A 57,671-nucleotide genomic window follows, 5' to 3' on the forward strand; every position below is an offset into this window, starting at 1 on the left:
GCCAACTTCACGTGCCCAAAGCCCGCCTGCATTAACAATGTGTTCGGCATGGATTGTGCCCTTGTCGGTGACGACATCCCAGCTTCCATCGGGGCGCTGGTTGGTTTCACGCACCATACAATGGGTTTCAATTGTGGCACCGCCCATTCGCGCGGCCTTGGCATAGGCATGGGTGGTGCCTGAGGGGTCCAAATGTCCATCCAGCGGATCGTAAAGAGCACCGATAATTCCGTCGATATTTGTAATGGGCGCGATCTTTTTGATTTCTTCCGGGCCGACGATTTCTGTCTCAAGCCCCATGAACCGATGCTTGGCGCGTTCCGCCAGCAGCATATCAAACCGGTCCTGATTGTCGGCAAGTGTCACACCGCCCACATGGTGCAGGCCGCAGGACATGCCGGTGATCTGTTCCAGTTCTTTATACAGCCTGATCGTGTATCCCTGTAGCGCCGCCATGTTGGTGTCGCCGTTGAGGGTGTGAAACCCGCCTGCCGCATGCCAGGTCGATCCGCTGGTCAGTTCGGACCGTTCCAGCAACATGACGTCCGACCACCCGAGCTTGGTCAGGTGATAAAGAACCGAACATCCGACAACGCCGCCACCGATGACGGCCACCTGGCATGTGTTTTTCATCTGCTCCTCCATCTCTGGTAGGACGGTGCAGATCAACGATAAAGCATTCTGTCATACGAGCGACAGAGCGCGTCGTTTTTGTCTGGCGTCCAAACCCTATAAGGGCCGCACTTTCAGGGCTGTGATACGATTGCCTTCGCGTGCTGTAACCTCGAACCGGAAGCCATGGAACGAAAACACTTGCCCAACAACCGGGATCATCTGGGCTTCGTGGATGACCAGACCAGCAAGAGTGTTGGCTTCTTCATCCGGTAGCGACCAGTCCAGCGCACGATTGACATCGCGAATGGTCATAGCGCCTTCGACAAGGAATTGGCCATCATCCGTCCGCACGACCGGCACCTCTTCGGCGATATCGAACTCATCGGCGATTTCGCCCACGATTTCTTCCAGAATATCCTCAAGCGTGATCAGTCCACGCAATGAGCCGTATTCGTCCACCACCAGCGCAAAGTGACCGTGCATTCGCAGAAACTCGCGCATCTGGTCATCCAGAGTTGTGGTCTCCGGAACGAAATAGGGGGCATTTGCGACCTTGCCGATGTCGAAGCTGGCCAGCCGGTCGGTGCCGCCATCGCTGCTGCCAGCCTGTGCATACATCGCGCGGAACAAGTCCTTGGCGTGAACAACGCCAACTATGTTCTCCTGCTCGTCCCTGAAAACAGGCAGACGAGTGTGAGGGCTTTCAAGGCATTGCCTTAGGATAGCTTCGGGTGGGGCGTTCGCATCGATCATTTCGATGTTGGAACGGTGGAGCATGATCTCTTCCACCGTGCGGTCGCCCAGATCCAGTGCGCCGAGGATGCGGTCGCGATCTTCTTTTTCGACAACCCCTTCCGAATGGCCCAGTTGCAGGGCGCCTGCGATTTCTTCGCGCACGGCCAGAATGTTGCTGTCAGGATCGATCTGAACTCCGAACAGGCGCAATACGCCACGCACTAACAAACGTACGGCCGCGACAACAGGCGAAAACACTGTCACGACCACGCTAATGATCGGCGCAACGGCCGCAGCGGCCTTTTCGGAATTGGTGATGGCGTATGTCTTGGGCAGCACTTCGGCAAAGATCAACACCAGAAAGGTCATGACCAGCGTTGCCAATGCCACGCCGCTTTCACCGAAAAGACGTGTGAACAACGCCGTCGCCAGTGACGCGGCCAGAATGTTGACGAGGTTGTTGCCCAGCAGAACCGACCCGATCAGACGTTCGTTGTCGTCGGTTATTTCCAGCGCCTTTTTAGCCCCGCGCGATCCCTTGTCGGCCTGAACGCGTAGTTTCCCCCTTGACGAGGCGGTCAGCGCCGTTTCCGAGCCCGAGAAAAATCCGGACAGGATAAGCAGGAACAGGATAGCGCCGGTCGTAACCCAGAATGCGCCGTCGAACATAGAAGGTGAGGGTTCCATTGGTCCTTGATAGATTTGTGTACTGCATCCGTTATGGGGACGTCGCCCCGCTGAATCAAGGTCTTAGCCCTTGTCCTCATTGCGGTCCTTGCTCAGCGGGTGATGTTGCAACACCAGTTCCGCCAGACGTTCATCCAGAACATGCGTATAGATTTCTGTCGTCGCTACGTCTGCATGGCCCAATAACGTCTGGATCGATCTCAGATCAGCGCCGTTGGCCAGCAGATGCGTGGCGAATGCATGGCGCAGCGTGTGTGGTGTGACTTTTTCAGAAGAAACACCACCCCGTACAGCCAGCTCTTTCACCAGCAAAAAGAACCTGTGCCGTGTCAGATGACCGGACTTTCCGCGTGATGGGAACAGAAAGCGCGAGCGCTGAGCGCCTTTTTCCGCGGCCAAGTCCTCGGCCTCGTCCCGCGCGGTCAGCCACGCGGCCAAAGCATCCCGGGCCGGGGGCGACAGGGGGACCATTCGCTCTTTACCCCCTTTCCCCAGCACCAGCAGCATCCGGGGATCGCCACGGGCCGAAGAGACGGGCAGGGAGACAAGCTCAGTCACCCGCATTCCTGTGGCGTACAAAACTTCCATCAGGCAGGTGTTTCTTAGCCTGTCAGATTCGGTTCGCCCGGTTTTTCGAGCAGCCTCCAGCAAACGATCAACTTCGGGCACATCCAGCGTCTTGGGCAGCCGTTTCTGCCGGCCGGGACCTTTGATCTGAATGGCAGGATTGGTCGCGCGCCAGCCTTCCTCGAAGGCAAACCGGTACAGCTGCTTGATAGCAGACAAACGCCGTGCGCGGGTCGAACGTGACAAGCCCTGTGCATCGCAGTCGATCAGGTAGGCTTCGATCAGGTCGCGATCTGCCTGATCAAATCCGGATTTCTTGCGGTCCAGCCATTCGGCAAAATCTTTCAGGTCGCGCCCATAGGCCAGCAGCGTATTGGTAGCCGCGCCAAGCTCTGCCGCCTGCGCCTGCAAGAACGTTGAAATCCACAGGGCGTCTGATGCCGGAGAGCCCATGATCAACGCTTTTGCAGGATCAAAAGGGACAGGGCCGCACGTCGCGCGGTGTCTTCCAACCCAACGCGCCGGAATGTTGCAATCGCCGCTGTCAGGTCCACCAGATTGCCCCGTGCGCCATGTGCAAACAGTTGCATGGCTTCAATAATGGCTTCGCCCAATTGACCGTTGGCCAGCAGCGCATCAATGTCGCCCGGCACAGGCGCTGCCCATTCAAACCCCTGAGCGACAGCATCAGCCAAAGGGGACGGGGACACCGCGCGCCCGGGGTCACCTTGTGCCAAAGCGGCAAGAAATCGGGTTTCGTTGGATGTGTCGGGCGCTGCCAAGGCGGCCTGTTCGTAAAGCCCCGACAGCATCAGAATACGCCAGCGCAGGATTTCGGTGGTGGCAACCGGCAATGTGACAGACGACAAGCGCTCGGCGAACAGTTCGGCAAACGGAACCTCAAGCCCGACACCGCGCATCTGTTGCCAGACCGGTTGCAAAGTCTTTCCGATCGCTTCCGCGTTCCCGGTGTCTAACGCGCTTTCAAAACGCTGAACGGCGGCCACCCGATCCCAGACAGCACCTGAGGCTGCCGGATCACGCTCGGTATAAAGGCCCAGCAGCTGATTGGGGGTTAATGCGCCAATACGGGTAAGCCGTTCCGCTGCTTCGATCTGTGCCTTCCAACCCGCGACATCGCGCAGATCCGCATTGGCAAACGCCCGCGGCAGCGGAGCGGAAGGAAGCCGTTCGCCAATTGCCTCAAACAAACGGAACGTCAGGGGATCAGGGTTTTCCGTCTGCGGCAGGTAAGCTGCGCCTTCATACAGTTCCGGGCTGAGGAAACGGTCCAGAACCGCCAGATCCTCGGGTGGAAGGATTTCAAGCGCATGTGCCGCCTCAAGCGTCAGCGCAGCCGAAGCCCAATCCCCGCGGCGGGCCTTGCAGAAGATCTGAGCCGCATAGTCCCGCGAAAGATACGGTTCGGCAATAAGGGCGGTACAACTGCGATCCTCGTCCCCGGTCAAGAGCGTCGCATCGAACCAGCGCTTGAACCGGTCCTGCGTGTCAGTGGGTCCGGCCAGTTGAACAAGCGATTGTGCCGGATCAGCGGCACCCAGTTGCATCAACCGATCCAGCCGGGCCAGCAAAAGGGTTTCTTCGGCCAGAGGTCCCGACGGCGCGCGGGTTTCAGACAAGAGCAACGTGAACAACAAACGCTGCATGGCCGGGTTGTCACGCACGTGGACGTCGGCGATCAGTTCGGCCAGGCGATCCGCCTCGCTGCCCTGCCAAAGGTCGACGGGCAGACCGGTGACAGAGGACGAAACAAGGCCCAGCGGCTGCGATAGTGCCTCAAGCGAAGTCACCTCAATTTCCGGCAATGCGCCATCTTGCGTAACCGGTGGTTCCAGCAGAACGGTTCCCGGCAGGTTTTCCGGCGGGTCTGTCAGCCATTCGATGGCGGATAAGGGTTCCTGCGCATGTGCCGACCCGGCCAGTGTGATTGCCAAAAGCAGTTGCTTAGTTGACATCCAGTACAACCGGCTCGCGAATTTCACTTTGAGGCGCAGAGAAATCCACACCAAAGAATGGACCGACATAGGCATAGGCAACCAGCCCGATGAATGTCAGGCACAGAACATATATCAGGAACTTGATCAGACGGCTCATGGCGTCACGCTGCCTCAATTTTTGATTTTGACCAAGTTATAACTGGCATTTTTCCCAAGATCACGTCATTCACGGTGAAATGAGCGAAATTAAGCATAACACGCATTCAGCGGACGCGCAGACCCGATTTGATCTGCACAAAACCGTGGTTCTGGTGGGCATGATGGGGGCCGGTAAGACGGCCGTGGGCCGCGCTTTGGCCGCGCGTCTGGGTGTTCCCTTTCTGGATAGTGATGCTGAAATCGAATCAGCCGCCAACATGACCATCCCCGAAATCTTTGAGCGGGACGGGGAGCCGTTTTTTCGCACCAAGGAAACACAGGTCATCAGCCGCCTGCTGGACGAAAAAAAAGGCATCCTTTCAACGGGTGGCGGGGCGTTTCTTCAGCCTGACAACCGGCGTTTGATCACCTTGCGTGGGGCGTCTGTCTGGTTGCGGGCAGACCTGAAAGTTTTGTGGAGCCGAGTTCGCCACAAGGACACGCGCCCGCTGCTTCGTACCGCTGATCCTTTTGCGACTTTGAAAGCCCTCTACGAGGCGCGTGTTCCGGTTTACGCCGAGGCGGATCTGATCGTGGATTCAGATGGCGAAACTTCGATCGAGAATATGGTGGACCGGGTTGTCGACGCCTTGTTGGCGCGCCCTGATGTTTTGGAAATCAGATAATGCATCAAACAGTACACGTTGAACTTGGCGACAGGTCATATAACGTTGAGATCGGTCCGGATCTTCTGGCGCGCGCGGGCGATTGGATTGCACCGCTATTGGCGCGTCCTAAGGTGGCCGTCCTGACAGATGAAAATGTCGCTGATCTGCATCTGGAAACGCTGCGTGCGGGTCTGAAAACCACCGGGATCGAAATGTCCGCGCTGGCCTTACCCGCCGGAGAGGCAACAAAAAGCTGGCCACATTTCGAACGCGCGGTTGAGTGGCTGTTGACTGAAAAGGTTGAACGCAGCGACGTTGTTGTGGCCCTTGGTGGTGGGGTAATTGGTGATCTTGCCGGCTTTGCCGCAGCCGTTCTGCGCCGAGGTGTTCGGTTCGTACAAATCCCCACGTCTTTGCTGGCGCAGGTCGACAGCTCTGTCGGGGGGAAAACAGGGATCAACGCCCCTCAGGGGAAGAACCTGATCGGCGCTTTTCATCAGCCATCGCTGGTTCTGGCCGATACATCTGTGTTGCAGACCATGTCCCAGAGGGACTTTCTTTCAGGGTATGGCGAAGTGGTGAAATACGGCTTGCTTGGGGATGCTGATTTCTTTGAATGGCTTGAGGCGAACGGGCGAAGTGTGTCTTCAGGCGACATGGCCGCACGTGTGCGTGCGGTAACCCGCTCGGTTCAGATGAAAGCCGATATCGTGGCCCGGGATGAAACCGAACAAGGTGACCGCGCCCTGCTGAATCTGGGGCACACCTTCTGCCATGCCTTGGAGGCCGCCACAGGGTATTCCGACCGTCTTTTGCATGGCGAGGGCGTGGCCATCGGCTGTGCACTTGCGTTCGAGCTTTCGTCCCGCCTTGGCCTGTGTTCACAAGAGGACCCAAGCCGGGTACGCGCACATCTGCGGGCGATGGGCATGAAAACGGATCTGGCTGATATTCCGGGCGAATTGCCAAGTGCCGAGGTGCTGGTGGATCTGATGGGGCAGGACAAAAAAGTCGTGGACGGCCAACTGCGGTTTATCCTGGCCCACGGAATTGGTCAGGCATATGTGACTTCGGATGTGCCGAAGGATGCGGTCTTGTCGGTTCTGTCGGACGCTCTCGCCCCGGTGTGACGCAAGGGGTTAACGACCCTGAATGACCATCAGCTCGCCGATGTTTTCGCGGGTTATGTAACCGATCATGCGACCGCCATGGGTCAGAACTGCAATGGCCGGCGCCCCATTGTGCAGGTGTTCCAGCACGTCCTCAAGGCCGGTTGTCAGCAGGACTGTGGGGACGTTTGTATCCATGATCGAGGTCGCGGGTGCGGTTCTGGGCTGGTCGCTTGCAAGGGCGGTGAACAGGCGATCGCGTGTCACAAAGCCCAGCAACGTGTGATTTGGGTCCAGTATCGGAAATTCGTGCTGCGTGGTGTGAATGACGGCTTGTGCAGCTGTGCTCAGCGTATCACTGGGAGAAAGTGCGTGAAACTCGGTGATCATCGCGTCACGGGCCAGAACACGACGAACCGCAGATCGCAAAGCGACTTCCTGGCTTTCTGCATTGGCTGCAAAGAACACGAATACGGCGATCAATACCAGAATTGGATTGCCAGAGCTCAGCCCTAGAAATCCAAACCCGATGGCGACAACCTGGCCACCAACGGCTGCAATTCGGGTGGCTTTGACACGATTCATGCGTAAACACAGTAGGGCGCGAAAGACGCGGCCTCCGTCCATTGGGAAGGCCGGGATCAAGTTGAAGATGGCCAAAAGCAGATTGATATAGGCCAGCTTGTCCACAATCCTCACATTTGGTGACTCCAATTGCGCGAGGGTCTCAAGCGGCATACCTGCGCCAAGCGCGGCAAGGCCAATAAAGATAGCGATATTCACTGCCGGACCCGCAAGCGCCACCAGAACCTCTTGCATCGGTTTTTCCGGCATTCTCTCAAGCCGGGCCAGGCCGCCGATGGGCAGAAGGGTGATGTCGGGGGTTTTGATGCCATAGCGCCGCGCCATAAGGGCGTGACCGAACTCATGCGCGACAACGCAGGCAAACAGCGCCAGAACAAAGAGAAGGTTCTCAATCGCGGCTGGCATTCCACCGGCTGAGAAAGCGGCAAAACCGACCCAAGCGAGCAGCAGAAAAAAGGTGACATGGACCCTCAGTTCGGACCCGAGCAATCGGCCGAGAGAGAAGGACCATGTCATGTTGTTTCTCCGTTTTACTTAGAACGGAATCTCGTCGTCGTCGATTCCGCCCGATGCGGGCGCCGGAGAGCTGGATGGACCGCCATAGGGGTCACCGTAACCGCCACCGGCCTGGCCGCCACCATAACCGCCGCCGCTGCCGCCACCGCCTTCACTACGACCGTCCAACAGGGTCAGTTCCCCGCGATAGGGGCGCAAGACAACCTCGGTCGTATAACGATCCTGACCGGACTGATCCTGCCATTTGCGGGTTTCCAGCTGGCCTTCGATATAAACCTTGCTGCCCTTGCGCAGATATTGCTCGGCGATGCGGGCCAGCGGTTCCGAGAAGATGGCAACCGAATGCCACTCTGTCCGTTCACGACGTTCACCCGTGTTGCGGTCTTTCCAGTTTTCCGAGGTGGCAATGCGCAGGTTGCACACTTTGCCACCGTTCTGGAACGACCGGACTTCGGGGTCGCGGCCAAGATTTCCCACCAGAATGACCTTGTTGACTGAACCCGCCATGTAAATCCTCGTTCTGTTCTGCGTAAACGCGCCGAATCTGGCGCAATGAGTTTCGTGAGACCCTATACGGCCTGCATCATGGTTGAAAACAGTTGATACAACACTGTCGAACAAGAGTCTTACTGTACTATTTACCAAGCTTTCATTTTTTGCGGGAATACCTATACTCCCACTGGTTTTGATCGAGCAGGATAAGCAAAGATGCGTTCTTGGGTTGCTGGGTTTTCCGTTGCCTGCCTTGTATTGGCCGTTGCGCCGGTGCAGGCACAAACATTGTCCAGCAAAAGCCGCAAGGATATTTTCCTGAAACAGGCGAAGGTTCTGGATTCTCGTGCGGCAACCCAGTACCGCGACTCGGCCCGGCTGAAACCCAAAACAACGCGCGATCAGGTCAGCAAACGATATTCAGGAAAATATCGCGGAGAGTATCTGGAAATCGCGCGGCGTGTTGCCCGCCTTCACAACATCCCTGAAGATCTGTTCTTGCGTCTCGTGCAGCAGGAAAGTGGATGGAACCCTCAGGCGAAGTCACATAAAGGTGCGTTGGGATTGGCGCAACTTATGCCACAAACGGCCGAGCTTTTGGGCGTAAACCCGCATGATCCCAAGCAAAACCTCGAAGGCGGTGCCAGATATCTGTCCTGGCAATACCGCAAGTTCAAATCGTGGCCTTTGGCGCTGGCGGCCTATAACGCGGGGCCTGATGCGGTTGAAAAGCATGGTGGTATCCCGCCGTACAAGGAAACCCAGAACTACGTGAAGGTTATCTGGGGCGGCTGAAACCGATGCTGCGCCGCAGAGTGTCGTATTCTTGATTCAGTGTAACGCCTCCAACTAACCTGACAGGGTATCGCCCAGTAACTGGTGAGGCCCCTTATGCCTGCTGATCACCCGCAGATTTCCAAAGAAACGCTGGCAAACTGGCAGCAACTTGTTGATCTGGTCGCAGAACTGGCCGACGTGCCCGCAAGCCTGATCATGAAAACCGACGCGCCGGATCATGCGGTTTTGATCACATCCGATCACCCCGAGAATCCATATCCGGTCGGTCTGAGTTTCCAGTTGAACCCCAAGCTATATTGCCAGGGTGTTCTGGAGCGTGACGGAGAGTTGGTGGTCGAAGACGCCAAATGTGATCCGGTTTGGGCGGACAACGACGACCTGGAACACGGAATGACCTTTTACATCGGCTTACCGCTGAAATGGCCCGATGGATCGGTGTTCGGCACAATCTGTGTTCTGGACCGTAAACAGAACCGGCGGGCCTTGTTGTTCCGAGAGGGGCTGGCGCAGTTCGCGCGCATGGTCGAGTCGGATTTGGCTTTGTTGCAAGAGGTTTATCTGAGACGAGCGTTGGAGGAGAAACTGAACGAAACACTTGCCCAGCTTGAAACGCGTGTTTCGGATCGAACCCGAGAGTTGCAGGAGACGAACACAGCGTTGCGCGTATTGCTCTCAAGTCTCGACGATGACCGCAAGAACCGGGATCACGAAATCGTCGAGCAGGTTCGTAGCAGAGTTTTGCCGTATCTTGAAAAGGTTCGGGCGCAGATTTCCGGCGACGAGGCGCAATTTGTCTATCTTGAGCTGGCCGAAAAGAACCTGAACGAGATCACGTCTTCGCTGTCTGACAAGTTGACGGATGCCTTCGCGGCAATGACCCCGACCGAAATGGAAATTGCACAGATGGTCATGTTTGGGAAAACCACAAAGGACATTGCCAAGGCCCTGTCCCGAGAGACGTCGACAATCGATTTTCACCGCAACAACATTCGCCGAAAACTAGGACTTGAGGGACGGGATCAAAACCTGCGCAGTCATTTGCTCTCGATTTCGTGAATGCCGAATATGGGGATTGCCCCCATATTTCACCCCCATTTTTTCGGTCTGAGCCGATGTGCTTTGGCTTGTTACCCTCTGGGATGAGGTTCCGAAAAACGGCGCACGTCCAACAGAGAGGTACAAAGATATGGATCGCAAGGATCTGAAACCGACCATCCTGAAAGGGGACAGGGATCATCTGGCACCGGGGTTGTCTCGGCGGTCATTTTTCATGGCGGCAGGTGCTGCCGGTGTTGGCGCGACAGCTTCAGTGCTGGGGGCAAAACCGGCCGAGGCGCAATCTCAAGCCTGGTTGCAGCCAGGAAACAATAACCACGTGATCGACCTGCAGGGATCGACGGGTCAGGCCAGTGCCGGAGTTGTCGGTATCGACTATTATGGCCATTGCGCCATCAAGATCACCTCGCCCAACGGCGCAACGGTCCTGTTCGACCCCTGGCGTGATGACCCGTCGGGCGCATGGGGGCTTTGGTTCCGCAATGAATTCCCCCAGATCTCGGTGGACATTACCTTGTCGACACATGCGCATTTCGATCACGACGCGATCGAACGACCAAGCTCGACCATGGTGCTGGACAGGATGGTGGGCAATTTCGAGTTCGCCGATATCAAGATCACCGGTTTTGCAGATAAACATGCCTGCGTGGCGCCGGGGTGGTACAACTGGACCAATGCACTGGCCGAGTTTGGGGTCGAAGCCTGCCCACCGAACAATGTGGGTCATATGGATATGGTGGTCTATCTGGTGGAAACAGGCGGCATTCGTACGCTGATCTGGGGTGATAATCGCCACAATCCGCCTCAGGAGTTTTGGGACGCCGTCGGACAGGTCGATGTTCTGACCCTTCCGGTAGACGGGTCGCAACATATCCTGAGTTTCGATCAGGGTAATGACATCGTGGCCAAGCTAAAGCCCAAGATCATTATCCCAACTCATTACCTGAACGAAGTCACATCTTATACGCTGACCACGCTGCAATCAGCAGACGAGTGGGTAAAGGGACAGCAAAGCTATCAGATGCTTGACAGTGCCAGCCTGAAACTGGAGGCCGGAGAGATTGCTGGTATGAACCAGGAGTTCATGCATTTCGGCAACAATGTCATGACCGGCTGAGAGTCTTACAGGGAACCACCACTCACAGGCGCCGCCAGTTTCCTCGTGAAACGCGGCGCTCACAGAAAGGGCCGGTCAACGACCGGCCCTTTCCAGTGAAGATCCGCAAACCTACTCGGCCGCGACTTTGATCACGGGTTGCATCCGTGCCAGCACCTCTTCGGACAAGTGGCACTTCACCTGATGACCCTCGGCCAATGTCTGCACCGGTGGCACATGTGACTCGCAGCGGCCGTCAGGCACTTCGGATTTCCAGCGACACCGTGTCTGGAACGGGCATCCCGGTGGCGGGTTCATGGCTGAAGGAATATCACCTTCCAGTACGATGTGCTGCTTTTCGACCGATGTATCGGCGATGGGAACAGCACTCAGAAGCGCTTCGGTATAAGGGTGGTAGGGGGGGGCAAAAACCTGATCAGTTGTGCCCAGCTCGACCACGTGGCCCAGATACATCACCATCACTCGGTCGCTGAGGTATCGCACGATGGAAAGGTCATGGCTGATGAACAGCAACGTGGTTTTGTGCTCGCGCTGAATTTCCATCAGCAGGTCGGTCACCGCAGCTTGCACCGAAACGTCCAGTGCCGATACGGGCTCGTCGGCTACCACAATGCGCGCATCGCCGGCAAAGGCGCGCGCGATACCTACGCGCTGCTTCTGGCCACCCGACAGCTGACGCGGCATTCTGTCGGCAAAGGCGCGCGGCAGTTTTACCAGATCCAGCAGCTCCAGCATCCGCTTCTTGCGCTCGGCCTCGGAATTGCCAACACCGAAGATTTCCAATGCCCGGATGATCTGGCGCCCAACGGTCATCGACGGGTTCAGCGTGTCGAACGGGTTCTGAAACACCATCTGAACTTCACCAACGGTCTTTGCGTCGCGCTCTTCTATGGGCACCTGTTCGATATTGCGGTTGTCCAGAAGAATCTGCCCGTCCGTGGCCGTCTCAAGACCCATGAGAACTTTGGCAAAGGTGGACTTGCCGCAACCGGATTCGCCCACAATGGCCAACGTCTCGGATTCATGCGCCTCGAAACTGAGCGTTTCGTTTGCCTTCACAACCTTCTTTTCGCCACCGCCGAACAGGGCATTTGCTGCAACCTCATAGTATTTCTTGAGGTTGTCCATCTTCAGAACGACCCTGCCGATCTCACCTTTCTCTTTCTGTTCACCCACCGTGATTGGTGCGTTCCAGTCAATCTCTTTGAATTTAAGGCAACGGGTATGGTGCCGGTCATTTCCGGGCACCGCCTCCATCAGGATGTCCTTGGCGTCACAGCGACCCTCTTCGAAATAGTCGCAGCGCGGACCAAAGTTACAACCAGGGGGCCGCTCATGGGGTAGGGGAAAGTTCCCCGGTATAGCCACCAGCGGGCGCGAATTCTTGTCGGCCCCCGGCAGCGGGATCGACCGGAACAGGGCCTGCGTGTAAGGATGCTGCATCTCGTCAAACACATCCTTGATCGAGCCGCGCTCGACTGCCTCACCCGAATACATCACGCAAAGCCGGTCGCAGGTTTCCAGAACCAGACCGAGGTTGTGCGAAATGAACAGCATCGAAGTGCCGTATTTCTTGCCCAGATCCTTCACCAGCTCGACCACGGCAGCCTCAACCGTCACGTCAAGTGCCGTTGTTGGTTCGTCAAGGATCAGCAGCGCCGGTTTCGACATCAAGGCCATCGCGATCACGATGCGCTGCTGTTGACCGCCTGACAGCTGGTGCGGGAACGAGTTGAGCATTCGCTCGGGGTCCGGCAAGCGCACATCGGTGACAACTTCCAGCGCGCGCGAATACGCTTCTTCCGCGCTGACGCCCTCGTGAATCATGGGCACTTCCATCAGCTGCTTACCGATCTTCATTGCCGGGTTCAGTGAGGCCATCGGCTCCTGATAGATCATCGCGATCTCATTGCCGCGTATGTCGCGCAATTCGTCTGAACTCATTTCCGCCAGATCACGACCCTTGAACTTGATCGTACCACCAACGATGCGACCGTTTTTGCCAAGGTCCTGCATGACACCCAGCGCCACCGTGGATTTGCCGCAACCGGATTCACCGACCAGACCAACAGCTTCACCGGGTTGCACACTGACAGAGAAATCCATCACGGCCGGAATTTCCCGCAGGCGGGTAAAGAAGGAAATCGACAGCTTGTCGATCTCAAGGATCGGGCCGTCATAATCCGCCATCTTGCTCATCTTGTATCTCCTCGCCAGATCGAGGGGATCCTCTTCATCTGGCTAAAAATATCTCGGGGGGTCCGGGGGGCTGGCCCCCCGGTCGCTTTCACATCAGTCTTTCAGACTTTCTTCGCGCAACCCGTCGGCCAGCAGGTTCAGACCCAGAACCAGCGTCAACAAGGCCAGCGCGGGTGGCAGAGCAGGGTGCAGGTAGATCGACAAAAGCTTGCGCCCCTCGTTGATCGTCGACCCCCAGTCAGGGCTTTCAGGTGGCAGGCCCAGACCAAAGAAACCTAAGGTTCCCAGTAGGATGGTGGTATAGCCAATACGCAGACAGAAATCGACGATCAGCGGGCCGCGCGCGTTGGGTAGGATTTCCCACAACATGATGTACCACGGACCTTCGCCACGGGTTTGTGCTGCCGCCACGTAGTCCCGTGTTTTGATGTCCAGCGCCAGTCCGCGCACGATGCGGAACACGGTCGGCGAATTCACAAAGACCACCGAGACAAAGACCACCAGAATACCGCCTGGAATATCGAACAGATCCAGATAGGTCGGCAGCCCCCAGATACGATAGGCGTCGGTATTGATGATGTAGCCACCGGTCGAAATCAGAGACAGGTAGAACCAACCCGCTACCCCCAAAACTCCGATCAGCAGCGGTGTTCGGAAGTTCGGTCTGGTATAGTAGCGTGAGTTCAGCAGCACACCTAGGAAGATGATCGGGAATACGAACAAGACGGCCGCCATATAGTTCGGTACACCGGTCGCAACGATCTCGGGCGTGACCAGCAGATAGAACAGCAGGATCACCGGGAAGGCCAGGATCAGGTTCGCAAGGAACGACAGCAAAGTATCCAGCCGACCACCATAATAGCCTGCCGGAAGACCCAGCGTGATGCCAACCATGAAGGCAAACATCGTGGCAAGCGGGGCGATCTGAACAACAATCCATGCCCCTTTGACCATGCGGCTGAACACATCGCGCGCCAGATTGTCGCCACCCAGCAGATACCAGGCGTATTGACCGTCCTCTAGATTGGAAAGTGGCGTACCTGGCACTTTGTTCTTCATGCCCGAAACCTGCGACAGCGGGTCATGCGTGACGATCAAATCCATCGCGCCGAATACTCCGGTGAAAACCCAGAACATTACAAGGCCAAAGCCGATCATGCCGATGGGACTGTCAAACAGTTTGCCGTAGAGGCCAAGCTTGCGTTTGAAAGCGATCGACATGGCATAAAGGATGATCAACGACACCTATACGGGCAAAAACTGCTGGGACATGGCGCCAATAATCCCGGCGCTTGTGCCCATTAGTACGCCCAGTACGATATAGGCGAGCGCGATTCCGACACTGGCCAAGAAACTGTAGCGCAGTGCAAGTTGTATCAGTGTCCGCAGGCCCGAGCTTGAGCTCAACGTACCGTCCGGGTTCACCGTCATCTGGTCTTCGGGCAGCACGATGCTGGCCAGCATCCAGACGGCAATTGACAAGACCATTAGCGCAAGGCCAAGGGCAAAAAGCGGGTTCAGGAAGGCGATAGAGCCGGTCCAGGTAAGTGGTTCCATGATCTAACCCTCCTTAAGAAATGCGGATGCGCGGGTTGAGGTAGACATAGCCGATATCCGAAATCAGCTGGGTCACCAGCACCACAAAGACCGACACGACCGAAATCGCCAGCAACAGCTGAATGTCGTTATTGCCTGCGGCCTGAACCAGCGCCCAGCCGAAGCCCTTGTAGTTGAACAGGGTCTCGACGATCACTACACCATTCAGCAGCCAGGGGAACTGCAGCATGATGACGGTGAACGGTGCGATCAGCGCGTTACGCAACGCGTGCTTCATGACGATATTCGGGAACGAGACACCCTTAAGGCGCGCGGTGCGGATATATTGCGCCGTCATCACTTCGGTCATCGAGGCGCGGGTCATCCGTGCAATATAGCCCATCCCATAAAGCGCAATGGTCAGGACCGGCAGGAAGAAGTTCTCAAAGGTCGGGTTCTCCATCGCTTGCGTGGCCGTGCCTTTGAACCACTTCAAACCAACTGCGGATGAGGTGAAGATCGCGATAAAGATCACGCCCGAGACATATTCCGGCGTCGCCGTCGTTGTGATGGCGAAGGTCGACAACGTCCTGTCAGTGGCAGATCCTTCTTTCATTCCTGCCAAAACACCAAGGATCAACGCAGACGGAACCATCAGCAACATGACCCAGAGCATCAGACGACCAGTCAGAGCCAACCGGTTCCCAACAACGGTGGAAACCTCTTCCTTGAAGACAGTCGAATAGCCCCAATACCCTTGCAGGATTCCGCAGAAATTCGGAGATTCTTCGGCGGTTTTGCCCGGCAGAATGCATCTTCCCTGAACGGTTCCGTCTTCATTCGTGTAACGATAAGAGGGCAGGACACCCAGCCATTCGCCGTATTTTATCGGAGTGGATTGGAGGTAACCATTTTTGCTCAGGTAGCTCTCAACCTGTTCATCCGACATCCGAAAGTTGCCCTGCGTTTTCGCCAGCTTCTCGAGGTTAGGATAGAGGTTGGTTAAGAAGAAAACCAGGAATGTCAGACACAATGCCGTCAACAGCATGATGCCAACGCGCCTTAGAATGAAAAGTCCCATATTTGCCCCTGTGGGTCGGCTAGCGCGGGTTTCATGGAACGCCACGCTTAGCTGTTATTATTTGTTCGTCGCATTCAGGACGAAGAGGCCGCGCCGGGGTGGCGCGGCCTTTTGCTTTTTCGCTCAGGACGTGAAGCCGAACTTATAAAGCTGCGGCAGGTCAGCGATATGCTTTTCAACACCTACCAAATTGTCGCGGTGATGGCGCATCGCTGTCCGCCAGTAAGGCTGGATCGTAACACCTTCGTCGATCATGATCGCCTGCAGTTTGGCCATTACTTCGCGGCGCTTATCTACGTCGGCGATCGAGTTCGCTTCGGACAGCAGGGCGTCGAACTCTGCATTGGCGAAACCTGATTCATTCCAGGCAACGCCTGACTTGTAGGCCAGCGCCAGAACCTGCGTACCCAATGGGCGGTGGTTCCAGTTCGTCGACGAGAAGGCGTATTTCGTCCAGTCGTTCCAGAAGGTCGATCCCGGCAGAACTGTATGCTTGGCCTTGATACCCGCGTCGTTCAGTTGCGCTACAACCGCTGCCGTAGTGTTACGGCGCCAGTCATCGTCGATCGATTGAACTTCGTGCTCAAAGTCACCCATACCCGCTTCATCCATCAGGGCTTTCGCCCCGGCAGGATCGTACGGGATGCGAGTCACGGCCGAGTCATGTTCGGGGTGCATCGGCCCGACATGGCAGTTGTCAGCCGGAATGCCGTAGCCTGACATGCCCAGCTCCAGGCACACTTCGTTGTCCACCGCCATGGCCAAAGCCTGACGAACGCGCTTGTCGCCATAGATCTTGTTGCCGTTTTCGTCTTCGGCCAACTGGTTCGGGCGGATAACGATGGTGAAGCCCGACGGGATTTCCGAGCGCACAAGCCCAATTCCGTCGAAGATGTCGACGAATTCGCCAACAGATTCCCAGTTCATGTCGATCTCTTCGGCCTCATAAGCCGCAAGGAATGCAGCCGGGTCAGTGCCGTAGTCGATGAACTCGATGCGGTCGATATAGCCGCCTTTTCCGGCCTCATATCCCCACCAGTCGAAGCCTTCGTTGCGCACCAGCACGCCTTTAACGCCAACTTCGTGGCTGTCAGGCAGCATGAAACCTGTGCCGACCGGGTTTGAAAGCATGTCGTTCGCATCGAAGCTGCTATGAACGATAGGAGCGGGATAGTCCGCCATGCCCGGGATGATCGTGATGTCAGGCGCGTTGCACTTCAGTTTGACAGTATGGGAGTCGACAACGGTGATTGCGCCGTCCGCAGCTTTCTGAGTGCTTTCGTCGATAAGCGACGCCATACGCGATGCCATCGAGTTGCCTTCCAGACCAGCGTCACACCATCCTTCGATGTTGCGGGCCACGTCTTCGGCTGTGAAGTCATCGCCATTGTTCCACTTTACGCCCTTGCGAACGTTCAATGTGTATTCGGTGGCGTCGGCGTTGGCTTCCCAGCTTTCCAGCAGCATTGGCTTGAACGAGCCGTCGTTGTTGTATTCAACTAGGTACTCCAGCCAGCCTGCTGTGAAAGTGGCAATTTGCGTCCAGTCATAGGTTCGCGGATCTTTGAGCGCGCGCACTTCCATCTGGTAGCGGATGGTACCACCGCGCTGCGGCTCTTGTGCCGCCGCAGGCGATTGCAGACCGATCAAACCATAGGCCGTCGGTACAGCGACACCCAGCGCCGTCGCGCGGACCAGAAATTCCCGGCGGCTAAGCTTGCCGTCACGGTATTCCTGCGCGTGCATCTCGGCCGCCCAGTGCACCTTGTCGTTGGTGATTGCCGTATTGGTCATAAATGTCTCCCTGTGACATTGATTTTGTTGATTTGTTCTTGTTCTAAGCGACGCGGGCTTGTCCGGTCGAAAGAAAGAAGGATTCCGGTTTTTGGACTCTGTGCATCCCCATGCCGCCATTCGGCACCAGAAATCACTCAACGTCAACGTTCGGAATCGACATAAAATGCACAAAAACGACGTTACCGCATTGTTGATATTTCGATAGGGATATACCTATATGACACACCGCAGGGGGAGCCTCTTGCGGAATTTCGATGTCAAATTACTGATAAAAGACGAGAAACTTCTTCTTTATCTGTTGATCAAATTGCTTTCGCTATCAAATCCAGCGGAATGAACAACACCAGATATCACTTTGAGAAATCGACGTGATTCCATGTTTTCATTCTTGCCCGAAACCACGTGCGTTGACGTTTGGCAAATTGCCGGGTCGAGATCGTGGCCCGTTCACGGGCCTGATCCAACGTCATCATTCCATCCAGATAGGCCATAAGTTCTGGCACGCCAATGGCTTTGCAGGCGGGAAGAACGGGGTCGAAACGATCCCGCATGGCGCGTACTTCGTCGATTGCGCCCAGCTCCAGCATCTGATCAAAACGGCGTTCAATCCGATCCAGAAGCCACGTTTTGTCGACGTCAAAAACGATAGGAACCGCATCATCCAGCCGTAAAATTGGCGGTGGCGTATCGGCCTGCCAAGATAACAGGCTGCGACCAGTGGCGCGCTGCACTTCCCAAGCGCGCTGCACGCGCGCGCGGTTCTGCATATCCAGGCCAGACAGTGTCTGTTCGTCGACCCCGGCGACAAGCTCAGAAACGGTCAGCAAGTCTGCTTCGGCCCGCACCTGCGCTGGGGTCGCAGGAATTTCGGCCATGCCTTCGGTCAGGGCCGAGAAATACAATCCTGTCCCGCCGACAATGATTGGCCGCTGGCCCCCGGTTAGCAGTGGCACCACTTCTCGCAGCCAGTGACCGGCAGAATAGTCCTGATCATAGGCGATGTGACCATAGAGCAGATGCGGCACGCGTGTTTCTTCTTCGACAGATGGTCGGGCCGAGATCACTCGCCAGCAGTCATAGACCTGACTTGCGTCTGCATTGACGACGACCCCGCCATGCCGTTCGGCGATCTCCAGCGCCAGTGCTGATTTCCCGGATGCCGTCGGCCCTGCAATCAGGACAGGTTTGTCGTCGGGAATAGGGGGTAATTGCTGAAATATCGCGTCTGTTGATCGCCGGGTCATATGCGGTTGCCTCAATCCTCACCAACCGCATTGAACCTGCGGAGCTTTTGCTTCATTTTGCGCCGGAAATTAACCCCGTGCCAGCCCGGAGCGCAACATGAGCCTTTCCCCGTCTTCTGAAACTGCCGAAACCCCGAAAACCACATACAAACGTGTCATGTTGAAAATTTCAGGAGAGGCATTGATGGGGGATCAGGGCTTTGGCCTGCACCCGCCGACAGTTCAACGCATCGCGCAAGAGGTGAAATCGGTTCACGATCTGGGCGTTGAGATCTGCATGGTTATCGGTGGCGGAAACATTTTCCGGGGCCTGAGTGGATCTGCTCAGGGTATGGAGCGGACGACAGCAGACTATATGGGGATGTTGGCCACGGTGATGAACGCACTGGGTATGCAATCTGCCCTGGAAGAGATTGGGGTGTTCACCAGGGTCATTTCGGCCATTCGCATGGATGAAGTGTGCGAGCCGTATATCCGCCGCCGCGCCGTACGACACCTTGAAAAGAAAAGGGTTTGCATCTTTGCGGCCGGTACCGGCAACCCGTATTTCACCACCGACACCGCGGCGACCTTGCGCGCCAATGAAATGGCGTGTGAGGCGATTTTCATGGGCAAGAACGGTGTCGACGGCGTTTACGACAAGGATCCCAAACAACATGCCGACGCGGTGCGTTATGACACGGTCACCTATGACGACGTTCTAGCCAAGCGGTTGCGGGTCATGGATGCGTCAGCCATCGCGCTGGCGCGTGACAACAACCTGCCTCTGATCGTCTTTGGTCTGGATGAGCCCGGTGGTTTCCGTGGAATTCTTGCAGGCGAGGGGACATATACCAAAGTTCAGGGTTGAGACCCGAACGAGACCTGCCCCAGAGTGTTAGAAATTCAGCCCCGGCAACCCCGCCGGGCTTTTTCTTTTGCTTCAGCTTGACGGTCGCGGATGGTGCTGTCTAAGTAGCGTTGTCCTTCCGAAGTGAAGGGCTGCCCGGTGTTTCGTCAGCCCATGGCGCAAGCACAGGCTGGGCTGGAAGACCTGCCATGATTTCTGAGATGTCCGGAAACATGAGCGGGCATCTTGTTGATATGACAGCACAACTAAGGAGCAATGAGGCATGAGCTCTCTGGATATCGATTTCGTTCGGGCACAGTTTCCGGCTTTTTCCGAACCCAGCCTGAAAGGACAGGCGTTTTTTGAGAATGCGGGCGGGTCATATACCTGCAAGCCGGTGATCGACCGGTTGACGCGGTTCTATACGCAGCGAAAGGTTCAGCCCTACGCCCCTTATGAGGCCAGCCGTCTTGCAGGTGCCGAGATGGATGAGGCACGCGTGCGCATGGCCGCCATCCTGGGTGTTGAAACCGATGAGCTGAGCTTTGGCCCTTCGACGACACAGAATACCTATGTTTTGGCACAGGCGTTCAGGCAATGGATGAAACCTGGCGAGGCGATTGTCGTGACCAATCAGGATCACGAGGCAAATTCGGGCCCATGGCGTCGTCTGGCCGAGGCAGGGATTGAAGTGCGGGAGTGGCAGATCGATCCTGAAACCGGATCACTGAACCCGCAGGATCTGGAAAACATGCTGGACGAAAAAGTGCGACTGGTCTGTTTCCCGCATTGTTCCAATGTGGTGGGAGAGATAAACCCGGTCACCGAGATCACTGCGATTGCCCACGCGGCCGGCGCATTTGTCTGCGTGGACGGCGTATCTTACGCCCCGCATGGGTTTCCGAACGTTGGTGATCTGGGGCCGGATATCTACCTGTTTTCGGCCTATAAAACCTACGGCCCGCATCAGGGGTGCATGGTCATTCGCCGAACACTGGGAGAGTTACTGCCCAACCAAGCGCATTATTTCAACGCTGACGTTCTGTATAAACGCTTTACCCCGGCGGGCCCGGATCATGCACAGATTGCTGCAAGTGCAGGTATGGCCGATTACGTCGAGCTCTTGTGTGCTCATCACGGCGGGCCTGACATGGGCGCGGCAGAGCAGGGTGCCTTTGCTCATGATCTGATGCGCGCGCACGAGGTGTCCTTACTGCAGCCTGTTCTGGATGCGGTAAAGGATCGCAATGCGGTACGTCTGATCGGCACATCAGACGCCACCCGGCGCGCGCCGACTGTTGCGCTGTCGTTGAACCGCCCGGCTGAACCTGTTGCAGCGGAACTGGCGCAATACGGTGTTATGGCTGGTGGCGGCGACTTTTATGCTGTGCGCCCATTGCAAGCGATGGGAGTAGATCCGGCACAGGGCGTTTTGCGGGTCAGCTTTACGCATTACACCTCGCAGCAGGAGATTGATCAGCTTTTGGAGGCGCTTGAACGCGTTTTGTGATCCAGTTTCCGCCTGGATTCGTAGAATGAAGAAAACAACAGGGCGGAAATGGAATTCGAGCGGTCCCCAATCATCTTATGGTTCCGACGGGATCTGCGCCTGTCGGACCATTCGGCATTGACTGCTGCTGTTGCAAGCGGTCGTCCGATCATACCAGTCTTTGTTCATGACCCTCTTGTGCAACACCTTGGCGCGGCCCCGAAATGGCGGTTGGGGTTGGGTCTGGAGGTCTTTTGCGACGCTCTGACGAGGCTTGGTAGCCGTCTGATCCTGCGGCGTGGCGATGCGCTTGAGCAATTGCGGACACTTGTCAAAGAGACGGGCGCAAAGGCTGTCTATTGGTCGCGGGCCTATGATCCAGCGTCGATCAGACGCGATACACAGATCAAAACGGCGCTGTCCGAACTGGGTGTAAGCGCAAAGTCGTTTCCTGGTCATTTGCTTTTTGAGCCCTGGACAGTAGCAACAAAGCAGGGCCAGCCGTTTCGTGTCTACACCCCTATGTGGCGCGCGGTTCAGCGGCGGGACGTGCCAGCGCCGGATGCGTTGGTGTCACGCTTGGCGGGGCCTGCAACCTGGCCTTCCAGTGATAAACTGAGCACCTGGCATATGGGTGCGGACATGTACCGAGGCGCTGCAATCGTGCGCCCCTATGTCCAACCCGGCGAGAAGGCCGCCCGCGATCGACTTGAGCACTTTCTCGACCAAGTCCCCCGTTATTCCAATGACCGTGACCGGTTGGATCTGGACGGAACATCAAACCTGTCAGAATACCTTTCATTGGGCGAGATCGGGCCACGCACGGTCTGGCACAGGGTTCAACAGGCTGCGATGACGGGAACCCCCGGCGCCGAGGCATTTCTGCGGCAGTTGGTCTGGCGTGAGTTTGCCTATCACCTGATGTTTCACTCACCGCATCTGCTGACTGATAACTGGAAAGCGGAATGGGATGATTTCCCGTGGAATATCGATCCAGATCACCCTGAAGTTGCCGCCTGGAGGCAGGCCCGAACCGGAATTCCTGTCGTCGATGCTGGCCTGCGGCAGATGTATGTGACAGGCCGTATGCATAACCGGGCCCGGATGATTGTTGCCAGTTACCTGACCAAACATCTGATGACACACTGGAAAATCGGGATAAACTGGTTCGAGGATTGCCTGATTGACTGGGACCCAGCCTGTAACGCCATGGGCTGGCAGTGGGTTGCGGGATCAGGCCCCGATGCGTCGCCCTTCTTTCGTATATTCAACCCCGAAACGCAGGCGGAAAAGTTTGATCCGCAGGGGGCTTACATGCGGCGCTGGATCGCCGAAGGCCAGACGAAACCCAGTGACGTTGCACTTTCCTATTTCGCTGCGCTTCCCGGTTCATGGAACCTGTGTCCGCAGGCGGATTATCCCGAACCTGTCGTGAAACTGGCGGATGGACGAAACCGCGCCTTGCGTGCGTATGAAAGCCGAAAATCCCACTAAGGAACTGAAAACTTGCCAGAAACAAAATCGCGGCCTAGCCTGATACCTGTGCCGCAGAGGGGAGAGCGGATGGTGCTGACGACGATAGAGGGGCAGTCGGATCTGCCCAGGTATTTCGCCCAGGTGTTCAAGATGCTGGCCCGAATGGAGTCGGGGCGACTAGACATAACATTGCCTGATGGCCGCATCTTTCGCGCAGAGGGGCCAAAGGCAGGGCCTGTTGCTCAGATCGATATCCACGACGGAGATGTTTTTGCCCGTCTGATCCGCGAAGGCGAGCTGGGGTTTTCTGATGCCTACCTTGAAGGACATTGGAGCACGCCTGATCTGCGCTCATTCATGGATCTTGTCCATCTGGGGTCCGAAACCGTCTATGACGGGTTTACTGGAAAGTTCCTTGTCCAGGCCTATGAACGGCTGCGGTTCTGGCTTCATCGCAATAGCCGGACGCAGGCGAAAAAGAATATCTCGTACCACTATGATCTGGGTAACGACTTCTACGGTTTGTGGCTGGATGACACGATGACTTATTCCAGCGCCATTTTTGAGACCGGGCAAGAAAGTCTTGAGAAGGCGCAAACTGCCAAATATGCCAGCCTTGTCGATGAAATGGGGGCCAAACCCGGTGACCACATTCTGGAAATCGGATGCGGTTGGGGCGGTTTTGCCGAATATGCCGCGAAAGAGCGGGGTTTGCATGTAACCGGCCTTACGATTAGTGAGGAACAGTTCAAGTTTGCTAATGAACGTATTGAAAAAGCAGGGCTTTCAGATCAAGTGACATTCAAGTTGCAGGACTATCGCGACGAGCGTGGACAATATGATGGCATAGCCTCAATCGAGATGTTCGAGGCGGTGGGTCAAAAATACTGGCCGGTTTATTTTGAAACCGTTCGTGAGAGGCTGAAGCCAGGGGCGCAAGCGACCTTGCAAATCATAACCGTAAGTGACCACCGCTGGGATTATTACAAGAACGGTGTTGATTTCATTCAGAAATACATATTTCCGGGTGGAATGCTTCCGTCGCCCACGATCCTACGGCAGCAGATCAATCAGGCGGGTTTGAATGTGGTGAAGTCGAAAGAATTCGGCAAAAGTTACGACCTGACGCTGCGGCGGTGGTATGAGACGTTCAATGCAAAATGGGAACAGATCGCAGACCTCGGCTTTGATGAGCGTTTTCGCCGCATGTGGAATTATTATTTGACTGCCTGTGGCGCAGCCTTTGACACGCGCAATTGCGATGTGACACAGATCACCGTATCAAAGCAAGTTAACTGACGGACCGTAACATGCCCACTGCCTCGCGTCTTGTAGCCGCCGTTTGTCTCATCGTGCTGGCATTCATTGTCTCTGGCATGATTATCGAAAACGGTGAAGAAGGTAAGGATTACGGGTACTTTACCCTGGTTAACATGGGCCTTGGCGCGGTATGCGGGTGGGGAATCATGGGCAAGCGTGCAGGGCGCGGCTGGACTGCTGGGATCAATAACGGTCTGACTGGTGTCGCCTCGCTGATTTTCTGGGCGTTGTTCGTGCAGGGCTGTTACGAAATGTTCCGGCTTGCCATGCGCAATCGTTACGGTGGCCCATTTGAGGCCATTCTGGCCATTTTCAAGATCGGGATTGAGTACGGTAAGCTGTTGATTTACCCGGAAATCCTGATTGCATTCCTAATTGGGGCTGTTGTATCGGGACTGGCCACAGAACAGGCCGCCCGATCATGGCGCTGATCCGTTTCCCGACAAGAGAGATCGACTTTGTCTGATTTGTTTTTTTATGGAACGCTGCGACACTTGCCGTTGTTGGAACGCGTTCTTGGTCATCCTCTGAGCAAAACCAAAGCGCGGCCCGCCCAACTTCGAGGCCATGCTGTCCATTCTGTTCAGGGGCAGGATTTCCCAATGATCCTGGAAATGGAAGGTGCCAGTGCCGAAGGTGTACTGGTGCAGGAATTGTCGTCTGTGGATCTGGCCAGGCTTGATTATTACGAAGGGTCATTCGACTATGATCTGAAGCCGTTGAAGGTCGAATTGGAAGACGGGACCGAGGCCGAAGCGCAGGTCTTTTTTCCTGCCCCCGATGCCTGGAGACCGGGTGATTTGTGGTCGCTTCAGGACTGGGCGGACAGATTGGGCGAACTTACAACGCTCGCCGCTGAGGAAGAGATGGCCTATTTCGGGAAGGTTGATCCCCGGATCTTGGCCCGCAGTATTCGCGCCACTCAAACGCGTGCCTGGTCAAAGATTATGGCCGGGCAGCGGAGAACCGGTGATCCGCGGGACATTGCAAAAGACGTGATCGTGCATCGCCATGACCGGGTGTATCTTGATTATTTCGGGATGGAGGAAATCGATCTGCAACATCGGCGGCATGACGGCAGCATGGGGCCGGTACTGCGCCGTGGAAGCTTGTTGCAGGGTAGTGCGGTCGGCGTTCTGCCCTATGATCCGGTCCGCGATACCGTTTTGATCGTGGAACAGTTCAGACCACCGGTTTTCCTGAACAACGATCCGGAACCCTGGCTTTGGGAAGCGGTGGCCGGGATGATTGATCCGGGTGAGACACCCGAACAGGCCGCGCATCGAGAGGCGATGGAGGAGGCGGGTATTCGTTTTGACAGGCTGGAATATGCTGGCGGTGCCTACACCTCGAGCGGATCTTCCACCGGGTTCATGTATCTTTATGTTGGTCTGGGTGAGTTGACGCACACCACAATCACCGGTGGCCTGGACACAGAAGGTGAAGACATCCGCAGTCAAATCCTGCCGTTCGACGAATTCATAGACATGACGGATCGCCATGTTTTCAAGGATCTACAATTGGTGTCTCTGGCTTATTGGCTGGCCCGCCACCGGGACAGATTGCGCGGGTGACTATCCCGCTTGTGGTCGCGGCGGTGCGGCTGTAAATCTTCGATGGTACAAAACGACAAGGGGCCATCATGCGCATTGCACGAGATCTTGCTGACGCAGTAGGAAAAACACCGCTGATCCGGCTGCGCCGCATCAGTGAAGAAACTGGTTGCGATATTCTCGGCAAAGCCGAATTCATGAACCCCGGCCAATCCGTCAAGGATCGTGCAGCACTCTATATTATCCGTGACGCAGTTGCGCGGGGCGATTTGAAGCCCGGCGGCACCATTGTGGAAGGCACCGCAGGCAATACCGGTATTGGCCTGGCGCTAGTGGGTGCGTCAATGGGGTTCAAGACCGTGATTGTGATCCCGGAAACCCAGTCGGAAGAAAAGAAAGACATGCTGCGGCTGGCCGGTGCACAACTGGTTCAAGTTCCGGCCGCACCTTATCGTAACCCCAACAATTTTGTGCATTATTCCCGGCGTTTGGCCGAGAAATTGGCGCAGACCGAACCCAATGGGGCGATCTGGGCCAATCAGTTTGACAACGTGGCGAACCGGCAGGCCCATGTTGAAACCACAGGACCCGAAATCTGGGAACAAACAGATGGTAAGGTCGACGGGTTTATTTGTGCTGTCGGGTCGGGTGGTACGTTGGCCGGGGTTGCCGAAGCGCTGCAGCCCAAGGGTGTGAAAATCGGTTTGGCCGATCCCATGGGTGCGGGTCTCTATTCATATTACACCACCGGTGAAATCGCGATGGAGGGAGGTTCGATTGCCGAAGGTATCGGACAGGTGCGGATAACAAAAAATCTCGAAGGGTTCACGCCGGATCATTCCTATCAAATTACTGACACCGAGGCACTTCCATATATCTTTGACCTGCTCCGCGAAGAGGGGCTGGTTATGGGCGGGTCGACCGCGATCAACATGGCGGGCGCCGTGCGTCTGGCCAAGGAAATGGGGCCAGGCCACACCATTGTGACCGTCCTTTGCGACTATGGCACACGGTATCAGTCCAAATTGTTCAACCCGGACTTTCTGCGCGAGAAAGACCTACCGGTACCGAATTGGATGACCGAAGCACCGCGCAGCATTCCCGGCGTTTTCGAGGACGTGTGATGCCTAAGCAGGTTCGCCTGTTTCTGACACTGGTTTTTCTGTGTCTTGTCGGGTTCGCAGGCGGTGCTGTTGCGCAGCTGACCGACAGGCAAAGCGAGTATTACCGGGGCTGGATAAAAACAGCGGACCGTGCCGAGTCGGTGATCGAAGCGAACCGTGCTTCAAATGCGGCATTCGAGAATTTACGTTCCGAAATAAACGGTTACCGCGAGGACTTTAACAAGGCGCGCAGCGCCAACACGGATCGTATCGCAACGCTGGAAAGCCAGATCAAGGCGCTTGGTCCGAAACCCGAAGGGGACGCGACCGAACCTGAAGATATCGCTAAATTGCGAACTCATCTTAACGATCAGCTCAACAGTTTGCGCGTGCCTCGCATCATTTCCGAAGAAGCGTATAGCCGCGCAAACGGATTGATCAGTGAAATCGACCAGATTATCCGGAAACGGCAAACGAAGGAGTTTTTCCAGCGCGGTCCGTCGCCGATCAACCCCGTATATTGGGGACCTGCATGGCAGGATGTAAAAGAAGCGCTTTTGAGCCTGGCGAATGAAATATTTGCCAACCTGCGGTCGGACGTTGTCAAAGAACGCATCCGTGATCGCGGTTTGGGCATTCTGTTTTTGGTGATCCTCGCGGCAGTTCTGCTGATCTTTGGCAAGCGTTGGTCAGAGAAGGGCGGCGACTATCTTAGATTGCTGGGTGGAGCCGGGACAGGTGCCTGGTCCTTCATCATTTCGCTGCTGCGGATCCTGTTGCCCTGGATTGGTGTTGTTGCCGCCATTACGGCGATCAGCCTATCGGGTATTCCGGGCCTGCGCGGCAGTTTGTTGTTGGAGAATATCCCGTATTGGGCGGCAATCGCCTTATTCTATGACTGGATCGGCCGACAGATTTACGTGATTGGTGCTTCGCAGGGGTTCAAGCGGCTGTCTTCCGCGCGGATCACCGAGTTGCGCATCTACATCGATCTGTTGGCTTTGATGCTGATCCTGCATGAATTGGCGCTTCTGTTCCAGCAGATCGAAAACGTCTCGGACGCGACCCGTGCGGTCATCAGTTTCCCCGTGATCGTCGGAACGGCTTTGCTTTTGCTCCGTGTGCGCCAAATCCGGACGAACGATCACCTGCTGGATCAAACGGCGTCCACAAGGGCGGCCGGATTCAGCCAATTGGTAGAATTCCTGCGCAAGGCCATGTTCCTGCTGGGGATCGCAACACCCGTACTGGCACTGGTTGGCTATACTAATGCGGCCGAAGCGATTGTGTTTCCGGCGGTAAAAACACTGGTTCTGATTGCCGCACTGGCAATTTTTCAACGGTTTGTCAGTCAGATATACGGATGGATCACAGGGCAGGGCGACGCTGCGCGCGACTCTCTTTTTTCAGTCTTGGTGGGCTTTGCACTGGCCATCGTCGCGCTGCCTGTTCTGGCGATATACTGGGGCGCGCGCGAAACGGACCTGCTTGAAGTATGGTCACGTCTGTTGCTTGGCTTTGACATCGGTGGTGTCACGATCTCACCCAGCAATTTCCTGACATTTATCGCCGTTTTCGCAATCGGTTATACGCTGACGCGGTTGTTGCAAAGCGGGCTGCGCAACTCGCTGTTACCCAAAACCAGTATCGATCCGGGCGGGCAGAACGCAATTGTCGCTGGCTCGGGTTATATCGGGATATTTCTGGCTGCGCTGGCCGCGATCATGGTCGCGGGGTTTGATCTGTCGTCTCTGGCAATTGTTGCGGGTGCACTGTCTGTCGGTATTGGCTTTGGCCTGCAAACGATTGTGTCTAATTTCGTGTCCGGTATCATCCTTCTGGTCGAACGGCCGATCTCCAAGGGTGACTGGATAGATGTGAACGGGATGATGGGCTACGTGCGTGACATCTCCGTCCGATCGACCCGGATCGAGACGTTCGACAGAACGGATGTGATCATTCCAAACTCGGACCTGATCAGCGGCGTCGTCACCAACTACACACGTGGCAATACCATCGGAAGGGTGATTGTACCGGTCGGTGTCGCCTACGGAACAGATACACGGCTGGTCGAGACCATTCTGGGCGAGGTCGCAAACAACCACCCGATGGTTCTGGCCAACCCGGCGCCCAGTGTAGTGTTTCAGGGATTTGGAGCGGATGCGTTGGATTTCGAGATCAGAGCGATCCTACGGGATGTGAACTGGGTTTTATCCGTCAAATCCGACATGAACCACGAGATCAATCGACGCTTTCTGGAAGCGGGTATCGAGGTGCCGTTTGCACAGCGTGATATCTGGTTGCGCAATCCCGAAGCTTTGCAGACCTCGAACAAGGTTAAAGAGGCAGGCCTTGCGCCCAAACAGAACACAACCGATTCAACGGCAGGAAAGCCAGTTGAGCTGACAGAATCTGATCTGGACCCTGACGCGGGCGATGAAATCTGACGACCAGCCCGACAGCTGAAAGGTCGCGTTTCTGGTCGCTTGACGCTCTGGGTAGACTACCGGATTTAATTGATCCTTTCCGATGATTTCACCGAATTGGGGCCTTGCAAATCTCATGACATTGGTCCAAACATCGCCGGCACGGAGAGGTGGCCGAGTGGTCGAAGGCGCACGCCTGGAAAGTGTGTAGGCGGGGAACCGTCTCCAGGGTTCGAATCCCTGTCTCTCCGCCATTACCCCCTTAGTCAGAAACCCAAACCCGCCCCAGCGTCTCGGCTGTGTACAACGTGGTTTCGTGTACCACGCCGGGTCTTCGAAAGCGCAGGATTTTAAATCCAGGACACTTTTGCTTTTCCTAAAATGAACGCGCGTTAAGCCGGAAAACGAAAAAAATACCATAAACATTAACAAAAATGTCCATTTGATATAGAATTACAGTGTTTTTGTTCGGTAACTCTTGGGTTTTCGTGTGGCGCAAACGCTTTATGATAAATACGGTGGCTTCAAAACGATTAGCCGTGTCGTGATGACCTTCTATGAAATGGCGTTGGATTCGGATGACATCGGCCATTATTTTGAAGATATTGATATGCCGCGGTTGATTGATCATCAGACGAAGTTTGTATCGTCCCTGATTGGCGGACCGGCGTCATTCAGTGATGACAGGATCGAAGCCGTACACAGGCATCTGAGTATTTCACACGACGAATTTGATGTGATGGCTGAGCTGTTTGGCGAAGCGCTGAGCGTGCATGGTATGTCCGATCAGGATATCAAAACCGCGCTGGCTGCAATTGAAGGGAAGCGTTCAATTATCGTCGCCCGAAACGCGGCATGAGCATTCATGCAATAAACGAACAGCTGTTACGCGCCATCGGTGTCGGCATTGCCGTGGTGCGCGCCTCGGATCTTCAGTTCGTTTTTCATAACGGGCCGTTTTCGGAGTGGTTTGGAACCCCCGAGAACGGCAGTACTCTTACGGACATTCTTCCCGCCCTTGATCCCAAAGAATTGGAAGACGTCAAGCAATCGGGCTTGAGATATTCGGTTGAATTGCAAATCAAGCCGAAGCGGCGGACCTTGATCTTTGCAGTCGCAGTTTCGTTGGCCAAAGGGCTGTCCGAGCAGGTTCTGATTGTCGAATGCCAGAACATCACGCGCATTCGCGAGCTGGAAAGCATGATCGACAGCTATTCCACCATGGTCGAACGCAACACGCGAGAGCTGGAGCGCGAGAAAGAGCGGGTTGAACGGCTGCTTTTGAACCTGATGCCACGGGCCGTTTATGAAGAGTTCAAAACCTTCGGTGTTGTCACTCCGCAGCTCTACAAGCAGGTGTCTGTAGTCATGCTGGACTTTGTGGGTTTCACCGATTTCGCGGCCAAGACCGACCCGACAGTGACCCTGAGCGAGTTGAACGACATTTTCACAGCGTTTGACAGGATCGTTGAGCAATTCGGGTGTGAAAGGATCAAAACAATTGGTGACGCATATCTTGCGGTCTCAGGCATGCCTGACCCGACACCCGATCACGCGACGGCAGTGGCCCATTGCGCGGTACGTTTCCTGCGTTATCTCGAACGCCGGAACGAAAGCCACCCGCACAAATGGCAGGCCCGGATCGGTTTGGGCATGGGGGCCGCGGTCGGGTCTGTCGTGGGTATTCAGAAATACGTCTACGACGTTTTCGGTCCGGCGGTAAATATCGCGTCCCGACTGCAAATTTTCGCCAATCCTATGAAAATCGTTGCGCCGGAAGAGATGAAATACGCCCTGATTGACGAATTTCAGGTCTCGGACCTGGGACGTGTTGATATAAAGGGAATGGGCGAGATGAATCTGATCAACGTAACGTCCGGGCTGAGCTTACCGCAAAGCAGCCGAACTTTTTGACAGGTGTCAGTCGTCCTGCGGGATCAGGCCCAGCCCTCGCAGGTAGATTCCAATGCCGCTTTCCAGCAGGTCTTCCGGGGGGAAGGGTGACGTCGCTCCGGTATTGCGCGCGTATAATTCAACCACGCCATGGCTCATCGCCCAGATATGTGCGCTGAACATCGACGCGGGCGGGCGCTTTTCAGGTGGAATATGTTGTGACAGGTCGTCGGCGGCTTTTTCAAGAACCGATTTGGCCCGATTGGCGGCCATTGATAGTTCGGGGGTGCGATTCAACGATATTCCGCTTTCGAACATGGCGATGTAATGGCCGGGGTTCTTCCGCGCAAAAGCCAGATAGGCCCGCCCGGTTGCCTCGAAGGCGGCAAGGGCAGAGGGTTGGCCCTTGTCATAAGCGTATTGCATCAGGTCCGCGAACATCTCGAACCCTTGCCGTGCAGCTTCGGCGATAAGGTCTTCGCGCCCTTCAAAATGGCGATAGACAGCGGCGGGTGTTACGCCAGCGGTTTTGGCGGCTTCAGATAACGTAAAACCTGTCGGCCCCTTTTCTTCGATCAGGGACAAGGCTGCCTCGATCAGGGCTTGCTTTAGGTTTCCGTGATGATAACCGCGTTTCGACATCCCGGCCTCAGGTTCTTTGATTAGGTATTGGAAGACAAGGGGATAGACCAAATACACACGGTCGTCCAACGCTTGCCCTTGAAATCCTTGGCCGGGCAGGGTGAAAACGCAACCTAGGCTTCCCAGACATCCGGACCACCGCAGATCAGGGGATCAATGTCGCCAATGCTTTTTGCGTCCTTCTCATCATAGTCCAGCGTGTGCAAAACCGTTTGGATTGCTGCAAGACGGGCGCGTTTCTTGTCGTCCGACCGGACAATTGTCCAAGGAGATACGTCTGAATGTGACCGGGTCAGAGTTTCTGAAATCGATTGTGTGTATTCGTCCCACTTGTCCAACCCAGCCACGTCAATCGGGCTGAGTTTCCATTGCTTTAATGGGTCGGTTTCACGGGCCAGAAAGCGGTTCAGCTGCTCAGCCCGCCCGACATTGAGCCAGAACTTGAAGAGTTTGATGCCATCATTGACCAGACCCGTTTCAAGCGGCAGAACCTGACGAAAGAACTGCTCGCGCTCTTCCTGGGTGCAGAAACCAAAGACGTTCTCGACCACGCCGCGATTGTACCAGCTGCGGTCAAAGAACACGATCTCGCCAGCGGCAGGCAGGTGAGGGATGTAGCGCTGAAAGTACCATTGACTGCGTTCAGTCTCTGAGGGTTTGCTGAGCGCCACATTGCGCGCGCCGCGTGGGTTCAGGTTTTCGCGAAACCGTTTGATCGTTCCGCCCTTACCGGCGGCATCGCGGCCTTCGAAGATGATGGCGATCCGTTGCGCCGTGTCCTTGACCCAAGATTGCATTTTGACCAGCTCGATCTGGAGCAGTTCCATCTGCTCTTCATAGTCTTTGGTCTTCATCTTCTCGCTATACGGGTAGGTCGGGTTCAGGATTTCGCCTTTCTTCGAATTCTTGATCTCGTCCCGCACAGCTTTGGGCGCGCTTTCCTGAAAATACTTCTCGATAGAACCTTTTTCGGTCCGGGCCATATGTCACCTCGCGATAAAACCCATATCCGACTATGGATTAGAGCTTGGATTAACGCAAACCTGCACGCCGCGCTGCACGATCAATTGCGGCGGCAACCTCGGGCGCTGCGACAACCTGCGGCATGTGACCGATCCCCGGTAACGCGACCAGTTCGGCCTGCGGGATTTGCTGGATCAGTCGTTGGGAATGCCACTCGAGGCCGACAGTGTCGTCGGCGGTGCCGTGAACGATTTCGGTTGGCACTGAAATCTCACCGTATTTTGGCTGCAATTGGGTTATCTCATCCAATAGATTGGCCCGTTGCTTGGCATTTGCATGCATGGAACTGCGCCGGATGGTCAGGCCGGGTCCGAAATGCTGGGCATATCCAGCGGGGGCCGATTGGGGCGCAAATACAGTGTCCAATGCCCGTGTCACGTACCAATCGGGCACGAAGGAAGAGATCAGGGGCAGGGCGAGCGCGTTGCCGACCGTGGTAGATGCCAATTGGTTAAACCCATCCAGCGGCGTTTCCCACGGAATGGCAGCAGGTGCGATCAGAACAAGCGCCGAGAGATCCTCGGGCCTTGTGACCGCCCATGCAAGTGCCACTGAACCGCCATAGCTTTGGCCCGCAACGATTGGCTTTTCCGCCCCAAGTTGGGCAGCAGCTTTTTGCAGGATATCCGCTTGCTCCGTGATCGTTTCACCGTCTGGGTTGAAACTTTCTGAAAACCCCAGGCCGGGCCGGTCAAAAACGATGACGCGGTAGTTTTCCGCCAGAATGGGTGCCAGCGCAAAGGTCATGTCGCGGGTGTTGCCGCTTGAGCCGTGAAGAAGGACAACATCCGGCCCATTCCCCATGATAACCGCATGAACGGCGATCCCGTCGACATCAAGAATCTGGCCTTCGGGTGGGAAAGCCGCTTCTGCCTGTGCTTCGTTCCGGGCGCTGCGCCACGCAGTCACAACGGCAAGGCCCAGAATGATGAGGCCAAAGGATATCAATGTTTTAGCGGCCAATTTCGCTCATATCAAAAGGCGTCGTCTGATAGATTTCGTTTATCCAGTTTCCGTAAAGAAGATGCGCGTGGCTGCGCCAACGGTTTTGAGGTGTCTTGGATGGGTCATCATCCGGATAGTAGTTGATCGGCACGTTGATGGGCGTGTCATTGGCGACGTCACGGTCATACTCCTGTTTCAGCGTGTCGCTGTCATATTCAAAATGGTTGAAGATATACAGCGCGCGATGGCTGGGATCCTCGACCAGACATGGGCCCACATCATCACTGCCCAGCAGGGTCGTTAAACCCTGCGCGGCGTCGATCTCAACTTGTTTCATTTCCGTCCAGCGGCTGACCGGGATAACGCAATCGTCAGAGAACCCACGTAAGAAAGGTGATGCAGGGTTCAGGTTGCGGTGACGGAAACAGCCAAAGGCCTTGGCATCCAGCATGTGTTTTCGGACACCATGAAAATGGTTGATCATCGCCATCCCGCCCCAGCAAACGCCAAAGGTTGAATGAACGTTTGTCTGGGTCCAGTCGAAGATTTCGCTGATTTCATCCCAATAGGTGACGTCACCGAATTCCAGATGCTCGATCGGCGCACCAGTGATGATCAGGCCGTCGAATTTCTGGTCCTTGACCTCCTGAAAAGGTTGATAGAACTCGGACATATGCTCGGCGGCAGTGGTTTTTGTCTGATGTTCCGTCATACGGATCAATGACAGTTCGATCTGCAACGGGGTTGCGCCGATCAGGCGCGCAAACTGGTTTTCCGTCTGAATCTTCTTCGGCATCAGATTCAGCAACCCGATGCGCAGGGGGCGAATATCCTGACGCATTGCCTGATCCTCGGACATGACCATAACGCCCTCTTTGTTCAGGACGTCAAAGGCGGGCAGATCAGAGGGAATTTTGATGGGCATGTGTCTGACTTCGAAGAGATTAGGGAAAACTGGTAGTTAGGCGTTATTGCGTCTGGCCTCAAGGGTGCGTTCGATCAACTCATCGAAATCGGCGGCATCGCGGATCTTGCCGATGTCGTTGGCATCAATCGTCACGCCCCAGTTCTTTGCCATCGCCTCGTACCGGGGCTGACGATGGGCAAGGGCCTGCGCATAGGTCCAGCGGACAAAGTCATCGGGGTCGACCTCGGCCTCTGCACAGCCGTGTTGATCCAGATACTCAGTCCAGGAACGGGTCAGGAAATCGGCCTGATAGGACATGGGTTTTGGGGCCTTGTCGAAACGGCGCACAAGATCGGCCGTATGACCCTCGTCACCCTTCAGCCAGATCATGAGGGTGTGCCGCGCGAGTTCGGACAAAACCTGATCCCTTGGGTCTTTGGGATCCACCCACTCGCAGATGGATCCGCCCGTATCGCAGATAAAGTGAGGATATTTGTACAGACGCTCGGCGCGGTCGATGAAGTATTCGGTGTCCAGCAGCGCATGAATTTCGGCCAAGCGAAACTGTTCCTGCCTGCGGCGGTATTCCGGCATGTCCAAGCCGCCCAGATCGGGGTTTCCCGGCTTGCCCAGATAAGCAGCAACAGGTGTCAGATTGGCGAATGAAATATTCGAACCGATATAGATCGAATCCGACAACAGCAGTTCACGCAAGAACGGAACTTTCATGGCCTCGGCCTTGGCATTGTCGGTGATGTACTCGCCCATATAGCGCGTTCCGATCCGGTAATCGATCGAGTAGTGGAACCAGTTCCCGGAATCTCTGAGGATGTTGGATACGTAGGTCTTGCCTAATCCTGACATGCCAAAGAACAGCACTTTCTTGCGGCTTGCGGTGCGCCAGTCATTGGCTGAGGTGTAGATCATTTTGCGCTGTCCTTTTTGCCCTAGCTAAATCGGGCAGCGCACGGCGTCAATTGGGCCGGGACGAACGATTCAGAACCAAAAGGCCAATCGCCAGAACGGCAAAGCCCAGAAAGGCGTTTGGGGACAGGGACTCTTCGCGCAGCAATGCGCCCAGAACAATAGCGACCGGGGGTATGACAAGCGTCACCAGCATCAGATTGCCACTGCCGGCCATTGCCAAAACCCGATAGTAAAGCAGATATGCGCCGACCGTTGCGACTATCGCATAATACCCGATGGCCGCCCAGGTTATCGCGGGTAACGCCAAGCTGGGTATTCCATCAACTGCTAGTGTTATTGGTAATACCAGCACTGTCGAAGCCGTCAGCATACCGGCGGCGGCAATCACTGGGGAAAGGTGCGATAACGTTTGCCTCGCCCAAGCCGCGGCACATGCGTAGGAAACTGTTCCGGTCAACACTGCAATCTGAGCGGTGCTTTGCAGGCTGAAATTCAAGAAATTCTGCACTCCGATCGCGATTGAGACACCAAGAAAGCCCAGGCAGACACCCAGTAGCCGGGTCTTTGTCAATCGTTCGTCGCGAAAAAACAGTGCTGCAATCAGAACGCCGAAGATCGCAGTCGCCGCGTTCAGGATCGCCGTCAGACCCGTGTCAATGTACAGCTGCCCCCAAGCCATCAGGCTAAAGGGGATGACGTTGTTCAATAGCCCCATGACCAAAAAAGCGCCCCAGATACCGGGCGAGCGCGGCACCTTGATCCCCTTGATCCAAGTCACCAGCCACAAGACAAGCATGGCCCAGAATGTGCGATGCAAAACCGACGTCATCACGGGAAGCGTGTCCAGAGCGACCCGGATGGAAACAAAGGAGGCGCCCCAGATCAGTCCAAGCAACAAAAGCTCGGCCCAGGCGCGAAGAGAGAGGTGTTTTTGTGCATCCATACGGGCACTGTTTCATTGAAGTTAACCAACGGCGACCCGGTTCATGCGAAAAAGCCCCGCAGAAACTGCGAGGCTTTGTAGGAACATATGATACTCAGATCAGTTCAGAGCGTATGTGATCTGGAAACCAACGCTCCAGGCGCTGTTGCCTGTGAATGTACCACGTGCCGCCGGACCGGCGCCATTCGCGGTGGCATCTCCGATATCCGTGTAACGTACACCACCGGAAATTTTGGCATTCTCAAGAGAATAGGTGCCACCCAGACCGATGCTCCAGAACCCATCTGTCGGGCCGAGGTTCGACACCGGCGTACCTTGGGAAGATTCGTAGCCCAGTGTCACAGCACCAGAAAACTCTTCCGAGAACTGATAGCCCAAACCCAGAGAGTAGGTGAAGGTGGCTTCGTCATAGTCAACCAGGTTCGTGGTCGGCGGATAGTTTGGCGGGTTATACACAAGCTGCGGCCAGTCGACCCAACGGATCGAGCCAAACAACAATGTCTTGGGCGCCACACCGGTCTGGAAATCCAGGTTGATTGACTGCGGTGTTTCAATCTCACTTGTGGTGTTGAACGTTGCCACAGTCCCCGGCGGAATTGGTGGGATAGGAGGCGGATTGAGCGATTCTGTCTGCGAAAGGTCGTGGCTGATCTTGGAGTTATAAGTCAGCGATACACGTGCTGCGATTTCGGGTTTTTCCCAGGCGACACCAACAACATACCCAAATGCGGTATCAGCGCTGGTATCCACCTGATAGCCTGCGGTAATGGGAACAGTTATCGAGGCCTTGACGCGCTGCGCGCGAATACCACCGATCGCACTGAACCCGCCATCGAATTTGTAGCGCAGCAGCGCTGTGATGGCATCTGTATCCGCTGTCGCCCTCAGGCTGTCGGTTCGACCGCCGGGAATTGGGTTGATAGACAAGGGATACGTGCTCGCGTACTGAATATCGGCACCGAAGGGCTGATCATACATGATGGCGAAATCAAGCTTTTCTGTAAGCGCCGTTTTGTACCCCAAGTGCGGTGTAAAAAAGTCGTTCGCAACTTCACCTGAATCAACGGGTTGGCCACCATTTGTGCCAAAAACGTCTGGCATCGTACCGGTCACGCTTGGGTCGGTATACCCCAACCGAAACTGAACTGCAGAGCCTTCTTCAAAGATCAGGTTGATACCCTGACCGCTGCGGTCCAGGCCGCCTGCAAAACCAGCCGTTGCTCCAACGCACAAAGCGCACGTTGCGAGTAGTGTTGTTTTCATTCTGTCCTCCCGAACTTTTTCGAGTATTTGCCTGGCGAAGAATTGAGTGAGTCCAGCGCCTACTCGTGTGTAATGCGCGATACTTTCTTTTCAGTTAGTTTAAGGTCAACTGGTGACGGTGCGTTACTTGTTGCCACTACAGTTCTGAACTGTTGCTAAACTGTTACGATTTTCGGACCAGATGTTCAGGAAAATGCCTGCAAAGATGATAGCGGCGCCGATCAGCACCCAATGGTCGATGGGCTCGTGATAGAGGATCATTCCGATCACCGCGATTGTCGGAAGGCGTGCAAAATCAAAGGGAATTACGACGGTTGCCGGGGCGATAGACAGGGCATTGGTAATGCAAAAATGCGCCAGCAAACCCGCCAACCCAACCAGAATCAAGTAGGGCGCGGTTTGCATTGTCGGAAGCACAATCTGACCGTCGATGCCAGCGGCTGTGGCCCCAAGGACCGCTTGCATTGCGGTCAGCCAGAAAACGATACACCCAATACTGGCAAATCGCGTAAGCTTCTTGGTGGTAATCGTTGTAAACGCAAAGAAAACCGCTGATGCCGCTGCTGTTATTAAGCCGGGGCTCAGGGGGGCAGCGCCTGGACGTGTGACGATCAGAACCCCTGAAAACCCAATTAGCGCCGCAATCAACTTGAGCGGGGTCAACCGTTCGTTCAGAAACAGCGGCGAAAGCAGGATCACCCAAAGCGGTTGAGTGAACTCCAGCGCGAAAACCTGTGCCAAAGGAGCCACTGCCACGGCGTAGAACCAGAGATTTTGCCCTGTAAAGTGTAAGGTGTTTCGTAAAGCATGCAATCCCAGCCGTTCGGCTGAAACCTGCTGCCAGTTGCGCGTTAAAGTCAGGACTGTTGCAACAACAACGAACCCCACGATGCTGCGATACATCATGATTTCAAAGGTATCATGCGCAGAACTCAGCTCACGCCCTGCAACCGCCATGGATGAGAATGAGGCGATCGCACCTGTCATCCATAGACCGGCCTTCAACACGTCTTTCTGCGCATGGCTCATTTCGGGCGTCCCTCAGGTTCGTCGCGTAGCCGCGCGGCCAAAAGACCGCAAGGCCAAGAGCTTATGATAAGCAGGCTAGGTTTGCCCGGCCATTCAAACGTCGAAGGTGCACCAGATTCAAGGTCGTATAGATGACTGCCCCGAACAATAGCTTGAATGAGAAGGACGTTTTGCAGCTCAATCAGTTAAGTTTTACGCAGACACCCACCGGTTATTCCCACTCGATGGTGCCGGGTGGTTTCGATGTGATGTCATAGGTGCACCGGTTGATGCCCTTAACCTCATTGATGATCCGCGTTGCCGTTTCGCCCAGGAACTCATGGCTGAACGGGTAGTAGTCTGCGGTCATGCCATCGACAGATGTGACGGCCCGCAGCGCACAGGCGTAGTCATAGGTGCGTCCATCACCCATGACGCCTACCGTGCGCACTGGCAAGATGGCGACAAAAGCCTGCCAGATGTCGTCATAGAGGCCGTGTTTACGGATCTGGTCGATATAGATCGCATCGGCTTCCCGCAAAATACCCAGTTTTTCACGTGTGATCTCGCCGGGGCAGCGGATTGCCAGACCGGGCCCGGGGAAGGGGTGACGCCCGATGAAACTCTGCGGAAGGCCAAGTTCACGGCCAAGCGCGCGAACCTCATCCTTGAACAGCTCTCGCAGGGGTTCGACCAGTTTCAGGCCCATCTTTTCCGGCAAGCCACCGACATTGTGGTGCGATTTGATGGTTACAGAAGGACCGCCCGAAAATGACACCGATTCGATTACATCCGGATAAAGCGTTCCCTGGGCCAGGAACTCGGCCCCTTCAATGGTATCGGCGTGTTTCTGGAACACGTCGATGAACAGTTTGCCGATGATCTTGCGTTTGGTCTCCGGGTCGCTTTGCCCTTCAAGCTCGCCAAGGAACAGTTCGGATTCGTCCGCGTGGATCAGTTGGATATTGTAGTTGTCGCGGAACATGCCGACGACTTCTGTCGCCTCGTTCTTGCGCAACAGCCCGTGGTCAACGAAGACGCAGGTCAACTGGTCTCCAATCGCCTCGTGGATCAGGATCGCCGCGACCGAGCTGTCAACGCCACCAGATAAACCGCAGATGACCTTCTTGTCGCCAACCTGCTCGCGGATCTTGCGGATCATCTCCTCGCGATAGGCCCCCATGGTCCAGTCGCCCTTGAAACCGGCCAGCTTGACGAAGTTCTCGTACAGCTTCGCGCCCTTGGGCGTGTGGTGCACCTCGGGGTGGAACTGCACGGCATAGAAATGGCGCGCTGGATCGGCTGTGATCGCAAAGGGCGCGTTAGGCGATGTGCCAAAAACCTGAAATCCCGGCGCGATTTCACTGACGTGGTCACCGTGGCTCATCCAGACCTGTTCATCCCCGTCGTCAAACCAGCCCTTCAGAATTTCCAGTTCGTCTTTTGGCGTGACAAAAGCCCGACCGAACTCGGCGGTGCCATGGCCACTTTCGACCTTGCCGCCAAGCTGGTGCATCATCACTTGCTGGCCATAACAGATGCCCAGAATCGGCACGCCGTAGTCAAAAATCTCTTGCGGAGCACGGGGCGACCCTTCGCGCGTCACACTGTCCGGCCCGCCCGAGAAGATCACGGCGCGCGGGGCCATTTCCCGCACGAAATCCATCGTGACATTCTGGTAAGGGTGAATTTCGCAATAGACATTCAGTTCGCGCAGGCGGCGGGCAATAAGCTGCGTAACCTGGCTGCCGAAGTCGATGATCAGAAGGCGGTCGTGGGATGTCTGGGTCATGTCAGCGCCTTAGGGCAAGCCTGCACATTTCGCAAGAGCGAGGTCCGATTCCGGCGCGGGATTCGATGAAGATCGCCACACAGGCCTTCGGCACTCGTGTTTCCCGCCGTTCGTGATCCGAAGTAGACAGGTGCGGTAACAATTGGGCCGCACTTTCCAAAATCCGATTATCCCCAATGGCAGCCCGTTGGCGGGATTGCAGAACGGCAATGTCGCTTTTTCCCCCAACGTGCCGCAATCCCTATGCTTGCGTTCCGGCAAACCTGTATCAAACGCTCAATCTAACCAACAACACGGGATCTTCTCATGACCGAGGCAAACACCCGGCGCAGGGCGAGAGGTGGCGGTGGCGCTGCCCGCCGTGCCGAGCGGACTGCAGTTCGTATCGAGACCGCGAAATACATCGAACGCAACATTCCGAACTTCGAAATCCTCAATGAAGAGGCACTGGAGATCATCGAAAACAATGCGGAAACCGTGTTGGAAGAGATCGGTGTTAACTTTGTTGATAACCCTGCCGCTCTGGAACGCTGGCGCGACGCTGGCGCGGATATCGACGGTGAACGCGTGCGCATTCCGCGTGGCCTGGCTCGTGAGCTGATCAAAACTGCGCCCAGCGAGTTTACCCAACATGCCCGCAACCCCGAGAAATCGGTCGTAATCGGTGGTCGAAACATGGTTCTGGCCCCGGTTTACGGCCCTCCTTTCGTGCGCGATGCACAGGGCGGCCGTCGTTACGCGACGATGGACGACTTCAACAAGTTCGTGAAACTCGCCTATATGTCCAAGTGGTTGCACCATTCGGGCGGTACTGTGTGTGAGCCGACCGACATTCCGGTGAACAAACGCCATCTGGACATGTTGAAGGCGCACATGACCCTGTCGGACAAGCCTTTCATGGGTTCTGTGACCGATCCCAGCCGGGCTCAGGATTCGGTCGAAATGTGCGAAATCCTGTTCGGCAAGGAGTTCGTTCAGCAAAACACGGTGATGACGTCGCTGACCAACATCAACTCGCCGATGACATTCGACGATGTGATGATGGGCTCGCTGGAAGTCTATGCACGTAACAATCAGGCCTGCATCATCTCGCCCTTTATTGTGGGCGGCGCGATGGCGCCGGTCTCGGTGGCCGGTACTTTGACACAGGTTTTGGCCGAGGTTCTTGCCGGTGTGGCGTACAGCCAGATCGTCCGTCCCGGTGCACCCGCGATCTTTGGTGCATTCGTGACTTCGATCGACATGAATTCAGGTGCACCGACCTTCGGAACACCAGAAGCTGCGCATATCACCTATGGCGCGGGTCAACTGGCGCGGCGTCTGAACTTGCCCTATCGGTCCGCAGGATCGTTCTGTGGCTCGAAACTTCCGGATGCGCAGGCGGCTTATGAAACAGCGAACTCGCTGAATATGGGACTGTTGGCTGGCGTGAACTTCATGTTGCATGCCTGCGGCTGGCTGGAAGGCGGCCTGGTGGCCGACTTCGAGAAATTCGTTATGGATGCCGACCAGTTGGGTGTTTTGCATTCGCTGGCCAAAGGCGTGGCCTATGACGAAAACGCGCAGGCCATGGATGCGATCCGGGAAGTTGGCCCGGGCGGGCATTACCTAGGATGTGCCCACACGCAGGCGAACTTCAAGGAATCGTTCTGGAAGTCCGATCTGCTGGACTACAAGCCATATGAAACCTGGCAGGAAGAAGGCGCACGTGATACGCGGGCTCTGGCCTCTGCGCGGGTTGAACACCTGCTTGCTAATTACCAGCAACCGCATATGGAACCGGATACAGCCGCAGCGCTGGAAGCCTATATCGCCGAGAAAAAGGCCTCCATGCCGGATGCGTTCTCCTGATTACTGAAGGACCGGGGCGCGGCTGGCCTGATACAGCCGCGCCTCACCCAACAGCGCGATAAGAATGTCGAGATGCCGGACCAGAGAGTATGCGGCATCATCTTCTTTGCGCAGTTCATTTACCTCTTTTTCCATCTCCATCAGTCGCAGCAGGGCCTGACCTGAACCCGGCAATGATCCGTATCCCAGAATACGTTGCAGATGCCTGTCCCGGTTGTACTCTCTCGCTCCGAAATTTGCGGCTCTTGCCAACATGCGTGGGCGGTGAAGCGTTGAGATCATTGTCATCAGGTCCTGCATCTTATGTGTCCTGTGTCTGAAGGTTTACGGGACCATTAAATGCACAACCTAAGCGGGTGTTGCCTGCGTGACAGCCTCTCCGAACGATGGTTTCACGACTGTTTATCTTTTTGAATCAAATCTGGTTCGTGCCTTGTGAGGTTAACGAACGAGTAACGAATGGACCTCTAGTTAGATTTGGTTAACCCGCAATCCGAGGGCGAAAAGTGACATTTTGTTTTGTCGACGAGGGCAAATAATCATGGAAAACAACATGGCTTTCACCATTCCGGCATGGGTTCCAGAGGGGGCGCAAAGATACCTTGCTCATACCGAAACCGGACGCTCGATCCGCGATATCGCGAGATCGGCAGGCTGCCATGCGTCAACCATCCTCCGGCAAATCCGGCGTATCGAGATGCGCCGTGACGATCCATTGGTGGATGCTGCTTTGCAATCGCTGGCAGAAACACATTTTTCCATGTCCGATGACGCAGGCGACGCGGTCGTGATCGCGGATGAAGCTGCCCAGGAAGAAGCGTTCGAAAGAGAAGCATTGCGCATTTTGCGCCGCCTGAGTGAAACCGGTTCGGTTCTTGCCGTGGCTGAAGAAATGGACAAAGCGGTAGTCGTTCGCGACACCGGCAACGCCGGAGCGACCAGAACCGCGGTCGTCGATTGCGAGATCGCTCAGGCTCTGGCCTTAAAGGACTGGATTTCCTGCGATAACCCCGGTCGTATTTCACGGTATCGGATTTCTGCAGCTGGCCGAACGGCCCTGAGCCACCTGATTGCGAAAGCGGAAAACAAGGCGCGGGTGGGGACTGAATTTGGATTTGCCGAAGCCCAGTCGTTGTTTCAGTCTAAGACGTCGGCCGGGGCGGCTGACCGGATCAAGCGCATTCGCTATAGCGCCACGGAAAGTCCGTTGGTTGCCCTTGCACGCAGGCGTGACCGCGATGGCAAGCCATTTCTGGATGAATCGCTTGTCAGCGCCGGAGAGCGTTTGCGCGAAGATTTCGAGTTGGCGCAGATTGGCCCTCAGGTTTCACAGAACTGGGAGCGGTTTCTAACGGCTGGTGGCCGCGGCAGTTATGACAGTGAAAGCCACGGAGGAAAGGGGTCATCCGATGCGCGGGATCGCGTGGCGCGGGCCTTGTCTGATCTTGGCCCCGGACTAAGTGACGTTGCCCTGCGGTGCTGTTGCTATCTCGAAGGGTTGGAACTGGCGGAAAAACGCATGGGCTGGTCAGCACGATCCGGAAAGATTGTTCTGCGGATCGCGTTACAGCGGCTGAAGCGCCACTATCAGGATCAGGCTGAACGCGACCGCATGATAGGCTGAACGCGACCGCATGATAGGCTGAAGGCACAAAAAAGGCCCGTCAAAACGGGCCTTTATTCGTCTTGTTAATACTCAGGCCAGTTCGGGCTCTGCTGTTGCCTGAAGGTGTTTCATCAGGTTTTCGGGCGAAGACACGCCATAGGGATCTTCGGGGCAGTTATCCATCAGGCCAGGTTCTTCGAACCACGCTTCGACAACGCCGTCGTTTACGATGGCCGCATAGCGCCATGACCGCATGCCAAAGCCCAGATTGTCCTTGTCAACCAACATACCCATTTTGCGGGTGAACTCGCCAGATCCATCGGGAATGACCTTGACGTTGGTCAGACCCTGATCTTGGGCCCATTTGTTCATCACAAAGCTGTCGTTGACAGACATGCAATAGATTTCATCGACACCCCGGGCAATGAAATCGTCATACCCGTTTTCAAAGCCGGGCAGTTGATATGTCGAGCAGGTGGGCGTGAACGCGCCGGGCAACGAGAACAGGATCACGCGTTTTCCGGCAAAATAGTCAGCGGTGGTCTTGTCTTCCCAACGGAACGGGTTTGGTCCTTCGACTGAGTCATCGCGGACACGGGTGTGAAAGGTCACGTTGGGCAGTATTGCGCCGGATTTCATGGTCAAGCTCCTGTGATTCACCTGTGGTTTTGCCGTGGCTTAAAACAGTTCTAAACTGCCTTCAATCGACGAAATGCCGCATTCTGAATTAATAATTTATTCTCATTAGGCATTGAAAACATGCGGTAAAACGGGAATTTGCAATCGCGTTCTTGCTCATGCGCGGTGGCGTTGCATAGCGGCTATGCGCCACTGGTGTAACACTGCACATCTGTCTATGTTATGAGCGACAAGATTGACCCAAAGTCAGGAATACTGCCCGTGCGAGATCTGAAGATCCCCGAACAGCGCCACCCGGAGAAAGCGCACCGCCCAGATAATGCGCAGCCCAAGAAACCGAACTGGATCAGGGTCAAGGCACCCGGCGGCAAAGGCTATGCAGATACGCGCCGGATCATGCGCGATAACAATCTGGTCACCGTCTGCGAAGAGGCGGGATGCCCCAATGTCGGCGAATGCTGGAGCCAGGGCCACGCCACTATGATGATCATGGGCGAGATCTGTACTCGTGGCTGCACATTCTGCAATATCGCTACTGGCCGCCCGGACGACCTTGACGCCTTTGAACCCGGCCGGGTGGCACATGCGGTCGAAAAACTTGGCCTGAACCATGTGGTTATCACCTCGGTCGACAGGGATGATCTGAGCGATGGCGGAGCCGAGCATTTTGCGCAGACCATCCGCGCGGTGCGGCACCGCTCTCCCAAAACCACGATCGAGATTCTGACGCCCGATTTTCTGAAATGCGATGCGGATGTTCTGGAAATTGTGGTCCAGGCAAAGCCGGATGTCTTCAATCACAATCTGGAAACAGTACCGGGTCTGTACCCCGAGGTTCGCCCCGGCGCGCGGTACTTCCATTCCCTGCGTCTATTGCAGCGGGTGAAAGAGCTTGATCCGTCGATCTTTACCAAGTCCGGTATCATGGTTGGGCTTGGCGAAAACGAACAGCAGGTGCGTCAGGTCATGGATGACATGCGCGCGGCGGATATCGATTTTCTGACAATTGGCCAGTATCTGCAACCGACACCGAAACACCATGGCGTTGATCGTTTCGTAACACCCGAAGAGTTCGCGTCTTACGAAAAGGCGGCTTACGGCAAAGGCTTTCTGATGGTATCCGCGACACCTTTGACCCGGTCTTCTTATCATGCAGGTGATGATTTTGCCCGGCTGCGCGCGGCGCGTCTAGAAAAGCTACAAAAAGCGTGACGCCGGACCAGAGCGCGCGACTGACCCTTCTGCGCCACGAGTTGCATCAACATCCTGAACTTTCGGGGCAAGAAAAGAATACCGCGGCGCGGGTGGCTGAATTTCTGCGCGACGCTGGTGCTGACCACGTCATGACCGGAATAGGTGGGCACGGGATCGCTGCTGTTTTCGAAAGTGGCCAACCCGGTCCCACGCTGGGCATTCGCTGCGAAATGGATGGGCTGCCGATCCAGGAGTTGGCGAACCATTCCCATGTATCACAGGTCGCGGGCAAAGGGCATTTGTGCGGCCACGACGGGCATATGACAATGGTTCTGGGCGTGGCAGACGTGTTGAATCATCAACGCCCCAAGAAGGGCCGCGTCGTATTGATCTTCCAGCCAGCCGAAGAGACCGGCCATGGTGCAATCGCTTTCCGAGCTGATCCCCAATACGCCGAGGTTGCGCCCGACCTGGTGTTGTCTTTGCACAACTTACCGGGATTGGAGTTGGGGGCGGTCGAAATTTGCAGCGGTTCTGCCAATTGTGCCTCACGCGGGATGCAGATTGTTCTGACCGGAAAGACGTCACATGCTGCCGCTCCGCAAGATGGGGTGTCACCTGCCGGTGCGCTGGCACGCCTGATGCCGGCTTTGACCGTGTTAGGGGACGGCGGGGATCTGAATGACGGCTACGCGTTGACGACCGTCACACATGCCACGTTGGGTGAGCGCACGGTCGGAGTAGCACCGGGGCGGGCCGAGCTATGGGTGACACTTCGCACGGTCACAGACGCGCGAATGGTGCAGCTGATCAGCGACGCTGAATCGTTGGTCCGTGAAATGGCCAAAGCCGAAGGACTGGCGGTCGAAATCAGTTATGACGAAGTGTTTGAGGCTTGTGCCAATCACCCGGAAGCAGTCTCGATCCTGTACACGGCCTGCACGGAGCAGGGCGTTGCTTGCAGGTTTGTCGATCAGCCACAGCGGTTTTCAGAAGATTTCGGCCAGTTTGGAAAAAGTGCGAAGGCCGCCATGTTCTGGTTGGGGTCGGGGAGCGACCATCCCCAGTTGCACAACCCGGACTATGACTTCCCGGATGCGCTTATCCCGATTGGGACCGGGATATTTCTTAAGGCCATAGAATCTATGCTCGGAAAAGCCATCTAGGGGCTAATTTTTCATTTTTATTAATAATTACAAGAGGTTGGGGCGAAGTATTCGTACAGCGCGACGTCAACTTTTTCTTCAGTTCAACCATGCTGTTGGTTGGACTGTGACAGATTCTTTATAGTAATCGAAAGAGTTACAACTCGGGTGTCTGGCCCGAAAGGAGCGGCAAATTGCCCGCTCAGCTATTCGTCTGTAAAGCGGACTTTGCCAATATAGGGCAGGTTGCGATTGCGTTGGGCGTAGTCAATTCCATATCCCACGACAAATTCGTCTGGAATCTCAAACCCGATCCAGTCTGATCGGAAATCCACTTCACGGCGGCTCGGCTTATCCAGCAGGGCAATGGATTTCAGGCGCGCGGGGTTACGGCTTTGCAGCAACTTGGTGACATGGTTCAACGTATGACCGGTGTCAACGATATCCTCGACAACCAGCACGTCGCGCCCTTCAATTGCGCCGCGCAAGTCTTTGAGAATACGAACTTCCCGGCTGCTCTCCATCGCGTCTCCGTAAGAAGAAGCTTCAAGGAAATCCACTTCGATCGGAAGGTCAAGTTCGCGCACAAGGTCGGCGATGAATACAAAGCTGCCGCGCAGCAGACCCACGACCACCAGCTTGTCGGTGTCTTTGAACTCTGCCGAAATGTCGCGACACAGCTCCTCGATTCGAGCAGCGATGGCCTTTGCCGAGATCATCTCATCTATCACATATGCGCGGTCAGTCATCGCAGCCCCCTTGATCTTTGGCGCGCAACATACGACATGACGCGCCATTGTCACCTGCAAATACCGGACATCATGCCTATCCATTCGGAAACCCGCCACCTGCCTTATACAGCCCAGCAGATGTACGACCTGGTTGCCGACGTGGCCAAGTACCCGCAATTTCTGCCGTGGTGCGCTGCTGCCCGCATTCGCAAGACCTATGCGCTGGAAGAGGCTGAGGTGATGGAGGCAGATCTGGTCATCTCGTTCAAGGTTTTCCGGGAACGATTTGGCAGCAAGGTAACCCTGTTTGCGGATCAAAAGAAAATCGACACCGAATACCTGGACGGCCCCTTCAAATACATGAAATCCGACTGGCAGTTCGAGGACGCGCCTGATGGGGGTTGCAACGTCTCGTTCCATGTGGACTTCGAATTCAAGAATGCCATCCTGCAAGGGATTATCGGCGTGGTATTCAACGAAGCCATGCATCGGATCGTGCGCGCGTTCGAGGCGCGCGCGCAACAACTCTACAGCTAGGTCTTTACCCTTGTCAGGCGCACGCTAGACTACGCGCATGACGGAATTTACAGCATCATTGGCCGCATTTGCGGCAGGCCCGGTTTCGACGTCGTCTCAGGCAAGAATCGTCACGTCGCTATCTGTTCTTGACTGGGTCGCTGTGGGCCGGGCAGGCGCGCGCGAACCCGTCTCAACCACGGTTCGCGAAATGATACTGTCCGAGGGCGGGAATCCTCAGGCACATCTCTTTGGCGGCGGCTCGGCACCGCTGCGTGGTGCGGCGTTGGTCAATGGCACGGTGTCCCACGCGCTGGATTACGATGACACGCATTTCGCCCATATCGGGCATCCTTCCGTCGCCATCCTGCCCGCAGCCCTTGCTGTGGCCGAATGGGATGACCTTATTCTAGTCGACATGCTCGAAGCCGCTTTGGTGGGCATGGAAACCTCAATCCGAATTGGCTTGTGGCTGGGGCGCGGCCACTATCAGGCAGGGTTTCACCAGACGGCAACATCCGGTGCCTTCGGGGCGGCAGTTGCTGTTGGTCGTTTGCTGGGGTTTAACGCAAACCAGATGCGAATGGTTCTGGGTCTGACGGCAACGCGTGCGGCGGGGCTGAAGGCGCAGTTCGGAACCATGGGCAAGCCGTATAACGCCGGACTTGCCGCCTCGGCAGGGGTCGAGACAGCATTGCTGGTGCAGCGCGGTTTTCATGCCAACGCCGACGCGCTGGAAGGTCCTTTTGGGTTTGGCGCAACGCATCAAGGCGCGGCAGACCAAACTGCTCTGGATGGGTTGGGCGATGAATGGCTGTTTGAAACGGTCAGCCACAAGTTTCACGCCTGTTGCCACGGTCTTCACGCCGCGCTGGAAGCCGCGCGGGAGTTGGACATAGCAGAACCGGAGGTCGCCGAGATCCAGATAAAAACGCATCCGCGCTGGATGAGTGTGTGCAATCAGCTGTCACCGACAACCGGACTGGGAGCCAAGTTTTCCTATCGGACAGTGATCGCGATGCAGGCACTGGGATATGATACGGCTTTGCCTGGCAGTTTCACTGACAAGGTCTGCCTTGACCCGCGTATTACGTCTTTGCGCGACTGCATCACGGTCGAGGCAGATGACAGCCTGTCAGAAACGCAGGCGCATCTGTCCCTGTTGCGTCGCGATGGCATTCGCCGCGAAGCAACGCATGATCTGCTGAACCCAATGTCGCTGTCTGACCGCGAGGATCGCGTGCGCGACAAAGCGACCAAGCTGATCGGCGCGGATGAGGCGGACACGATCTGGTCGATGCTGCGCACCGGGGGGCGTGCCCGCGATCTGGCCGAACGAATGGCGGGTTAAGCCACGCACCAGTGCAACGGAAAACCCGGGTCAAACACAGTGACCGGTCCATCGCCTGTGTCAATCCTTGAGGGATACGAAACGGGCTCACCCTTGGTCAGGGTGATCATATCCTGGTTCACCGGCAAGCGATAGAAACCTGGCCCGTTGAGCGACACAAAGCCTTCCAGCTTGTCCAATGCATCTTCCCGGTCAAACATTTCGGCGACCAAAGACATGGTGTTGGTCGCTGTGAAACAACCGGCACAGCCGCAAGCCATTTCCTTGTTGGCATCCGTGTGCGGGGCGCTGTCCGTGCCCAGAAAAAACCGCGCATCGCCCGATGTCGCGGCGGATAGCAGGGCCAGACGGTGTTCTTCGCGCTTGGCAACAGGAAGGCAATAGTAATGCGGTTTGATGCCACCAACCAGGATATGGTTGCGGTTGATAATCAGGTGATGCGCCGTGATCGTTGCACCCAGATCAACCGCGTTGGCTTTGACATAATCCACACCATTTGACGTGGTGATATGTTCCATCACCACACGCAGGCCTGGTGTCGATCTGCGGATTGGATCAAGAACACGGTCGATGAACACGGCTTCGCGGTCAAATATGTCGATCTCGGGATCCGTCACCTCGCCATGTACGCACATGGGCAAGCCGATTTCGGCCATCTTCTCAAGCACCGGGCGCACTTTGTCGAAATCGCGCACACCCGAGGCAGAGTTGGTCGTAGCCCCGGCAGGATACAGTTTGACGGCCTTGATCAGACCGCTGGCATTGGCTGCAGCGACATCTTCGGCATCTGTATCCTCGGTCAGATACAGGGTCATCAGCGGTTCGAACGTCATACCGTCGGGCAGGGCCGCCAGAATGCGGTCTCGATAGGCGGCGGCCTGGTCGCCGCGCACAACCGGCGGCACCAGGTTCGGCATAATGATCGCACGGGCGAAATGGCGCGCGGTTTCGGGCAGGACGGCCTGTAGCATCGCGCCATCGCGCAGATGCAGGTGCCAGTCGTCGGGGCGGCGGAGCGTAAGGGTGTCGGTCATGGCCTTCCGCTAGCATAGCTGTTGCGAAAGACCAACTGCGTCCGCGCAAGCCACAAAGAAAATCTTGTCAACCGACCTGAACGTCGTAGCTCTGACCAAGGTTGAGGCCTTGACGGCCAGACGGTTGCATGACCTGTTTATTCCTAAAGCAGAGAGGGGTTCCATGACACAGCCAGTTTCCATCGATGCCGTGCAGCAGATGCTGGGTCGTCAGGGCTATGTCTGTGGTCGCGCCCTTGCGACGGTTGTGTTCCTGTCGCTGAAGCTTGGACGCCCGTTGTTTCTGGAAGGAGAGGCAGGGGTGGGAAAGACCGAGATCGCAAAGGCTCTGGCATCCGGGTTGAACCGGCGCCTGATCCGTCTGCAATGCTACGAAGGTCTGGATGCGTCTTCTGCCGTTTACGAATGGAACTTTCCGGCGCAGATGGTCGCGATCCGAACGGCCGAGGCCGCAGGTGGGGCCGACCGGGGCGCGTTGCAGACTGAACTGTTCTCGGACGAATACTTGATCGAACGCCCCTTGCTGCAGGCAATGCGCCCGGACGAAAACGGAGCACCAGTTCTGCTGATCGACGAACTGGACCGGACCGATGAGCCGTTTGAAGCGTTTCTGCTTGAAGCGCTTAGTGACTTTCAAGTCACCATCCCCGAACTTGGCACGATAAAAGCTCCTGAACCGCCCATTGTGATCGTCACCTCGAACCGGACGCGGGAAGTGCACGACGCGCTCAAGCGCCGTTGCCTCTATCACTGGGTCGATTACCCCAACTTCGAGCGTGAGATCGAAATCCTGCACGCCCGTGCGCCTGAAGCCGCGGAAGCACTCAGTCGCGAGGTTGTAGCCTTCGTTCAACGTTTGCGCACCGAGGATCTGTTCAAGAAACCCGGCGTGGCCGAGACAATTGACTGGGCGAAATGTTTGTTGGCGCTGGATGTGATGAACCTGAGCCCCGAGGTGATCGGGGATACGCTGGGTGCGATCCTCAAATATCAGGACGACATTCAAAAACTTCAGGGGTCCGAGGCAAAACGCATCCTCGACGAGGCCAAGGCCACGCTCGAACCGGTCTGATGTTTCATCTTTTTCCAAATACTCCGGGGGTATGGGGGCAGAGCCCCCATAACGTCTGATGGCCGAACAACTTTCGCTGGATATCCCGGACAACCCAAAGCTGGCGCACAACATCACCCATTTTGCCCGCGCACTCAGAAAGGCTGGGCTGCCAATCGGACCCGGTCGTGTGATCGACGCAATTCGTGCCGTGCAGGCGGCAGGTTTTTCCGAGAAACAGGATTTCTATTGGACCTTACACGCCTGTTTCGTGAACCGCCCGGAACACCGCGTGGTTTTCGCGCAAGTCTTCCGAATGTACTGGCGAGATCCGCGTTACATGGAACACATGATGGCTATGATGCTTCCTGCAATTCGCGGCGTTCAGGAAGAACGCAATGCCGATGCCGCTGAAAAGCGCGCAGCTGAGGCGCTGCTGGACGGGGTTGAGCGTGATTTGCCGGACGCTGCAGGACAAGAGGAAGACGAAACCGAGATCGAAATCGACGCAACCCAGACCGCATCGTCCGAGGAGCGGCTGCGCAATCTGGACTTCGAGCAGATGAGCACGGTCGAAATAGCGCAGGCCAAGCGCGTATTGGCGCGGATGACACTGCCAGTAAAGCCAATTGAATCACGCCGCGGGCAGACCAGCCATCTGGGGCACCGCATCGACCGTGCCCGCACCTTGCGCGCGGCCATGCGGCAAGGAGGTGAGTTGCGCGATATTGCCAGGCTACAGCCCAAACCGCGCTGGCCAAATCTTGTCGCACTTTGCGATATTTCCGGCTCGATGAGCCAGTACAGTCGGATCATCCTGCATTTCCTGCACACGGTATCGAACACCAAGGGAGCGGGTTGGGCGAAGGTCCATGCCTTCACATTCGGCACACGCCTGACCAACATAACGCGCCACCTGCACCAACGGGATGTAGACGCGGCACTTGCCGCCGCAGGGGCCGAGGCGCAGGATTGGGAAGGCGGCACTCGCATCGGAGAGTGTCTGCATCAATTCAATCGGGACTGGTCACGCCGGGTGATGGGGCAAGGGGCGGTCGTTCTGCTGATCACCGACGGGCTCGAGCGGGGTGATCCCGAGCTCCTCAGGAAAGAGATCGAGCGTCTGCACCTTTCCTCAAAACGCCTGATCTGGCTGAATCCCTTGTTGCGTTGGGACGGGTTCGCACCCAGGGCGCAAGGCGTTGCCGCGATGCTGCCGCATGTTGACAGTTTTCGCGCAGGGCATTCGATTGCCTCACTCGAAGACTTGGCCGCAGCGATTTCAGAACCCGACGACCAGGGGCAGAAAGCGCGGCTGATGGCCGCGCTTTCTGATTAGCAGATTACGACAGCTGCTCTTCGTTGCACTTGCGGGCCATCTCCATGGCTTTGTAAGTGCCTGTCAGATCGACCGTGAAGGCATAGGATGTCTCGGGGAACACGATCATGACCTTTTTCTTTGCCAGATCATCCGCGAACTGAGGGCTGTCCGACAGGACATAACCACCGGAATAGCCTTTGGTGATGTTACCTTTCATGCCGGTCGCTTCACCCAGATAGATGTTGTCGCCCAGCAGGATGGCGACTTCTTGCGTCTCGCCACGTTTGATATCGGTTTCAGCCTTGGTGAACACGCCGACATATCCCACACCGCGATCTTCGGTCAGACCCATCTGAACGACGTTTTCCGCATCATCAACGGCCTCGATCAGGCAGGATTTCTTTTCATTGTCGATGAAGATTTTCCAGCCTTCAACCTCTCCATAGCGTTGGAATGTGTCAGCCCACGCTGCGGTTGAAGTCAAAAGACCAACTGCCGCGCCCAGTGCAAGAATACGTTTCAACTGCATGTCTCCGATCTATGAATTGTTTGGTATGCAAGCCAGACCCGATGCCGGTTGCCTGTACAGGCTAGAACTCGGGTCACAAACAATCAATGCTATGATTTGTTGAATATCTTTCAGGCCGTGGCGTTGCCTTATGGGGTTCAATATAGACCTTTTGGTAAGCTTGGTGCGCTTTTCATCCCGCAAATCCCGCTTATGTTGGTGTCATAGGTCATCCGGAGGTTCCGATGGAGCGATTCGACAACAGTCCTGAAACGGCGCTTGACTGGCACCGCAGCGGGCGCGGCGCGGCGCTCGCTACAGTTGTCGAAACCTGGGGCAGTGCGCCGCGGCGGGTGGGATCCCAATTGGTGATTGGCGGTGATGGTCGGATAGAAGGCTCTGTTTCTGGTGGATGTGTCGAAGGTGCTGTTATCGTCGAGGCGCTTGAAGCCATTGATGAAGGCGAAGCGCGTTTGCTTGAATTCGGGGTCAGTGACGACGATGCCTTCGCGGTTGGTTTGGCCTGTGGGGGGACCATACGCATTCTTGTCGAACCCATAGGAAAAGTCCTGCCAGAATCTATGTTGGCGGAACTGGTTGCCGCTCGGGCCGCTCGAACGCCCGTTGCCTACGAAGTCAACATCGAGACCGGGCGCAGGGCGCTGCGTCGCAACGCTTATGCCGACAGGCTGCGTATGGATCGGTCAGGGTTCGAAGAGGATGGCCAGACCTTTGTCGCAGTACATAACCCACCGCTGAGGTTGCTGGTTGTTGGGGCGGTTCACATCGCGCAGGCTCTGGTACCGATGGCGCGGATTGCGGGCTACGATCCAACCATCATCGACCCACGTGACGCCTTCGCGTCCAGTGCGCGTTTTCCCGGCGAAACGATCCTGACGGATTGGCCGGATGAAGCCGTTGCGAAGCTTGGACTGGACGCGCGGACCGCGATTGTCCTGCTGACACATGACCCAAAACTTGATGATCCGGCGCTACAAGCCGCATTGGACGCCGATGTGTTCTATATCGGCGCATTGGGGTCAACACGCACCCATGCCAAGCGCATTGAGCGTATGAAAGCGGCCGGTTTCACCGATGCGCAGATCTCTGGCATTCATGGGCCCATCGGCCTGGATATTGGGGCCGCCGGTCCCTCGGAAATCGCGGTTGCGATACTGGCGCAGATCACTGCAGTTCTTCGAGGGAAGGCATGAAATTTGGGCCTGTACCGGTCTCCCGGGCAGAAGGAGCTATTCTGGCGCATTCGGTTACAGCGGATGGGCGAAAGCTCCGCAAAGGGCTTGAATTGCGCGCGGAACATGTAGCGCAACTGGAAAAGGCTGGTTTAAGCGAGGTCATTGTTGCCCGGCTGGATACCGGTGATTGCCATGAAGATCAGGCGGCACTCAAACTGGCGTCTGCGCTGGCACCTGATCCAGCTTCAGCCAACTTGCGGGTAACCGAGGCTTTTACCGGGCGGGTAAATCTTTTGGCCGATGGGCCCGGGGTTGCCGTGCTTGATGTTCACGCACTTGAAATGTTCAATCAGGTCAATCCGATGATTACCGTTGCGACCGTTCCCCAGTACCAGCAAATGGGGGCGAACGGCATGGTGGCGACCATCAAGGTCATCTCATATGCCGTGCCAGAGGCTGATGTTCAGCGCGCCGCCGGGCTGGCAAAAGGAGCTGTGCGTTTGGCGCGGCCAGTTCATCGGACAGCCGGTCTTGTTGTCACGGAAATTCCCGGTGGGCCGCCGAACGAAAAGGGGATTGCCGCAATTCGGGGACGGGTCGAGGCATTGGGAATGGAGCTTTCGGAGGTGCAGATTGTTCCGCATCGAACGGATACTTTGACCAGCGCGATTTCTAAGGGGAAAGGTGATCTTCTGATGATATTGACGGGTTCGGCCACCTCGGACCCGAACGATGTCGCACCGTCGGCCGTTCGGCTGGCTGGCGGGACGATTGATCGCTTTGGTATGCCGGTTGATCCGGGAAACCTGCTGTTTCTGGGGGACCTGCAAGGCCGACCTGTGATCGGTTTGCCGGGATGCGCCCGCTCTCCGGCGTTGAATGGGGCGGATTGGGTGCTGTCGCGTGTCGCATGCGGGATTGAAACAACAGGCGCAGATATTGCCGGAATGGGGGTTGGCGGGTTGTTGAAGGAAATCCCGACCAGACCCCAGCCGCGAGCGAAACGAAACGACTGACCGCCGCCAAGGTCCGCTATATTGCGTATGTACTATTGATATTCTAGGGTTTTCTCATCCTTGGCAAAACGCCGGGCCGCCAATACGCGCCGGTGTCCTCCCGCGCTTTTTGAAACTGTTCGACCCTATCCCGTGCAGCTTCGCCCCCTGCATCAAAGAGATGACCGAGCAGGCATTCCAGAACCGCCATCGCGCCGGAAAAGCTTGAAAACGGATGTAATGTGCGGGTGCTGACGGGCAGAACCACATCCGGGTTGACGCCGGGGGCAATCACCTCGCTATCCGACAGCAGTACAATCTTTATGGCCCTGTCGCGGGCAAAGCGCATCGACTGGATCGTATCTGCGGAGTAGGGATGGACCGTGATGGCAAACAAACAATCCTCGGACGTGGCCTCGACCAGGTCATCGATGGCCGAGCCCATGTGCCGAGGTATCAGCTGTAATCCGGGATGGGCCATGCGCCCCGCGTAGTGAAAATAATAGGCCAGCGCATGACTGGACCTTGTGGCGGTCACATAACAGTGACGTGCAGACACCATGTATTCAACGGCACGCTTGGCCAAATTCGGCTCCATCAGACGCAGAGAGCGGGACACAACATTCATCTCATTGCGCGCGAATCTGGCCTGTGCGCCGTGGAAAGGGTCTTGTCCGGGTGATGTGGTTAGCCACCCATGACCTATCCTGTCTTCGCTGTCTGTTGTGAGGGCAAGGCGAAATGGGTGGCGGAAGGCGTCAAAACTGTCGAAACCCATACGCTGCGCCAGTCGAACAAGAACACTGGTGCTGATGCCGATCCGGTCAGCGGTCACCCGGACCGGGTTCAGGCCGAAATCACCGGGATGGTCGATGATATACTTCGCCGCGACTTGCATCTGCGCAGGCATCTCATCGATCTCGCGCCGAATTTGGCTGGTCAAGGCTGCAAGGGTGGGTGTCATGCAGAAAAGAAACATATGTTTTCTTTAGTGTAAATTGAAAACGTCATCCAGCGACTCTAACTGAGGGCAAAGACTTGGGTGGTGCTATGACATCAAAAACAACTGACAGCTTGGACAGGCCCTACATTCTGGTTGCGCCAAACGGCGCCCGGCGGAGCGCGTTGGATCATCCCGCCTTACCGCTCAGGATTGATCAGATCGTCACGTCAGCACGGGATTGTCATGCTGCGGGTGCGGACGGGTTGCATCTGCATATTCGAGATGCAGACGGACTGCATTCACTGGACGCCGGATTGTACCGGGAAACGCTTGCGGGATTGCAGCGCGAGGTTCTAGGAATGGAGCTACAGATCACGACCGAAGCAGCCGGGCAGTTCGACGTAGCATCGCAACTGGACTGTTTGCAAAAGGTGCAACCTGAATGGGCCTCAATCTCGGTGCGTGAAATCGCGCGCGACCTGAACCTTGCGCCCAGGGTCTATGCACAATGCGCGGATCAGGGCACGCGGGTTCAACATATACTGTATGATGCTGACGATGCACGACTACTGGACCATTGGCGCGCTCAGGGCATCGTACAGGCGGATCAGACAGACCGTTTGCTTGTTCTGGGGCGATACGGTGATGACCAGCAATCTATGCCAGCCGATCTAGAGGCTTTTCCAAAAAGCCCGGCTCGTTGGATGGTGTGCGCCTTTGGTGCGCAAGAACATGCCTGTCTGGCCGAGGCTGCGCGACGCGGTGGTGACGTGCGGGTTGGGTTTGAAAACAGTCTGATCGGGCCGGATGGCAGACCGTGGGCAGATAACGCGGCTTCGGTCGCAGCATTAGTTGAATTGCTTGGAAGGGCAAAGAAATGAGTCATGTTTTCCCACGTCACACGAAATCGGACCTCCCCGTCGCGGTTGGCGGCGATGGCTGTTATCTGATTGATACAGAGGGCAAGCGATACCTGGATTGCGGTGATGCCGCAGTATCATGTCTGGGTCATTCGAATCAGGCTGTGATCCAAGCGGTACAGCAGCAGGTGGAACAGATCGCCTTTGCACATACCGGGTTCATGACATCGGAACCGGCCGAGGTTTTGGCCGAATTGTTGATCCGGCATGCACCGGGGGATCTGGACCGTGTG

At 56.1% G+C, this 57,671-nt stretch carries 53 protein-coding genes, 1 tRNA gene and 1 pseudogene (2 of these 55 cut by a window edge); 28 read left to right on the forward strand and 27 right to left on the reverse strand.

Annotated elements, in window-relative coordinates:
- From ACR0M9_RS00530 to ACR0M9_RS00550, 5 genes are all read right to left on the reverse strand, one after another.
- Positions 1 to 633 carry the beginning of a GcvT family protein gene (locus ACR0M9_RS00530; protein WP_480772615.1) on the reverse strand. 1,785 nt of this gene lie to the left of the window's left edge, so only the first 633 of its 2,418 coding nucleotides appear in the window; it begins with the start codon at positions 631 to 633; the stop codon falls past the left edge of the window.
- 96 nt (positions 634 to 729) lie between these two features.
- A complete protein-coding gene (locus ACR0M9_RS00535) occupies positions 730 to 2,037 on the reverse strand; it encodes an HlyC/CorC family transporter (protein ID WP_480481235.1) in 1,308 nt (435 codons plus the stop codon).
- A gap of 63 nt (positions 2,038 to 2,100) precedes the next feature.
- Positions 2,101 to 3,057: a site-specific tyrosine recombinase XerD gene (locus ACR0M9_RS00540; RefSeq protein ID WP_480472401.1), complete on the reverse strand. Its 957-nt coding sequence runs from the start codon at positions 3,055 to 3,057 to the stop codon at positions 2,101 to 2,103.
- 2 nt (positions 3,058 to 3,059) lie between these two features.
- Positions 3,060 to 4,580, reverse strand: coding sequence for a hypothetical protein (locus tag ACR0M9_RS00545; protein ID WP_480772616.1), 1,521 nt, complete (start codon positions 4,578 to 4,580; stop codon positions 3,060 to 3,062).
- Positions 4,570 to 4,719 (reverse strand): hypothetical protein, encoded by a 150-nt coding sequence (locus tag ACR0M9_RS00550; RefSeq protein ID WP_267363898.1) that lies wholly within the window; start codon positions 4,717 to 4,719, stop codon positions 4,570 to 4,572. The genes ACR0M9_RS00545 and ACR0M9_RS00550 overlap by 11 nt, the downstream gene beginning before the upstream one ends.
- A gap of 79 nt (positions 4,720 to 4,798) precedes the next feature.
- On the opposite strand from ACR0M9_RS00550, the gene ACR0M9_RS00555 reads away from it, so the two are divergent.
- Entirely contained in the window at positions 4,799 to 5,386 is a 588-nt protein-coding gene (locus tag ACR0M9_RS00555) for a shikimate kinase (RefSeq protein WP_480772617.1), read from the forward strand.
- A complete protein-coding gene (gene aroB / locus ACR0M9_RS00560; protein ID WP_480772618.1) occupies positions 5,386 to 6,498 on the forward strand; it encodes a 3-dehydroquinate synthase in 1,113 nt (370 codons plus the stop codon). Before ACR0M9_RS00555 ends, aroB begins: the two co-directional genes overlap by 1 nt.
- A 9-nt stretch (positions 6,499 to 6,507) precedes the next feature.
- On the opposite strand, the gene ACR0M9_RS00565 is transcribed toward aroB, so the two are convergent.
- Positions 6,508 to 7,578: a site-2 protease family protein gene (locus tag ACR0M9_RS00565; RefSeq protein ID WP_480772619.1), complete on the reverse strand. Its 1,071-nt coding sequence runs from the start codon at positions 7,576 to 7,578 to the stop codon at positions 6,508 to 6,510.
- 18 nt (positions 7,579 to 7,596) lie between these two features.
- Positions 7,597 to 8,085 (reverse strand): single-stranded DNA-binding protein, encoded by a 489-nt coding sequence (ssb, locus tag ACR0M9_RS00570; protein ID WP_209504119.1) that lies wholly within the window; start codon positions 8,083 to 8,085, stop codon positions 7,597 to 7,599.
- A gap of 201 nt (positions 8,086 to 8,286) precedes the next feature.
- Between ssb and ACR0M9_RS00575 the strand changes: the two genes are divergently transcribed.
- From ACR0M9_RS00575 to ACR0M9_RS00585, 3 genes are all read left to right on the forward strand, one after another.
- Positions 8,287 to 8,865, forward strand: coding sequence for a lytic transglycosylase domain-containing protein (locus ACR0M9_RS00575; protein WP_267363904.1), 579 nt, complete (start codon positions 8,287 to 8,289; stop codon positions 8,863 to 8,865).
- Positions 8,866 to 8,961: 96 nt separating this feature from the next.
- Positions 8,962 to 9,924: a LuxR C-terminal-related transcriptional regulator gene (locus tag ACR0M9_RS00580; RefSeq protein WP_480772620.1), complete on the forward strand. Its 963-nt coding sequence runs from the start codon at positions 8,962 to 8,964 to the stop codon at positions 9,922 to 9,924.
- Positions 9,925 to 10,054: 130 nt separating this feature from the next.
- The gene (locus tag ACR0M9_RS00585) at positions 10,055 to 11,041 is read left to right on the forward strand and encodes an MBL fold metallo-hydrolase (RefSeq protein WP_480772621.1); all 987 of its coding nucleotides are present in this window, start codon (positions 10,055 to 10,057) and stop codon (positions 11,039 to 11,041) included.
- Positions 11,042 to 11,152: 111 nt separating this feature from the next.
- On the opposite strand, the gene ACR0M9_RS00590 is transcribed toward ACR0M9_RS00585, so the two are convergent.
- The 5 genes and pseudogenes from ACR0M9_RS00590 to miaA form a co-directional block, all read right to left on the reverse strand.
- The gene (locus tag ACR0M9_RS00590; protein WP_267363907.1) at positions 11,153 to 13,240 is read right to left on the reverse strand and encodes an ABC transporter ATP-binding protein; all 2,088 of its coding nucleotides are present in this window, start codon (positions 13,238 to 13,240) and stop codon (positions 11,153 to 11,155) included.
- 93 nt (positions 13,241 to 13,333) lie between these two features.
- Positions 13,334 to 14,797: pseudogene (locus ACR0M9_RS00595) on the reverse strand (ABC transporter permease).
- A gap of 13 nt (positions 14,798 to 14,810) precedes the next feature.
- Positions 14,811 to 15,857, reverse strand: coding sequence for an ABC transporter permease (locus ACR0M9_RS00600; protein WP_209504113.1), 1,047 nt, complete (start codon positions 15,855 to 15,857; stop codon positions 14,811 to 14,813).
- A 123-nt stretch (positions 15,858 to 15,980) separates the two neighbouring features.
- Entirely contained in the window at positions 15,981 to 17,651 is a 1,671-nt protein-coding gene (locus ACR0M9_RS00605) for an ABC transporter substrate-binding protein (protein ID WP_480772622.1), read from the reverse strand.
- A 353-nt stretch (positions 17,652 to 18,004) separates the two neighbouring features.
- Positions 18,005 to 18,898, reverse strand: coding sequence for a tRNA (adenosine(37)-N6)-dimethylallyltransferase MiaA (gene miaA / locus ACR0M9_RS00610; protein ID WP_480772623.1), 894 nt, complete (start codon positions 18,896 to 18,898; stop codon positions 18,005 to 18,007).
- Between the two features lie 97 nt (positions 18,899 to 18,995).
- On the opposite strand from miaA, the gene pyrH reads away from it, so the two are divergent.
- The 11 genes from pyrH (at position 18,996) to ACR0M9_RS00665 (ending at position 31,008) form a co-directional block, all read left to right on the forward strand.
- The gene (pyrH, locus tag ACR0M9_RS00615; protein WP_209504110.1) at positions 18,996 to 19,748 is read left to right on the forward strand and encodes a UMP kinase; all 753 of its coding nucleotides are present in this window, start codon (positions 18,996 to 18,998) and stop codon (positions 19,746 to 19,748) included.
- Positions 19,749 to 20,010: 262 nt separating this feature from the next.
- Positions 20,011 to 21,237 (forward strand): aminotransferase class V-fold PLP-dependent enzyme, encoded by a 1,227-nt coding sequence (locus ACR0M9_RS00620; RefSeq protein WP_480772624.1) that lies wholly within the window; start codon positions 20,011 to 20,013, stop codon positions 21,235 to 21,237.
- Positions 21,238 to 21,285: 48 nt separating this feature from the next.
- Positions 21,286 to 22,710, forward strand: coding sequence for a cryptochrome/photolyase family protein (locus tag ACR0M9_RS00625; protein ID WP_480772625.1), 1,425 nt, complete (start codon positions 21,286 to 21,288; stop codon positions 22,708 to 22,710).
- A gap of 69 nt (positions 22,711 to 22,779) precedes the next feature.
- A complete protein-coding gene (locus tag ACR0M9_RS00630) occupies positions 22,780 to 23,991 on the forward strand; it encodes a class I SAM-dependent methyltransferase (RefSeq protein WP_480772939.1) in 1,212 nt (403 codons plus the stop codon).
- Between the two features lie 11 nt (positions 23,992 to 24,002).
- A complete protein-coding gene (locus tag ACR0M9_RS00635; protein ID WP_480485825.1) occupies positions 24,003 to 24,443 on the forward strand; it encodes a TrgA family protein in 441 nt (146 codons plus the stop codon).
- Between the two features lie 36 nt (positions 24,444 to 24,479).
- The gene (locus ACR0M9_RS00640) at positions 24,480 to 25,586 is read left to right on the forward strand and encodes an NUDIX domain-containing protein (protein WP_480556355.1); all 1,107 of its coding nucleotides are present in this window, start codon (positions 24,480 to 24,482) and stop codon (positions 25,584 to 25,586) included.
- Between the two features lie 68 nt (positions 25,587 to 25,654).
- Positions 25,655 to 26,689, forward strand: a complete 1,035-nt coding sequence (locus ACR0M9_RS00645) for a cysteine synthase A (RefSeq protein ID WP_480772626.1) — start codon at positions 25,655 to 25,657, stop codon at positions 26,687 to 26,689.
- Positions 26,689 to 29,115, forward strand: a complete 2,427-nt coding sequence (locus ACR0M9_RS00650; protein WP_480772627.1) for a DUF3772 domain-containing protein — start codon at positions 26,689 to 26,691, stop codon at positions 29,113 to 29,115. Before ACR0M9_RS00645 ends, ACR0M9_RS00650 begins: the two co-directional genes overlap by 1 nt.
- Positions 29,116 to 29,258: 143 nt before the next feature.
- Positions 29,259 to 29,348, forward strand: a tRNA-Ser gene (locus tag ACR0M9_RS00655).
- A 236-nt stretch (positions 29,349 to 29,584) separates the two neighbouring features.
- Positions 29,585 to 29,953, forward strand: a complete 369-nt coding sequence (locus ACR0M9_RS00660) for a group I truncated hemoglobin (RefSeq protein WP_209596705.1) — start codon at positions 29,585 to 29,587, stop codon at positions 29,951 to 29,953.
- Positions 29,950 to 31,008, forward strand: coding sequence for an adenylate/guanylate cyclase domain-containing protein (locus ACR0M9_RS00665; RefSeq protein ID WP_209504102.1), 1,059 nt, complete (start codon positions 29,950 to 29,952; stop codon positions 31,006 to 31,008). Before ACR0M9_RS00660 ends, ACR0M9_RS00665 begins: the two co-directional genes overlap by 4 nt.
- A gap of 6 nt (positions 31,009 to 31,014) precedes the next feature.
- Here the strand turns inward: ACR0M9_RS00665 and ACR0M9_RS00670 are convergent, their stop codons facing one another.
- The 9 genes from ACR0M9_RS00670 to guaA form a co-directional block, all read right to left on the reverse strand.
- Positions 31,015 to 31,629, reverse strand: coding sequence for a TetR/AcrR family transcriptional regulator (locus ACR0M9_RS00670; RefSeq protein WP_209504101.1), 615 nt, complete (start codon positions 31,627 to 31,629; stop codon positions 31,015 to 31,017).
- Between the two features lie 113 nt (positions 31,630 to 31,742).
- On the reverse strand, positions 31,743 to 32,612 hold the full coding sequence (gene ppk2, locus ACR0M9_RS00675) for a polyphosphate kinase 2 (protein WP_480772628.1): 870 nt from the start codon (positions 32,610 to 32,612) through the stop codon (positions 31,743 to 31,745).
- Positions 32,613 to 32,661: 49 nt separating this feature from the next.
- Entirely contained in the window at positions 32,662 to 33,615 is a 954-nt protein-coding gene (locus tag ACR0M9_RS00680) for an alpha/beta fold hydrolase (RefSeq protein ID WP_480565016.1), read from the reverse strand.
- On the reverse strand, positions 33,605 to 34,522 hold the full coding sequence (metA, locus tag ACR0M9_RS00685; protein WP_480772629.1) for a homoserine O-acetyltransferase MetA: 918 nt from the start codon (positions 34,520 to 34,522) through the stop codon (positions 33,605 to 33,607). The genes ACR0M9_RS00680 and metA overlap by 11 nt, the downstream gene beginning before the upstream one ends.
- A 36-nt stretch (positions 34,523 to 34,558) precedes the next feature.
- Positions 34,559 to 35,431, reverse strand: coding sequence for an ATPase (locus ACR0M9_RS00690; protein WP_480772630.1), 873 nt, complete (start codon positions 35,429 to 35,431; stop codon positions 34,559 to 34,561).
- A gap of 46 nt (positions 35,432 to 35,477) precedes the next feature.
- Positions 35,478 to 36,374 (reverse strand): DMT family transporter, encoded by an 897-nt coding sequence (locus ACR0M9_RS00695; RefSeq protein WP_480772631.1) that lies wholly within the window; start codon positions 36,372 to 36,374, stop codon positions 35,478 to 35,480.
- A gap of 99 nt (positions 36,375 to 36,473) precedes the next feature.
- Complete coding sequence (locus ACR0M9_RS00700) at positions 36,474 to 37,637, reverse strand: OmpP1/FadL family transporter (protein WP_480481189.1); 1,164 nt, start codon at positions 37,635 to 37,637, stop codon at positions 36,474 to 36,476.
- Positions 37,638 to 37,760: 123 nt separating this feature from the next.
- Complete coding sequence (locus ACR0M9_RS00705; RefSeq protein WP_480558544.1) at positions 37,761 to 38,666, reverse strand: DMT family transporter; 906 nt, start codon at positions 38,664 to 38,666, stop codon at positions 37,761 to 37,763.
- Between the two features lie 211 nt (positions 38,667 to 38,877).
- Positions 38,878 to 40,437, reverse strand: coding sequence for a glutamine-hydrolyzing GMP synthase (guaA, locus tag ACR0M9_RS00710; protein ID WP_480505386.1), 1,560 nt, complete (start codon positions 40,435 to 40,437; stop codon positions 38,878 to 38,880).
- A 306-nt stretch (positions 40,438 to 40,743) separates the two neighbouring features.
- Here guaA and ACR0M9_RS00715 point away from each other — a divergent pair, with 306 nt between their 5' ends.
- Positions 40,744 to 42,288, forward strand: a complete 1,545-nt coding sequence (locus ACR0M9_RS00715; RefSeq protein ID WP_267366259.1) for a trimethylamine methyltransferase family protein — start codon at positions 40,744 to 40,746, stop codon at positions 42,286 to 42,288.
- Here the strand turns inward: ACR0M9_RS00715 and ACR0M9_RS00720 are convergent, their stop codons facing one another.
- Positions 42,289 to 42,588, reverse strand: a complete 300-nt coding sequence (locus ACR0M9_RS00720; protein ID WP_480481181.1) for a DUF6477 family protein — start codon at positions 42,586 to 42,588, stop codon at positions 42,289 to 42,291. It lies immediately after the preceding gene.
- 241 nt (positions 42,589 to 42,829) lie between these two features.
- On the opposite strand from ACR0M9_RS00720, the gene ACR0M9_RS00725 reads away from it, so the two are divergent.
- Entirely contained in the window at positions 42,830 to 43,912 is a 1,083-nt protein-coding gene (locus tag ACR0M9_RS00725) for a DUF6456 domain-containing protein (protein WP_480565001.1), read from the forward strand.
- A 72-nt stretch (positions 43,913 to 43,984) separates the two neighbouring features.
- Here the strand turns inward: ACR0M9_RS00725 and ACR0M9_RS00730 are convergent, their stop codons facing one another.
- Positions 43,985 to 44,533, reverse strand: a complete 549-nt coding sequence (locus ACR0M9_RS00730) for a peroxiredoxin (protein WP_209596075.1) — start codon at positions 44,531 to 44,533, stop codon at positions 43,985 to 43,987.
- 261 nt (positions 44,534 to 44,794) lie between these two features.
- Here ACR0M9_RS00730 and lipA point away from each other — a divergent pair, with 261 nt between their 5' ends.
- Both lipA and ACR0M9_RS00740 read left to right on the forward strand, forming a co-directional pair.
- Positions 44,795 to 45,745, forward strand: coding sequence for a lipoyl synthase (gene lipA, locus ACR0M9_RS00735; protein WP_209504088.1), 951 nt, complete (start codon positions 44,795 to 44,797; stop codon positions 45,743 to 45,745).
- Positions 45,742 to 46,893 (forward strand): amidohydrolase, encoded by a 1,152-nt coding sequence (locus tag ACR0M9_RS00740; protein ID WP_480772632.1) that lies wholly within the window; start codon positions 45,742 to 45,744, stop codon positions 46,891 to 46,893. Before lipA ends, ACR0M9_RS00740 begins: the two co-directional genes overlap by 4 nt.
- A gap of 185 nt (positions 46,894 to 47,078) precedes the next feature.
- On the opposite strand, the gene hpt is transcribed toward ACR0M9_RS00740, so the two are convergent.
- Positions 47,079 to 47,621, reverse strand: a complete 543-nt coding sequence (gene hpt, locus ACR0M9_RS00745; RefSeq protein ID WP_267365856.1) for a hypoxanthine phosphoribosyltransferase — start codon at positions 47,619 to 47,621, stop codon at positions 47,079 to 47,081.
- 72 nt (positions 47,622 to 47,693) lie between these two features.
- Between hpt and ACR0M9_RS00750 the strand changes: the two genes are divergently transcribed.
- Entirely contained in the window at positions 47,694 to 48,140 is a 447-nt protein-coding gene (locus ACR0M9_RS00750; protein WP_480481682.1) for a type II toxin-antitoxin system RatA family toxin, read from the forward strand.
- Between the two features lie 37 nt (positions 48,141 to 48,177).
- A complete protein-coding gene (locus ACR0M9_RS00755; protein WP_480564986.1) occupies positions 48,178 to 49,470 on the forward strand; it encodes an MmgE/PrpD family protein in 1,293 nt (430 codons plus the stop codon).
- On the opposite strand, the gene pyrC is transcribed toward ACR0M9_RS00755, so the two are convergent.
- Positions 49,467 to 50,504: a dihydroorotase gene (gene pyrC, locus ACR0M9_RS00760; protein WP_480772633.1), complete on the reverse strand. Its 1,038-nt coding sequence runs from the start codon at positions 50,502 to 50,504 to the stop codon at positions 49,467 to 49,469. The two genes, ACR0M9_RS00755 and pyrC, sit on opposite strands and share 4 nt — an antisense overlap.
- 163 nt (positions 50,505 to 50,667) lie before the next feature.
- Here pyrC and ACR0M9_RS00765 point away from each other — a divergent pair, with 163 nt between their 5' ends.
- Both ACR0M9_RS00765 and ACR0M9_RS00770 read left to right on the forward strand, forming a co-directional pair.
- On the forward strand, positions 50,668 to 51,576 hold the full coding sequence (locus ACR0M9_RS00765) for an AAA family ATPase (RefSeq protein ID WP_480583993.1): 909 nt from the start codon (positions 50,668 to 50,670) through the stop codon (positions 51,574 to 51,576).
- Positions 51,577 to 51,634: 58 nt separating this feature from the next.
- Positions 51,635 to 52,894 (forward strand): vWA domain-containing protein, encoded by a 1,260-nt coding sequence (locus tag ACR0M9_RS00770; protein WP_480564977.1) that lies wholly within the window; start codon positions 51,635 to 51,637, stop codon positions 52,892 to 52,894.
- Positions 52,895 to 52,898: 4 nt separating this feature from the next.
- On the opposite strand, the gene ACR0M9_RS00775 is transcribed toward ACR0M9_RS00770, so the two are convergent.
- The gene (locus tag ACR0M9_RS00775; protein ID WP_480485800.1) at positions 52,899 to 53,405 is read right to left on the reverse strand and encodes a hypothetical protein; all 507 of its coding nucleotides are present in this window, start codon (positions 53,403 to 53,405) and stop codon (positions 52,899 to 52,901) included.
- Between the two features lie 224 nt (positions 53,406 to 53,629).
- On the opposite strand from ACR0M9_RS00775, the gene ACR0M9_RS00780 reads away from it, so the two are divergent.
- Together ACR0M9_RS00780 and ACR0M9_RS00785 are read left to right on the forward strand one after the other, a co-directional pair.
- Positions 53,630 to 54,598 carry an XdhC family protein gene (locus tag ACR0M9_RS00780; protein WP_480772634.1) on the forward strand — a complete coding sequence of 323 codons (969 nt, stop codon included), beginning with the start codon at positions 53,630 to 53,632 and terminating at the stop codon, positions 54,596 to 54,598.
- Positions 54,595 to 55,596, forward strand: coding sequence for a molybdopterin-binding protein (locus ACR0M9_RS00785; protein ID WP_480772635.1), 1,002 nt, complete (start codon positions 54,595 to 54,597; stop codon positions 55,594 to 55,596). The genes ACR0M9_RS00780 and ACR0M9_RS00785 overlap by 4 nt, the downstream gene beginning before the upstream one ends.
- A gap of 43 nt (positions 55,597 to 55,639) precedes the next feature.
- On the opposite strand, the gene ACR0M9_RS00790 is transcribed toward ACR0M9_RS00785, so the two are convergent.
- Positions 55,640 to 56,539: a MurR/RpiR family transcriptional regulator gene (locus ACR0M9_RS00790; protein ID WP_480505367.1), complete on the reverse strand. Its 900-nt coding sequence runs from the start codon at positions 56,537 to 56,539 to the stop codon at positions 55,640 to 55,642.
- Positions 56,540 to 56,625: 86 nt separating this feature from the next.
- Between ACR0M9_RS00790 and ACR0M9_RS00795 the strand changes: the two genes are divergently transcribed.
- Both ACR0M9_RS00795 and ACR0M9_RS00800 read left to right on the forward strand, forming a co-directional pair.
- Positions 56,626 to 57,399 carry a beta-keto acid cleavage family enzyme gene (locus ACR0M9_RS00795; RefSeq protein ID WP_480772636.1) on the forward strand — a complete coding sequence of 258 codons (774 nt, stop codon included), beginning with the start codon at positions 56,626 to 56,628 and terminating at the stop codon, positions 57,397 to 57,399.
- On the forward strand, positions 57,396 to 57,671 hold the start of the coding sequence (locus ACR0M9_RS00800; protein ID WP_480772637.1) for an aspartate aminotransferase family protein. Its footprint extends 1,041 nt past the window's final position; 276 of the gene's 1,317 nt are visible here — the first part of the coding sequence; it begins with the start codon at positions 57,396 to 57,398; its stop codon lies off the right edge, out of view. Before ACR0M9_RS00795 ends, ACR0M9_RS00800 begins: the two co-directional genes overlap by 4 nt.

Source organism: Ruegeria sp. CH2 (assembly GCF_056537065.1).

Coding starts and splice junctions, on each gene's coding strand:
- ACR0M9_RS00535 (WP_480481235.1), bottom strand. CDS start 2,037: ATGGAACCCTCACCTTCTATGTTCGACGGCGCATTCTGGGTTACGACC.
- ACR0M9_RS00540 (WP_480472401.1), bottom strand. CDS start 3,057: ATGGGCTCTCCGGCATCAGACGCCCTGTGGATTTCAACGTTCTTGCAG.
- ACR0M9_RS00545 (WP_480772616.1), bottom strand. CDS start 4,580: ATGTCAACTAAGCAACTGCTTTTGGCAATCACACTGGCCGGGTCGGCA.
- ACR0M9_RS00550 (WP_267363898.1), bottom strand. CDS start 4,719: ATGAGCCGTCTGATCAAGTTCCTGATATATGTTCTGTGCCTGACATTC.
- ACR0M9_RS00555 (WP_480772617.1), top strand. CDS start 4,799: ATGAGCGAAATTAAGCATAACACGCATTCAGCGGACGCGCAGACCCGA.
- aroB (WP_480772618.1), top strand. CDS start 5,386: ATGCATCAAACAGTACACGTTGAACTTGGCGACAGGTCATATAACGTT.
- ACR0M9_RS00565 (WP_480772619.1), bottom strand. CDS start 7,578: ATGACATGGTCCTTCTCTCTCGGCCGATTGCTCGGGTCCGAACTGAGG.
- ssb (WP_209504119.1), bottom strand. CDS start 8,085: ATGGCGGGTTCAGTCAACAAGGTCATTCTGGTGGGAAATCTTGGCCGC.
- ACR0M9_RS00575 (WP_267363904.1), top strand. CDS start 8,287: ATGCGTTCTTGGGTTGCTGGGTTTTCCGTTGCCTGCCTTGTATTGGCC.
- ACR0M9_RS00580 (WP_480772620.1), top strand. CDS start 8,962: ATGCCTGCTGATCACCCGCAGATTTCCAAAGAAACGCTGGCAAACTGG.
- ACR0M9_RS00585 (WP_480772621.1), top strand. CDS start 10,055: ATGGATCGCAAGGATCTGAAACCGACCATCCTGAAAGGGGACAGGGAT.
- ACR0M9_RS00590 (WP_267363907.1), bottom strand. CDS start 13,240: ATGAGCAAGATGGCGGATTATGACGGCCCGATCCTTGAGATCGACAAG.
- ACR0M9_RS00600 (WP_209504113.1), bottom strand. CDS start 15,857: ATGGGACTTTTCATTCTAAGGCGCGTTGGCATCATGCTGTTGACGGCA.
- ACR0M9_RS00605 (WP_480772622.1), bottom strand. CDS start 17,651: ATGACCAATACGGCAATCACCAACGACAAGGTGCACTGGGCGGCCGAG.
- miaA (WP_480772623.1), bottom strand. CDS start 18,898: ATGACCCGGCGATCAACAGACGCGATATTTCAGCAATTACCCCCTATT.
- pyrH (WP_209504110.1), top strand. CDS start 18,996: ATGAGCCTTTCCCCGTCTTCTGAAACTGCCGAAACCCCGAAAACCACA.
- ACR0M9_RS00620 (WP_480772624.1), top strand. CDS start 20,011: ATGAGCTCTCTGGATATCGATTTCGTTCGGGCACAGTTTCCGGCTTTT.
- ACR0M9_RS00625 (WP_480772625.1), top strand. CDS start 21,286: ATGGAATTCGAGCGGTCCCCAATCATCTTATGGTTCCGACGGGATCTG.
- ACR0M9_RS00630 (WP_480772939.1), top strand. CDS start 22,780: ATGGTGCTGACGACGATAGAGGGGCAGTCGGATCTGCCCAGGTATTTC.
- ACR0M9_RS00635 (WP_480485825.1), top strand. CDS start 24,003: ATGCCCACTGCCTCGCGTCTTGTAGCCGCCGTTTGTCTCATCGTGCTG.
- ACR0M9_RS00645 (WP_480772626.1), top strand. CDS start 25,655: ATGCGCATTGCACGAGATCTTGCTGACGCAGTAGGAAAAACACCGCTG.
- ACR0M9_RS00650 (WP_480772627.1), top strand. CDS start 26,689: ATGCCTAAGCAGGTTCGCCTGTTTCTGACACTGGTTTTTCTGTGTCTT.
- ACR0M9_RS00665 (WP_209504102.1), top strand. CDS start 29,950: ATGAGCATTCATGCAATAAACGAACAGCTGTTACGCGCCATCGGTGTC.
- ACR0M9_RS00670 (WP_209504101.1), bottom strand. CDS start 31,629: ATGTCGAAACGCGGTTATCATCACGGAAACCTAAAGCAAGCCCTGATC.
- ppk2 (WP_480772628.1), bottom strand. CDS start 32,612: ATGGCCCGGACCGAAAAAGGTTCTATCGAGAAGTATTTTCAGGAAAGC.
- metA (WP_480772629.1), bottom strand. CDS start 34,522: ATGCCCATCAAAATTCCCTCTGATCTGCCCGCCTTTGACGTCCTGAAC.
- ACR0M9_RS00690 (WP_480772630.1), bottom strand. CDS start 35,431: ATGATCTACACCTCAGCCAATGACTGGCGCACCGCAAGCCGCAAGAAA.
- ACR0M9_RS00695 (WP_480772631.1), bottom strand. CDS start 36,374: ATGGATGCACAAAAACACCTCTCTCTTCGCGCCTGGGCCGAGCTTTTG.
- ACR0M9_RS00700 (WP_480481189.1), bottom strand. CDS start 37,637: ATGAAAACAACACTACTCGCAACGTGCGCTTTGTGCGTTGGAGCAACG.
- ACR0M9_RS00705 (WP_480558544.1), bottom strand. CDS start 38,666: ATGAGCCATGCGCAGAAAGACGTGTTGAAGGCCGGTCTATGGATGACA.
- guaA (WP_480505386.1), bottom strand. CDS start 40,437: ATGACCCAGACATCCCACGACCGCCTTCTGATCATCGACTTCGGCAGC.
- ACR0M9_RS00715 (WP_267366259.1), top strand. CDS start 40,744: ATGACCGAGGCAAACACCCGGCGCAGGGCGAGAGGTGGCGGTGGCGCT.
- ACR0M9_RS00720 (WP_480481181.1), bottom strand. CDS start 42,588: ATGCAGGACCTGATGACAATGATCTCAACGCTTCACCGCCCACGCATG.
- ACR0M9_RS00725 (WP_480565001.1), top strand. CDS start 42,830: ATGGAAAACAACATGGCTTTCACCATTCCGGCATGGGTTCCAGAGGGG.
- ACR0M9_RS00730 (WP_209596075.1), bottom strand. CDS start 44,533: ATGAAATCCGGCGCAATACTGCCCAACGTGACCTTTCACACCCGTGTC.
- hpt (WP_267365856.1), bottom strand. CDS start 47,621: ATGACTGACCGCGCATATGTGATAGATGAGATGATCTCGGCAAAGGCC.
- ACR0M9_RS00750 (WP_480481682.1), top strand. CDS start 47,694: ATGCCTATCCATTCGGAAACCCGCCACCTGCCTTATACAGCCCAGCAG.
- ACR0M9_RS00755 (WP_480564986.1), top strand. CDS start 48,178: ATGACGGAATTTACAGCATCATTGGCCGCATTTGCGGCAGGCCCGGTT.
- pyrC (WP_480772633.1), bottom strand. CDS start 50,504: ATGACCGACACCCTTACGCTCCGCCGCCCCGACGACTGGCACCTGCAT.
- ACR0M9_RS00765 (WP_480583993.1), top strand. CDS start 50,668: ATGACACAGCCAGTTTCCATCGATGCCGTGCAGCAGATGCTGGGTCGT.
- ACR0M9_RS00770 (WP_480564977.1), top strand. CDS start 51,635: ATGGCCGAACAACTTTCGCTGGATATCCCGGACAACCCAAAGCTGGCG.
- ACR0M9_RS00775 (WP_480485800.1), bottom strand. CDS start 53,405: ATGCAGTTGAAACGTATTCTTGCACTGGGCGCGGCAGTTGGTCTTTTG.
- ACR0M9_RS00780 (WP_480772634.1), top strand. CDS start 53,630: ATGGAGCGATTCGACAACAGTCCTGAAACGGCGCTTGACTGGCACCGC.
- ACR0M9_RS00785 (WP_480772635.1), top strand. CDS start 54,595: ATGAAATTTGGGCCTGTACCGGTCTCCCGGGCAGAAGGAGCTATTCTG.
- ACR0M9_RS00790 (WP_480505367.1), bottom strand. CDS start 56,539: ATGACACCCACCCTTGCAGCCTTGACCAGCCAAATTCGGCGCGAGATC.
- ACR0M9_RS00795 (WP_480772636.1), top strand. CDS start 56,626: ATGACATCAAAAACAACTGACAGCTTGGACAGGCCCTACATTCTGGTT.